This window comes from Streptomyces sp. NPDC042102 (genome assembly GCF_055582305.1).
Genome location: NZ_JBVJDL010000004.1, coordinates 65,784 through 122,730 on the forward strand (window position 1 = coordinate 65,784; position 56,947 = coordinate 122,730).

The 56,947-nt window shown below is 75.2% G+C and carries 46 protein-coding genes and 1 pseudogene (1 of these 47 running past the window's edge); 23 read left to right on the forward strand and 24 right to left on the reverse strand.

Annotated elements, in window-relative coordinates; translation table 11 throughout:
- The first annotated feature begins 304 nt into the window (after positions 1–304).
- The 3 genes from ACZ6KO_RS18555 to ACZ6KO_RS18565 all read left to right on the forward strand — a co-directional run bounded on the left by ACZ6KO_RS18555 (position 305) and on the right by ACZ6KO_RS18565 (position 3,613).
- A complete protein-coding gene (locus ACZ6KO_RS18555) occupies positions 305–700 on the forward strand; it encodes an LppU/SCO3897 family protein (protein WP_469305050.1) in 396 nt (131 codons plus the stop codon).
- Between the two features lie 287 nt (positions 701–987).
- Positions 988–2,415, forward strand: a complete 1,428-nt coding sequence (locus ACZ6KO_RS18560) for a glycoside hydrolase family 16 protein (RefSeq protein WP_469305051.1) — start codon at positions 988–990, stop codon at positions 2,413–2,415.
- Positions 2,416–2,560: 145 nt separating this feature from the next.
- A complete protein-coding gene (locus tag ACZ6KO_RS18565; RefSeq protein ID WP_469305052.1) occupies positions 2,561–3,613 on the forward strand; it encodes a LacI family DNA-binding transcriptional regulator in 1,053 nt (350 codons plus the stop codon).
- Here the strand turns inward: ACZ6KO_RS18565 and ACZ6KO_RS18570 are convergent.
- From ACZ6KO_RS18570 to ACZ6KO_RS18580, 3 genes are all read right to left on the reverse strand, one after another.
- Entirely contained in the window at positions 3,576–4,256 is a 681-nt protein-coding gene (locus ACZ6KO_RS18570) for a hypothetical protein (RefSeq protein WP_469305053.1), read from the reverse strand. The two genes, ACZ6KO_RS18565 and ACZ6KO_RS18570, sit on opposite strands and share 38 nt — an antisense overlap.
- A gap of 83 nt (positions 4,257–4,339) precedes the next feature.
- Positions 4,340–5,608 (reverse strand): FAD binding domain-containing protein, encoded by a 1,269-nt coding sequence (locus tag ACZ6KO_RS18575; protein ID WP_469305054.1) that lies wholly within the window; start codon positions 5,606–5,608, stop codon positions 4,340–4,342.
- Positions 5,609–5,768: 160 nt separating this feature from the next.
- Positions 5,769–6,041 (reverse strand): hypothetical protein, encoded by a 273-nt coding sequence (locus tag ACZ6KO_RS18580; RefSeq protein WP_469305055.1) that lies wholly within the window; start codon positions 6,039–6,041, stop codon positions 5,769–5,771.
- Positions 6,042–6,170: 129 nt separating this feature from the next.
- Between ACZ6KO_RS18580 and ACZ6KO_RS18585 the strand changes: the two genes are divergently transcribed.
- From ACZ6KO_RS18585 to ACZ6KO_RS18625, 9 genes are all read left to right on the forward strand, one after another.
- Complete coding sequence (locus ACZ6KO_RS18585) at positions 6,171–6,860, forward strand: hypothetical protein (protein WP_469305056.1); 690 nt, start codon at positions 6,171–6,173, stop codon at positions 6,858–6,860.
- 72 nt (positions 6,861–6,932) lie between these two features.
- A complete protein-coding gene (locus ACZ6KO_RS18590) occupies positions 6,933–8,141 on the forward strand; it encodes an FUSC family protein (RefSeq protein ID WP_469305057.1) in 1,209 nt (402 codons plus the stop codon).
- A 120-nt stretch (positions 8,142–8,261) separates the two neighbouring features.
- A complete protein-coding gene (locus ACZ6KO_RS18595) occupies positions 8,262–8,489 on the forward strand; it encodes a DUF6296 family protein (protein WP_469305058.1) in 228 nt (75 codons plus the stop codon).
- 76 nt (positions 8,490–8,565) lie between these two features.
- Positions 8,566–9,348: a class I SAM-dependent methyltransferase gene (locus tag ACZ6KO_RS18600; protein ID WP_469305059.1), complete on the forward strand. Its 783-nt coding sequence runs from the start codon at positions 8,566–8,568 to the stop codon at positions 9,346–9,348.
- A gap of 83 nt (positions 9,349–9,431) precedes the next feature.
- Positions 9,432–10,511, forward strand: coding sequence for a poly-gamma-glutamate hydrolase family protein (locus tag ACZ6KO_RS18605; protein WP_469305060.1), 1,080 nt, complete (start codon positions 9,432–9,434; stop codon positions 10,509–10,511).
- 233 nt (positions 10,512–10,744) lie between these two features.
- Positions 10,745–12,907: a serine/threonine-protein kinase gene (locus tag ACZ6KO_RS18610; RefSeq protein ID WP_469305061.1), complete on the forward strand. Its 2,163-nt coding sequence runs from the start codon at positions 10,745–10,747 to the stop codon at positions 12,905–12,907.
- A 91-nt stretch (positions 12,908–12,998) separates the two neighbouring features.
- Positions 12,999–13,256 (forward strand): hypothetical protein, encoded by a 258-nt coding sequence (locus tag ACZ6KO_RS18615; protein WP_469305062.1) that lies wholly within the window; start codon positions 12,999–13,001, stop codon positions 13,254–13,256.
- Positions 13,257–13,320: 64 nt separating this feature from the next.
- Positions 13,321–14,325, forward strand: a complete 1,005-nt coding sequence (locus tag ACZ6KO_RS18620; protein WP_469305063.1) for an RNA ligase family protein — start codon at positions 13,321–13,323, stop codon at positions 14,323–14,325.
- Between the two features lie 147 nt (positions 14,326–14,472).
- Entirely contained in the window at positions 14,473–15,660 is a 1,188-nt protein-coding gene (locus tag ACZ6KO_RS18625; protein WP_469305064.1) for a GDSL-type esterase/lipase family protein, read from the forward strand.
- Positions 15,661–15,801: 141 nt separating this feature from the next.
- Here the strand turns inward: ACZ6KO_RS18625 and ACZ6KO_RS18630 are convergent, their stop codons facing one another.
- Both ACZ6KO_RS18630 and ACZ6KO_RS18635 read right to left on the reverse strand, forming a co-directional pair.
- Positions 15,802–16,332, reverse strand: coding sequence for a hypothetical protein (locus ACZ6KO_RS18630; RefSeq protein WP_469305065.1), 531 nt, complete (start codon positions 16,330–16,332; stop codon positions 15,802–15,804).
- A 239-nt stretch (positions 16,333–16,571) separates the two neighbouring features.
- The gene (locus tag ACZ6KO_RS18635; RefSeq protein WP_469305066.1) at positions 16,572–17,810 is read right to left on the reverse strand and encodes a S8 family peptidase; all 1,239 of its coding nucleotides are present in this window, start codon (positions 17,808–17,810) and stop codon (positions 16,572–16,574) included.
- Between the two features lie 288 nt (positions 17,811–18,098).
- Here ACZ6KO_RS18635 and ACZ6KO_RS18640 point away from each other — a divergent pair, with 288 nt between their 5' ends.
- Complete coding sequence (locus ACZ6KO_RS18640) at positions 18,099–19,373, forward strand: cytochrome P450 (RefSeq protein WP_469305703.1); 1,275 nt, start codon at positions 18,099–18,101, stop codon at positions 19,371–19,373.
- Positions 19,374–19,567: 194 nt separating this feature from the next.
- On the opposite strand, the pseudogene ACZ6KO_RS18645 reads toward ACZ6KO_RS18640, so the two are convergent.
- Positions 19,568–20,425: pseudogene (locus ACZ6KO_RS18645) on the reverse strand (EamA family transporter); the annotation flags it as partial.
- On the opposite strand from ACZ6KO_RS18645, the gene ACZ6KO_RS18650 reads away from it, so the two are divergent.
- Positions 20,331–20,912: a MarR family winged helix-turn-helix transcriptional regulator gene (locus ACZ6KO_RS18650; protein ID WP_469305067.1), complete on the forward strand. Its 582-nt coding sequence runs from the start codon at positions 20,331–20,333 to the stop codon at positions 20,910–20,912. The pseudogene ACZ6KO_RS18645 and the gene ACZ6KO_RS18650 overlap by 95 nt on opposite strands.
- Before the next feature lie 133 nt (positions 20,913–21,045).
- A complete protein-coding gene (locus ACZ6KO_RS18655; RefSeq protein ID WP_469305068.1) occupies positions 21,046–21,666 on the forward strand; it encodes an L-threonylcarbamoyladenylate synthase in 621 nt (206 codons plus the stop codon).
- 15 nt (positions 21,667–21,681) lie between these two features.
- On the opposite strand, the gene ACZ6KO_RS18660 is transcribed toward ACZ6KO_RS18655, so the two are convergent.
- The 3 genes from ACZ6KO_RS18660 to ACZ6KO_RS18670 all read right to left on the reverse strand — a co-directional run bounded on the left by ACZ6KO_RS18660 (position 21,682) and on the right by ACZ6KO_RS18670 (position 24,117).
- A complete protein-coding gene (locus ACZ6KO_RS18660; protein ID WP_469305069.1) occupies positions 21,682–21,855 on the reverse strand; it encodes a hypothetical protein in 174 nt (57 codons plus the stop codon).
- Positions 21,856–22,006: 151 nt separating this feature from the next.
- Positions 22,007–22,348 carry a hypothetical protein gene (locus tag ACZ6KO_RS18665; RefSeq protein ID WP_469305070.1) on the reverse strand — a complete coding sequence of 114 codons (342 nt, stop codon included), beginning with the start codon at positions 22,346–22,348 and terminating at the stop codon, positions 22,007–22,009.
- 209 nt (positions 22,349–22,557) lie between these two features.
- Positions 22,558–24,117, reverse strand: a complete 1,560-nt coding sequence (locus ACZ6KO_RS18670) for an MFS transporter (protein ID WP_469305071.1) — start codon at positions 24,115–24,117, stop codon at positions 22,558–22,560.
- Positions 24,118–24,254: 137 nt separating this feature from the next.
- On the opposite strand from ACZ6KO_RS18670, the gene ACZ6KO_RS18675 reads away from it, so the two are divergent.
- On the forward strand, positions 24,255–24,698 hold the full coding sequence (locus tag ACZ6KO_RS18675) for a MarR family winged helix-turn-helix transcriptional regulator (protein ID WP_401451606.1): 444 nt from the start codon (positions 24,255–24,257) through the stop codon (positions 24,696–24,698).
- 211 nt (positions 24,699–24,909) lie between these two features.
- On the opposite strand, the gene ACZ6KO_RS18680 is transcribed toward ACZ6KO_RS18675, so the two are convergent.
- Complete coding sequence (locus tag ACZ6KO_RS18680) at positions 24,910–25,476, reverse strand: glycoside hydrolase family 25 protein (protein WP_469305072.1); 567 nt, start codon at positions 25,474–25,476, stop codon at positions 24,910–24,912.
- A gap of 199 nt (positions 25,477–25,675) precedes the next feature.
- Between ACZ6KO_RS18680 and ACZ6KO_RS18685 the strand changes: the two genes are divergently transcribed.
- Both ACZ6KO_RS18685 and ACZ6KO_RS18690 read left to right on the forward strand, forming a co-directional pair.
- Entirely contained in the window at positions 25,676–26,413 is a 738-nt protein-coding gene (locus ACZ6KO_RS18685; RefSeq protein ID WP_469305073.1) for a hypothetical protein, read from the forward strand.
- A gap of 153 nt (positions 26,414–26,566) precedes the next feature.
- Positions 26,567–27,685 (forward strand): serine hydrolase domain-containing protein, encoded by a 1,119-nt coding sequence (locus ACZ6KO_RS18690; protein ID WP_469305074.1) that lies wholly within the window; start codon positions 26,567–26,569, stop codon positions 27,683–27,685.
- A gap of 65 nt (positions 27,686–27,750) precedes the next feature.
- Here ACZ6KO_RS18690 and ACZ6KO_RS18695 read toward each other — a convergent pair whose 3' ends face one another.
- Entirely contained in the window at positions 27,751–29,070 is a 1,320-nt protein-coding gene (locus ACZ6KO_RS18695) for a GntR family transcriptional regulator (RefSeq protein WP_469305075.1), read from the reverse strand.
- Between the two features lie 46 nt (positions 29,071–29,116).
- Between ACZ6KO_RS18695 and ACZ6KO_RS18700 the strand changes: the two genes are divergently transcribed.
- Complete coding sequence (locus ACZ6KO_RS18700) at positions 29,117–30,526, forward strand: MFS transporter (RefSeq protein WP_469305076.1); 1,410 nt, start codon at positions 29,117–29,119, stop codon at positions 30,524–30,526.
- Between the two features lie 103 nt (positions 30,527–30,629).
- Complete coding sequence (locus ACZ6KO_RS18705; RefSeq protein WP_469305077.1) at positions 30,630–31,553, forward strand: phenylalanine 4-monooxygenase; 924 nt, start codon at positions 30,630–30,632, stop codon at positions 31,551–31,553.
- A 265-nt stretch (positions 31,554–31,818) separates the two neighbouring features.
- Here ACZ6KO_RS18705 and ligA read toward each other — a convergent pair whose 3' ends face one another.
- The 11 genes from ligA to ACZ6KO_RS18760 form a co-directional block, all read right to left on the reverse strand.
- The gene (ligA, locus tag ACZ6KO_RS18710; protein WP_469305078.1) at positions 31,819–33,930 is read right to left on the reverse strand and encodes an NAD-dependent DNA ligase LigA; all 2,112 of its coding nucleotides are present in this window, start codon (positions 33,928–33,930) and stop codon (positions 31,819–31,821) included.
- Positions 33,931–34,002: 72 nt separating this feature from the next.
- Complete coding sequence (locus tag ACZ6KO_RS18715) at positions 34,003–34,524, reverse strand: GNAT family N-acetyltransferase (RefSeq protein WP_469305079.1); 522 nt, start codon at positions 34,522–34,524, stop codon at positions 34,003–34,005.
- A gap of 14 nt (positions 34,525–34,538) precedes the next feature.
- Positions 34,539–35,057: a mycothiol transferase gene (locus tag ACZ6KO_RS18720; RefSeq protein ID WP_469305080.1), complete on the reverse strand. Its 519-nt coding sequence runs from the start codon at positions 35,055–35,057 to the stop codon at positions 34,539–34,541.
- Between the two features lie 105 nt (positions 35,058–35,162).
- Positions 35,163–36,086: a hypothetical protein gene (locus ACZ6KO_RS18725; RefSeq protein WP_469305081.1), complete on the reverse strand. Its 924-nt coding sequence runs from the start codon at positions 36,084–36,086 to the stop codon at positions 35,163–35,165.
- A 98-nt stretch (positions 36,087–36,184) separates the two neighbouring features.
- Positions 36,185–38,488, reverse strand: a complete 2,304-nt coding sequence (locus ACZ6KO_RS18730; protein WP_469305082.1) for a M20/M25/M40 family metallo-hydrolase — start codon at positions 38,486–38,488, stop codon at positions 36,185–36,187.
- Positions 38,485–40,293, reverse strand: a complete 1,809-nt coding sequence (locus ACZ6KO_RS18735) for a non-ribosomal peptide synthetase (RefSeq protein WP_469305083.1) — start codon at positions 40,291–40,293, stop codon at positions 38,485–38,487. Before ACZ6KO_RS18735 ends, ACZ6KO_RS18730 begins: the two co-directional genes overlap by 4 nt.
- A complete protein-coding gene (locus tag ACZ6KO_RS18740; RefSeq protein WP_469305084.1) occupies positions 40,290–43,637 on the reverse strand; it encodes an amino acid adenylation domain-containing protein in 3,348 nt (1,115 codons plus the stop codon). The genes ACZ6KO_RS18735 and ACZ6KO_RS18740 overlap by 4 nt, the downstream gene beginning before the upstream one ends.
- Complete coding sequence (locus ACZ6KO_RS18745; protein WP_469305085.1) at positions 43,634–44,449, reverse strand: class I SAM-dependent methyltransferase; 816 nt, start codon at positions 44,447–44,449, stop codon at positions 43,634–43,636. Before ACZ6KO_RS18745 ends, ACZ6KO_RS18740 begins: the two co-directional genes overlap by 4 nt.
- 13 nt (positions 44,450–44,462) lie before the next feature.
- Positions 44,463–45,536: an ornithine cyclodeaminase family protein gene (locus tag ACZ6KO_RS18750; protein ID WP_469305086.1), complete on the reverse strand. Its 1,074-nt coding sequence runs from the start codon at positions 45,534–45,536 to the stop codon at positions 44,463–44,465.
- Between the two features lie 152 nt (positions 45,537–45,688).
- Complete coding sequence (locus ACZ6KO_RS18755; RefSeq protein ID WP_469305087.1) at positions 45,689–46,987, reverse strand: MFS transporter; 1,299 nt, start codon at positions 46,985–46,987, stop codon at positions 45,689–45,691.
- Entirely contained in the window at positions 46,984–48,027 is a 1,044-nt protein-coding gene (locus ACZ6KO_RS18760) for a pyridoxal-phosphate dependent enzyme (protein ID WP_469305088.1), read from the reverse strand. Before ACZ6KO_RS18760 ends, ACZ6KO_RS18755 begins: the two co-directional genes overlap by 4 nt.
- Before the next feature lie 459 nt (positions 48,028–48,486).
- Between ACZ6KO_RS18760 and ACZ6KO_RS18765 the strand changes: the two genes are divergently transcribed.
- Positions 48,487–49,683: a sensor histidine kinase gene (locus ACZ6KO_RS18765; RefSeq protein ID WP_469305089.1), complete on the forward strand. Its 1,197-nt coding sequence runs from the start codon at positions 48,487–48,489 to the stop codon at positions 49,681–49,683.
- Between the two features lie 129 nt (positions 49,684–49,812).
- On the opposite strand, the gene ACZ6KO_RS18770 is transcribed toward ACZ6KO_RS18765, so the two are convergent.
- Positions 49,813–54,501 carry a hypothetical protein gene (locus ACZ6KO_RS18770; RefSeq protein ID WP_469305090.1) on the reverse strand — a complete coding sequence of 1,563 codons (4,689 nt, stop codon included), beginning with the start codon at positions 54,499–54,501 and terminating at the stop codon, positions 49,813–49,815.
- 100 nt (positions 54,502–54,601) lie between these two features.
- A complete protein-coding gene (locus ACZ6KO_RS18775) occupies positions 54,602–55,054 on the reverse strand; it encodes a DUF7144 family membrane protein (RefSeq protein ID WP_469305091.1) in 453 nt (150 codons plus the stop codon).
- A gap of 431 nt (positions 55,055–55,485) precedes the next feature.
- Between ACZ6KO_RS18775 and ACZ6KO_RS18780 the strand changes: the two genes are divergently transcribed.
- Together ACZ6KO_RS18780 and ACZ6KO_RS18785 are read left to right on the forward strand one after the other, a co-directional pair.
- Positions 55,486–56,328, forward strand: a complete 843-nt coding sequence (locus ACZ6KO_RS18780; protein ID WP_469305092.1) for a hypothetical protein — start codon at positions 55,486–55,488, stop codon at positions 56,326–56,328.
- Between the two features lie 121 nt (positions 56,329–56,449).
- Positions 56,450–56,947, forward strand: the 5' end (the start) of a protein-coding gene (locus ACZ6KO_RS18785; protein WP_469305093.1) for an alpha/beta hydrolase. The gene runs 1,032 nt beyond the window's last position; the window shows 498 of its 1,530 coding nt (coding positions 1–498); it begins with the start codon at positions 56,450–56,452; its stop codon lies beyond the right edge, outside the window.

The following is a 56,947-nucleotide window of genomic DNA, read 5'->3' on the forward strand; positions in this document are numbered from 1 at the left end:
ACCTGTGCGACAACAACCAAAACCCCCTGCGCTTTAACCCAAAACTGCCCACCTTGTGAGCCCGCCTACCAACACCCCGGTCGGGCGCCGTACGCCGCCCCCGGGGGGGCCCCCCCCGGGGGGGGGCCCCCACTCGTCGTGGCCGGTGAGGGGTGTGCGGGCGGAGCCGGGCCGATCACGGTTGTGCCATGGCCTCATCACAACTCCGCATCTCATCTCCGCAGCCGCCCCACAGTCCGGTTTGCCACTTACGTGCTCTGTAGCGTTCGGGCGTTCGATGACCCTCCCCCGGAAGGACCCCTTGATGTCGACCCCGCCCTCGCCGCAGGACGAGAACGCCACCCCGCAGGCTCCCGTCACGCCCGCCCCCGAGGCCCCGAAGCCCAAGGGCGGCAAGGCGCGGAAGTTCCTCAGCGTCGTCGCGCTCATCGTGGCCGCGGTCGTCGTGAAGCTGGGCGTCTCGTACTTCTTCAACGCCCCGGTGCGCGCCGAGGCCGGCGACTGCGTCAAGGTGACCGGCAGCGACAACAACCCCGAGGTCGAGACCAAGGGCTGTGACGACAAGGACGCCAACTACAAGGTGCTCAAGGTCGTCGAGAACACTTTCGACACCGACGCCTGCACCGTGGGCGAGGCCGCGCTGGCGCAGCAGTGGGAGCAGGAGAAGTTCGTCCTGTGCCTGGAGCCCGTCAAGAAGTAGTACGGCGTGCCGTGCTCACCCCGCCGCCCTCCGCGCGGCATGTGCCCCCCGCGGCGGTCGTCCACCGACGCCGCCGCGGGGGGTTCTCCGTACCCCGGCCCCGGCACCGCCCCGGCCCCGGTTCGCCTTATGAACTCCGGTCGTGCTCAAGCCCGTTGACCGCTCGCACTCTTGACGCCCCCAGGGGCCGGGAGGACAGTGTCAGCGGCGCGTCTTGAGAGCGCTCTCAAGACGTGTCGCCCCCCACTCCCCCCATCGCGCCGTCCGGCGCCTGAGAGAGGGCACCCATGCGTGAGACTTCCGGCAACAGACGACGACCGGCCGCCGTCCGGCGGGCCGCCATCGCCGCGTTCGGCGCCCTGGCCGTGGCCGCGGCGGCCGCCGTGGCCGCCGTCATGCCCGCGAACGCCGCCGCTCCCCCGGTCCCGCCGGGCTGGACGCAGGTGTTCCTGGACGATTTCGACGGACCCGCCGGCTCCGGTGTGAACCCCACGAACTGGCAGTACACCACCGGTACGAGCTATCCCGGCGGCCCCGCCAACTTCGGCACCGGCGAGATCGAGACCATGACCTCCGACCCCGCGAACGTCTCGCTCGACGGCGCCGGGAACCTGCGCATCACGCCCCGCCGCGACGCCGCCGGCAACTGGACCTCCGGCCGCATCGAGACCCGGCGCACCGACTTCCAGCCCCCGGCGGGCGGCACGCTGCGCACCGAGGCCCGCATCCAGATGCCGAACGTCACCGGCCCGGCGGCCAAGGGCTACTGGCCGGCCTTCTGGATGCTGGGCGCCCCCTACCGGGGCAACTGGTGGAACTGGCCCGGCATCGGCGAGATCGACATCATGGAGAACGTCCAGGGCCTCGACAACGTCTGGTCGACCCTGCACTGCGGCACCAGCCCCGGCGGCCCCTGCAACGAGACGTCCGGCATCGGCGGCCAGCGCCCCTGTCCGGGCACCAGCTGCCAGGCCGGCTTCCACACGTACGCGGCGGAGTGGGACCGGTCCACCGCCGTCGAGGAGATACGCTTCTCCGTCGACGGGATCACGTACCACACCGTGCGGGCCAACCAGGTCGACCCGGTCACCTGGGCCAACGCCACGAACCACGGGTACTTCATCATCCTGAACGTCGCCATGGGCGGCGGCTTCCCCGACGCCTTCGGCGGCGGACCCGACGCCGGCACCCAGCCCGGCCACCCGATGACCGTCGACTACGTGTCCGTCCTGCGGACGGCGGGTACCACCACCCCGCCCACCACACCCCCGACGACCCCGCCCACCACGCCGCCCGCCGGCAACCGCGACGCGTACGCCGCCATCCAGGCCGAGTCCTACGACGGCCAGGCGGGGACCGGCCGCGAGACCACCACCGACAGCGGTGGCGGCCAGAACCTCAGCATGCTGGGACACGGCGACTGGGCCCTCTACCGGGGCGTCGACTTCGGGTCCGGCACGGCGCGGCAGTTCTACGGGCGCGTCGCCAGCGGTGCCGCCGGCGGTGTCAGCGGCCTCGTCGAGGTCCGGCTGGACAGCCCCGGCAACCCTCCCGTCGGCAGCTTCTCCGTCGCGAACACCGGCGGCTGGCAGAACTGGCGGACGGTCCCGGCCAACATCACCGGCATCACCGGCAGGCACGACGTGTACCTGACCTTCACCAGCGGCCAGGGCGCCGACTTCGTGAACGTCAACTGGTTCCACTTCGGGCACTGACCGCGCCGGACGCGCCGGCCGCGGCTCGGCCGGATCCATACCCCTGGTGACCGGCCCGCCGGGAAACGGGAGCGCTCCCGGCGGTACGCCGATACCCTGCTGCCCGGCCAGGCAACCCCCGCCGGACACGCATGAGGAGCCTCCCGTGCCCGAACCGCTTCCCGCGCCGCCCCGGCACCGCCGCCCCACCCTCGAAGCGGTGGCCGCGCGCGCCGGGGTGTCCCGGGCCACCGCCTCGCGCGTCGTCAACGGCGGGGCGGGGGTCCGCGCCCACGTCGTGGACAAGGTACGGGAGGCCATCCGGGAGCTCGGCTACGTGCCCAACCAGGCCGCCCGGACCCTGGTGACCCGGCGCAGCGGCGCGGTGGCGGTCATCATCGCCGAGCCGGAGGCCCGGATCTTCTCCGACCCCTTCTTCTCCCGGCAGGTGCGCGGCATCAGCAAGGAGCTGACCGCGCACGACACCCAGCTCGTCCTGCTGCTGGTCGAGGACCGCGGCGACTACGACCGCATCGAGCGCTACCTGGTCGGCGGTCACGTGGACGGCACGCTGGCCTTCTCCCTGCACACCGACGATCCGCTGCCCGCCCTCACCCGCCGCATCGGCATGCCCACGGTCTACGGCGGCCGCCCGGGCTGGACCGCCGGGCCCGGCGCGGAGGGCGGGGTCACCTACGTCGACGCGGACAACCGGGGCGGCGCGCGGGAGGCCGTACGGTACCTGAAGTCCCTGGGCAGGCGGCGCATCGCGCACATCGCCGGCCCGCTGGACCAGACGTCGGCGACCGACCGGCTGGACGGGTACCGGGACGTGCTGCCCGGCGGCGATCCGGCGCTGGTCGCCGAGGGCGACTTCACCGCGGCGGGCGGGGCCCGCGCGATGGCGGAGCTGCTGGAGCGGCAGCCGCGGCCGGACGCGGTGTTCGCCGGGAACGACCTGATGGCGACGGGCGCCCTGCGGGTGCTGCGCGAACGGGGGCTGAGCGTTCCCGGTGACGTGGCGCTGGTCGGTTTCGACGATGCCGAACTGGTGGCGGAATCCGCCGATCCGCCGTTGACGACCGTACGTCAGGACATCGAGGGCATGGGCCGCCTGATGGCGCGCCTGCTGCTGCACACCCTGAACGGGCCCGGTGCGGGCGGCCCGCCCGCACCCGTGATCACCGCCACCACGCTCGTACGCCGGGCCTCGGCCTGAGCCCGCCGGACCGGCGGGCGCGCCGCACGTCGTCGAGGACCCGGGCCAGGACCGAGAGGCCGACCAGGACCAGGGCCCAGGTGGCCTCGGTGCCGGGGTCCTCGGCGAACCGGGCCGGCTGCGGGGCCACGTGCGCCTCGGGGTCGTACACGACGGCGAGCCGCTCGCCCGGGGCACCGACCCGGCTGCCCTGGACGGTCATCGTCGCCGGGCCACCGGGCGGGCAGGCCAGCCGGTAGTCGTGGTACGTGACCGTCCGGTACGAGGTGCTGCCGTCGGCGTCGGTCGTGGCCGTGGTCTCGGTACGGGAGTCGATCTCCTGCACCAGACAGCCGACCCGTACGCCCCGCTCCCGCAAGGTGTACTCCTCCACCGCCTCGTGGACGAGCGAAAGGGACACCAGGGAGAGCCCGGCCGCGAGGAAGGCGAGGAGGGAGTGCCGCCCGCGCAGGCCGAGGACCAGGACGCCGAACGCGCCGACGAAGCCGAGCGTTCCCCACAGGGCACCCCAGCGCACGTTCGCCTGGAGCCACGCGCCCGCCAGGGCGACGCCCGCCGACAGCACGGGGGCGCCTGCCGCCCCGATCACGGCGGCCACCGCCGCGCCACGCCCGTGTCCCGCCCGCTCCCCGTCCGCCCCCATACCTCCAGGGATACCCGGCGGGGCCGGGCCGTAAAGACCGCCCGCGGCCCGCGGCCCACGGAATCGGTGGGGATCAGCGGGGATCAGCGGCGCGGATCCTGCGCGGCGGTGGGCGGGGGCGTGGACGGGGACGCGGGCGTGGACGGGGACATGGCCTGGCCGCCGATGCCGGGGGCGCCGCCGAGCTGGTCCTGCCACCAGGCGTGCGCGTCGCCGGGCCGCATCGTGGACCAGGGCGGGGTCCGTTCCACCTGGGCGCGGCCGAGGCGGCGGGCCAGGGCGACCAGTTCGCGGCCCGCCGCACCCCGGGCCGACCGGTACCCGTGCAGCACCTCGTCCCAGGTGGCGGCGGAGCTCCAGGCCGCCTCGAAGGCGGCGGCGTCCTGCAGGGCCTTGGCCGCGCCGCTGGTGTTGTGGGGGCGTACGACGGTCGCGGCGTCGCCCGCGAGCAGCAGGCGCCCCGCGGTGATGGGGGCGGTCTCCAGGTCGTAGATGGGCTGGACGAAGGTGTCCTCGGGGTCCGTCAGCGCCAGGACGCGGGCCCAGTACGGCGGGAACGCGTGGTCCAGCAACGCGGTGAGGCCGGCGGCGAGTTCGGCGGTCACCCGCCCCGGCGGGAAGCTGGTCGGGTCGTCGAGGCGCAGGCCCGCGGCGCGTGGGGGCACGGCGTACAGGACCCAGTTCACGCGCAGGCCGTCCGGGCCCGGGATGCGGTAGACGACGCAGCTGCCGCCCTCGAAGCAGACGGTGGTGACCGCCTCGGAGGGCCAGTGCTCCTCGCCGACGGCCGCCAGCCGCCCGGCGTCGAAGTTGCCGCGCCAGCAGACGTAACCGGCGTAGTCCGGCAGGGAGTCGGGGCTGACGGCCCGCCGCACGACCGAGCGGTAGCCGTCCGCGCCGACGACCAGGTCGCCCGCCTCGACGCCCCCGTCCGCCAGGTGCACCTCGGCGCGGTCGCCGGCGGCGGCCACGCCGGTGACCGTCACGCCGTGCCGGTAGTCGACCGATGCCGGGGTCGCCTCGCGCATGCCCTGCCACAACAGGCCCCAGTGGTAGGAGTGGAAGGGGAACGGCTGGTCCCAGAAGACCCGCCCGGCCGGGTCGGCCGGGTCCCGCACGACCCAGCGCCGGCGGGCCAGCCGGTGCGCGGCGATCCCCGGGGGCAGCGTGCCGGCGGCCGTGAGTTCGGCGGCCCGGTCGTCGTGGACGCACAGGCCCAGGCCCCGGTCCGCCAGCCGCCCTTCGGAACGCTCCAGCACCGTGACCGCGTCCGCGCCGGCGCGCGCGGCCGCCGAGGCGAACGCGCAGCCCGCGATGGATCCGCCGACCACCGTGACCGTACCGCCGCGCATATCCGCTCCCTGTCCGCCGCAATCCGCGGCTGTCCGCCGCTGTCCACCGTTGTCTGCTGTTGTCGGTCGTCGTCCCGCTCTGTCCGACGCCACTGGCCATGGTCCCGCACACGGCTGCGGTCCCGGCCGCCGAGCGGCGCGAAACGGCCGCCTGGTCGGGCTAATGGCCGAGGCGGGCGCCGATCAGGTACTCCGCCTCCTCGGCCAGCCGGGCGCGCCGCTCGGAGCCCTCGGCGCACTGGAGTTCACCGCGCAGCGCCCGTTCGGTCCGCAGCACCGTCGCCCGGGGAACCGGGACCCGCTGGCCCGGCCGCTCCGTGAACGGCCGCAGCTCCGCCGCCAGGGCCTGCGCGTCGTCCGAGGAACCGCGCCGGAGCGAAAGGAACACCCGGGCCAGCCAGTCGGCCGGGATCTTCACCATGAGATCGGTCATGCAGGGGCAACGAGACTCCGCCCGTGCCGTAACACCGCCCCCGTCCCCGTCAGCCATGTGGCCCATCGCACGGCTCGGTACGATCGGCGCGAGAGATCGCGTCACCGGGTACGAAGGAGCGGACGCACCATGACGATTCACCGGCCGGGACGGCCCGGGGACCTGCCGGCGGCCGAGGTGCTGTGGGCGCGCTGGGCGCTCGTCGCCGTCTGGGAGGCGACCGTCGAGGCGGAGGGCCAGGGGATCCACCGCACCGGGCACTGGATCGACGACGCGGGTCTCCACCTCGACGACTGCGGCTGCACCTGGTGGACCATGTCCGCGATGGGCGAGGGCCGGTACGTGCTCTACGGCGAGGACGAGTCGAGCGACGTCAAGTGGCACGAGCCCGCCATCGACATGCTGGCGCAGGGCCCGGACTGGCTCCCGTACGAGGAGCTGCGCCACCGGCTCGGCGGCGGGGAGCTGGGCTGCGTCTACTGGTACGAGGACGGCGCCTGGGCGCGTGCGCCGTACCCCGAGGACCTCGGCGACGACGGGCTGGACTGCGGCATGAGCCGCTTCGTGAACCGCGCGAAGGTGCTCGCCGTACTGACCAGCACCGACCAGGAACGCGGACCGCTGGCCGCCGACGCGGCGGCGGAGCTCCTGGACGCCGCCGAGGCCGGCCGGCTGGACCCGCGGGTCCTGGAGTCGCTGTTCACGGCCGTCGGTGCCGCGGGCGGGAACGAGCACGCGGACGCGGACCCGGACCTGCCCGCGATGCGCCGGGCGCTGGACCGCGCCGGCCTCACGTCCGGAGCCGCGCACGCCCCGTAGCCGGACGGGCGCTCACGGCACGGCGGCGGGGCGGGAGGTGTTCTTCGGCGTTCCCGGGGAAGGGGGGCGCATATGCCGAACGCCGTGATCCCCGATTCCGTCCGTGATCTCGGGCGCCTGGTGCGTCACCGCCGGGAGCCCCTGGTGGTGCAGGCGGTGCGCTCGACGGCCGCCGCCGTCGTCAGTTACGTCGTCGCGCTGGCGCTCAGCAGCGAGCCGGTCCCCCTGACCGCGCCGCTCACCGCGCTCCTCGTGGTCCAGGTGACCCTCTACACGACGCTGACCACGGGGATCCGGCGGGTGAACTCGGTGGTCGCCGGGGTACTGGTCGCCGTGCTGTTCAGCACGCTGGTCGGGCTGACCTGGTGGAGCCTCGGACTGGTCATCCTCGCCTCGCTGGCGGTCGGGCACCTCGTGCGCGTCGACGAGTTCGTGCCCGAGGTCGCCATCAGTGCCATGCTGGTGCTCGGCGTGTCGCAGGTGGGCGAGACGGCCTGGGACCGGGTCCTGGAGACCCTGATCGGGGCGGCCGTCGGACTGCTGTTCAACCTGCTCCTGGCCCCGCCCGTGTGGACCGAGCCGGCGGGGGCCGCCATCACCGGGCTCGCCGCCCGGATGGGCGAGCTGCTGGGGCACATGCGGGACGGGCTCACCGGCCGCCCGGGCAGCGCCGCGTTCCGGGAGGCCGCCGAGCGGCTCCACGAGGCACGCCGTCTCGACCACGACATCGTGCGCGTGGACGCGGCGCTGCGGCAGGCCGAGGACAGCCTGCGGATGAACCCCCGGGTGAAGGAGAGCCTCGTACAGCGGGTGGTGCTGCGCACCGGTCTGGACACGCTCGAGATCTGCGCGGTGGTGCTCCGGGTGTGCTGCCGCACCCTGACCGACCTGGCGAAGGCGCGCCCCGACGGGGCCCTGTACCCGGAGCACATCGGTGTCGCGCTGCGTGAGCTGTTCGGGTACCTGGCGGCGGCCGTGGCGAGCTTCGCCTCGCTGGTCACCGCGCAGATCAGCGCCAACGCGGAACAGGCCGAGGAGGACCTCGCCCGCGCGCTGACGGCGGCCCGCGGCGCCCGCGACCGCCTGGCGCGGCTGCTGCTGGACGAGGTGGCGGCCGACCCGGCGCAGTGGCAGCTGCACGGGGCGCTGCTCGCCGAGGTGGACCGGGTCCTGGACGAGCTGGGGGTGCGCAAGCGGACCGAACGCCTGGTGGAGGAGCTGGACCGGGCCGGACCCCGGCCCGCCACGGGTCTGGCCCGGCTGTACCGGCGTCATGCCTGACGGACGTCCGGTGCGGGCGCGGCGCGGCGGGCCGGGCGCGGTGGGGGCGGGGGGCGGCGGCCGCGCCCCGCGCGCATGATGGTGGTGGGGGTCGGTGTCGCCGGGCAGAGGAGGGCGTGCATGAGTACCCAGCGGTACGAGCTGGTGTTTTCCGAGGACCCGGAGGCGGGCGAGGACGTCGTGGTGGTGGCGGCCGCCGGTGGGACGGGGCCGGGCGGGCACCCGGTCTACGAGGACGCGTCCGGCATCGTCCGGGCGGAGATCAGCGACCAGGGCGAGGTGCGGATGCTCCCGTCGGGCGGCGGCCAGGCCCCGGCCCGCGTGGTCCGCGTCCGCCCCGTGCCGTAACGGCAAGGGGCGGGACGGCACGGAACGCGACAGCAGGTCCCGGTGGGGTACCGGCCGGACAGGATGGTGGGCAGCTGTGGGCGACGGGTCGGAGCAACGGGACACCGCCTGGTCCGGGCAGGCCGGGGCGCGGGCGTTCGCGGCGGTCGAGGCGGCCACGGACTGGCTGCTCGGCTACCCGTTCGTGTTCGAGGCCCTGTCCCGCCGGATGACCGGCGGCCCGGTGGCGGACGCGGTGCTCGTGGACTACGGCTGCGGGCCGGGGCAGGTGGCCGGCCGGGCGGCCCGCCGGCTCGGCGTACGGGTCCTGGGCGTGGACTCCTCCCCCGAGATGCTGGCGCTGGCCCGGCGCACGGGGACGGCCGTGGCGGAGTACCACCTGGTCGAGCGCGGGCGCGTCGGCTGCCTGCCGGACGGCTGCGCCGACGCCGCGATGTGCAACCACGTCCTCGCCTCCCTGCCCACCGAGGAAGCGGTGCGGGCCGTGTTCACCGAGATCCGCCGGCTGCTGCGCCCCGCGGCGCCGCTCGTGCTGCTGACCACCGATCCCGCCTGCGGCGGCGTGGAGTACGCCTCCTTGCGGGTCGCCGGGGCGCAGGCGCCGTACCGCCCCGGGGAGGAGATGACGGTACGGCTGCGCCGCACCGACGGTTCCTGGCAGGAGGTGCGCAACCACGCCTGGCCCGTCGACGTGCTGCCGGCCCTGCTGGAGCGGGCCGGTTTCCGGGACGTCGTCCTGCACCGCCCGACGGTGACCGAGGCGCTCGACGTCGCCGACGCGGAGCTCGTGCGGAGCCGGCCCTGGACCGCGGAGCGGACGCGCCCGCCGCTGGTGGTCACCTCCGCCCTGGCGGCGTGAACCGGGCGCCGCGCCGGGAACGAGGGTCGGGGCGTTGCTACGCTGCGCCCACCACATTTTCATGATCACGACCAGGGGGGCCTGTGCGACAGCGGAAGAAGCACGAGACGGACCACGGAGCCGGCCACGCGACGGACGGCGCAACGACGCACGGGGCGATGCACGGGGCGGTCCACGGACAGGGCGATGCGGGGGTCCCGGGCGTCCGGACCGGCCGCCGGACCCTGCTGACGGGGCTGGTCGCCGCCGCCGCGGGCGCGCCGCTGCTGTCGGCGTTGTCGGCCGGGACGGCGCGGGCATCGTCCGCGGACGACCTGTACACCTCCAACACCGAGCTCTACCGGCACTTCGCCGCGTCGGCCGACCCCGCCGACGGCGAGGGCAAGGACTTCGCGCGGCGCTTCAAGCGGCACGAGGTGAAGGACTTCGACAAGGCCGGGCAGTCCGCGTACGCGCTGACGACGGTCCTGGCCATCCACGGCGGCGGGATCGAGGTCGGCACGAGCGAACTGTGCCTGGGCATCGCCGGATACGATCCGGAGCCGTACCCCGAGCCGGAGCGGGCCGGATCGGTCTACCCGGGGCTGGCGGGCGGCGAACCGCTCTACGACTTCTGGATGTTCGAGGGGATGCGCAGCGGCACCGCCAAGGACGCGGACGGCAACCTGCTGACCAACAGGCAGTTGCACGTCACCTCGGTCCGCTGCGACGACCACGTGGCCGTGTCGATGGCGGCCGGCAGCCTCAACACCCTGAGCGTGCACGGCCTGCGGTGGGAGCAGGCGCACCCGAAGTACAAGGACCACCCGGAGCGGCTCCCGGACAAGAAGGGCGTGGTCGTGGGCGGGCTCGACGACGTCTTCCGCGCGATCCTGACCAGGCACCTGGAGACCGCCGGATTCCAGATCTTCCCCGGCAGCGGGGCGGTCAACGGGGACGAGGAGCGCAACATCTGCAACCGCACCATGACCGGCAAGGGCGCACAGCTGGAGCTCACGCGTGAACTGCGCGACAGCTTCTTCTCCCTGACCGCCGACTCGCCGGCGGAGCGCGGGAAGTCGTGCAAGTCCAACGCCCAGTACCGGAAGTTCGTGCAGGCGTGCCGTGCGGCCATCGCGGAGCGCGAGGTACCGCAGCGGGCGCAGGCGGGCCTCGGCGGCTGAACGGCCCGGTGGACGGGGCCGATCCGTCGTACGCCACCTGAGGGATCCCGCCCGCCCGCGAACATCTAGCATGGCGCCATGAGCGGCATCGGGGAGTGCTTCCGCCTGCCGGCGGGGCAGCTGGGGACGGCCGGGCGGGACCCGGGGTGGGCAGGGGACTTCGACCGGGTCCGGCGGGTCCGACGGGTCCGGGTCGCGGCCGCGGCACCTGGCCCGGGCCCGGGGAGGCTCACGTGACGCTGGCGGAGAGCGATCCGCGTACGGTCGGCGGCTACCGGCTGGAGGGCAGGCTCGGCGCCGGCGGGATGGGCGTGGTCTACCGCGCCCGGTCGGTGTCCGGACGGCAGGTGGCCATCAAGGTCATCCGGCCCGAGCTGGCGGGGGACGGCGCCTTCCGCGCCCGCTTCCGCCAGGAGGTGACCGCCGCGCGCCTGGTCAGCGGCGCGTTCACCGCGCCCGTGGTGGACGCCGACCCCGACGCCGACGAGCCCTGGCTGGCCACGCTGTTCGTCCCGGGCCCCTCGCTGGCCGACGCCGTCGCGACGTACGGCCCGCTGGACGCGCCGGGGGTGCGGCGGCTGGCGGCGGGGCTGGTGGAGGCGCTGCGCGACATCCACCGGGCGGGGCTGATCCACCGCGATCTGAAGCCCGGCAACGTGCTGCTCGCCGAGGACGGGCCGCGCGTCATCGACTTCGGCATCGCCCGCGTCTCCGACGCCGCGCCGCTGACCAGCACCGGACTGGTCGTGGGCACACCGCCGTTCATGGCCCCCGAGCAGTTCCGCAACGAGCCCCTCACCCCGGCCGCCGACGTCTTCGCGCTGGGGTCGGTCCTGGTGTACGCCGCCACCGGGCACGGGCCGTTCGACGCCGAGAGCACGCACGCCGTGGGATTCCGGGTGGTCTACGAGGAGCCGGACCTGGCCGGGGTCGCGCCGGAGCTGCGGCCGTTGGTCGACTCCTGCCTGGTCAAGGACCCGGCCGGCCGGGCGACGGTGGCGCAGTTGCTGTCCGCGCTCGCCGGACCGGCCGCACCGCCCCCGCCCGCCGCGGCGCCGACGCCTCCTCCGCCGACCGTGGTGGACCCGCCCGCCCCCGGCGTCGCGGACCGCTTCACCCGGACCGGGGCACGACCGGCGGGCGCCCCGGATCCCCGGGTCGCGCGGACGCCCGCCGCGGACGCGCTGCCGACGTCGCCCGTGTCGCCCGCGCCGCCGGAGTCGCCCGCACCGCCGCCCGGTGACCCACAACCGTCGCCGGTCGGCCACCGGGGCCGCCGGCGCGCGCTGTTCGCGGCGGCAGCGGTCGCCCTGGCCGTGGCGGCGACGGCGGTGGCCGTACCGCTGCTGGCCAACGGCGACCGGAAGGCGGGCGACGGCAAGGGCGCGAACGGGGCCGCGAGCCCGGCCGCGGACCTCGCCGCGGCGCCCTGCGGGCCCGCCGGAGCGCTGCGGGGCGCCGGTTCCTCCGTACAGAAGCCCGCCCTGGACCGCTGGGCCGCCGACCACGCGCGGCGGTGCCAGGGCAGCGAGGTGGCCTACCAGCCCATCGGATCGGGCGCGGGCCTGGCGCAGTTCCTGTCGGGGCAGACGGACTTCGCGGTCGTCGACACGCCCCTGACGGCCGCTCACTCCACCGAGTCCGCCGCGCGCTGCGGCGGCAGGCCCGCGCTCCAGCTGCCGCTGGACGCCGTGCCGATCGCCGTGGTGTACCGGCTGGAGGGGGTGGACTCCCTGACGCTGGACGCGCCGACGCTCGCCGGGATCTTCGACCGCAAGATCCTGCGGTGGAACGACTCGGCGATCGCCCGCCTCAACCCGGGCGTGATGCTGCCCGACACGGAGGTGACGACGGTGGTCCCGGCGGCCACGAGCTCGATCACGCTCGGTTTCACGCAGTACCTCGCCGGTGCCGCGCCCGCCGCCTGGCCGCACCAGCCGGCCACGACCATGGTCACGGGGTCGGTGACGGCGGCGAAGGACCAGGTCGCGGAGGTCGCCCAGACCCAGGGGGCGATCTCCTTCACGGCGCTGAGCGGCACGCAGGGCCGCCGTACGGCCGCGCTCGTGACCGCGGCGGGCGCGCCGGTGCCCGTGGGGCCGGACTCCGCCGCGCTGGCGCTGGCGGCGGCCGCGCCGGTGGCGAAGACGGGCCAGGCCCCGCTCAGCCTCGACCCGGCGACGAAGACACCCGGCGCCTACCCCGTGGTGCAGGTGGCGTACGCGGTGGTGTGCGAGGAGGGGAACCGGGCCGAGTCGCTGCCGCGGCTACGGGCCTTCCTGGACGACACGGTGAACGAGGCGGGCCGTAAGGCGGTGGTCGAGACCGGCTACGCCGCCCTCCCGGAACCCCTGGCCCTCCAGGTCCGCCGCGCGGCCCAGGACCTGCGCCCCTAGGGAATGTCGTGTCCGGCCCCCCTGGTCCGCCGGTCGGGCCGTAGGGCGTGGGAAGCGGCGGGCCGCGGGGGCGGGCGCTAGCCTCGGTGCCATGAGCCAGCCCCCTGAGCGCTACACCGTGGTACTGAAGCCCCAGCTCTCGGACGCCGACGGGCACACCGACCACGGGGCCGCGATGCGTTCCGCGTCGGTGGTGGCCACGGGCGCCACCGGCGCGAGCGGCTCCCCCCGCTACGAGGGCGACGGCGTCCAGGTGGACATCGACCCGCTTACCGACACGGTGGAGGCGGCCACCGTCGACGGCCGCGAACTCCCGTACGGCTGGGTGGCGGAAGCCACTCGCCCCTGACCCGGGCCACCCGCCGGGGGAAACGCGGTGCCCGCGGGCGCGGGCCGGCGGTTACGATCGCGCGGTGTCCGCCGAGTCCCGTTCCTGGTCCCCGTATCCGAAGATTCCCGCCGGCCGCCGGCTGGGCGAAGCCGGTGGGCGGGACTGGGTCGCCCAGGAGAAGGTGCACGGCGCCAACTTCGCCGTCGTGTGCGACGCGAGCGGGCCGCGTCCCGCCAAACGGCGTGAACTCCTCGGGGACGGCGGCCTGGACGATTTCTTCGGTGTCGGCCGGATCTGGCCGGCGCTGGCGGTCGCCGCGAACCGCTGCGCCGCGCTGCTGCGGGACCGGTACGGGGCCGCCGCGTCGGCGACCGTGACGCTCTACGGCGAACTGGCGGGCGGCCGTTACCCGCACCCCGACGTTCCGCCGGTCGCGGCCGCCGAACCCGTACAGACCGGTGTCTGGTACGCCCCGGACCTGCTCTGGCTGCCCTTCGACGCGACCGTCGCCGCCGTGGACGGCGGTCCGGTCTGGGTCGCCGACCGGGCGTTGCGCACCGCGGCACAGGCCGCCGGGCTGATGTGCGCGCCGTTGCTGGCGCAGGGCACCCTGGCCCGGGTCGGGCAGCTGCCCGTGGTCTTCCCGACCCGGCTGCCCGCGCTGCTCGGTCTGCCCGCGCTGCCCGGCAACCTCGCCGAGGGCATCGTGGTCAAGCCCGCCGGGGAGTCCTGGACGCAGGCCCCGCCGATGGCCAAGCTCAAGCAGCCGGCCTTCGCCGAGGACGAGCGGTTCGCGGGCGCCCGCCCCTACCGCGTCCCCGCCGAAGGCGCGGCGGGCGTGCCCGGCTGGCTGCTGGCGCACGCCGCCGGACTCCTCACCCCGGCGCGGGCCGCCGCGGCGGTGAGCAAGCTGGGGCCCCGTACCCCGGCGCGCGAGGTGGCCGCCGAGATCGCCCGGGACGCGGCGGACGAGACCGAGGAGGGGCTGGGCGGCCTGGACCGGGCCACCCGCGGCGCCCTGGAGAAGGCCCTGAGCGCCGGCGCCCTGGCCCTGGCCCGGTTCGACGCCGCCGACCGGCGGGGCTGACCGGCGGGCCGACCGACGGGCCTGACCCGCGGGGCCGGCCCACCGGGCCGAACCGCGGGGCCGAGCCGCCCGCGCGACCGCCGTGGAGCCGAAACTCGCTCGCCGAAGCCCCGGCGCGGCCGACATGATGACCGGCATGATCCATTCGTGTACAGGGAGGCAGACGGCGTGACCGACTGGTTCACCACCCCCGTCGGGCCCCACCACCTGCGCGGCGCCCTCGACGTGGAGCGCACCGCGCACGGCGTCCTGCCGCACCGGCTGCCCGCCCGGGCCCGCGAGCAGTTCCCCGACCCCTACCTGGCCCAGGTCGAGGCCCAGCCCTCCGGGGTGCGGCTGGTCTTCCGTACGGCCGCCACGGCGGTCGAGCTGGAGACGCTGGCCACGAAGACCGTCTACCGCGGCGGTCCGGCGCGCCCGGACGGCGTGTACGAGCTGCTGGTCGACGGCCGTCCGACCGCGCGGGCCGGTGTGGCGGGCGGAAACCTCCACACCATCGACATGGCCACCGGCGCCGTGGTCGCCACGCCCGGCGCGCCCGGCACCGTCCGGTTCACGGGGCTGCCCGCCGGGGTGAAGGACGTCGAGATCTGGCTCCCGCACAACGAGATCACGGAGCTGATCGCCCTGCGGACGGACGCGCCGGTCGAGGCCGCGCCGGACCGTGGCCGCAGGGTGTGGCTGCACCACGGCAGTTCGATCAGCCACGGTTCCGACGCGGAGGGACCGGCCTCGACCTGGCCGGCGCTGGCCGCCGCCCGGGGCGGCGTGGAACTGATCAACCTCGGCTTCGGCGGGAACGCCCTGCTCGACCCGTTCACCGCGCGCGCCCTGCGCGACACGCCCGCGGACCTGATCAGCGTCAAGATCGGCATCAACCTGGTCAACACCGACCTGATGCGGCTGCGCGCCTTCGTCCCCGCGGTCCACGGGTTCCTGGACACGATCCGGGAGGGGCACCCGGACACGCCGCTGCTGGTCGTCTCCCCCGTCCTGTGTCCCATCCAGGAGGACACGCCGGGTCCCCTCGCGGCGGAGTTCGACGGGACGGCCCTGCGGTTCCGGGCCCTCGGTGACCCGGCCGAGCGGGCCGCCGGGCGGCTGACGCTGGGCGTCGTCCGCGACGAGCTCGCCCGTATCACCGCGCGGCGGGCCGCGCGGGACCCGCACCTGCACTACCTCGACGGGCGCTCGCTGTACGGCGCGGAGGATTACGCCGAGCTGCCGCTGCCCGACGAGGTCCACCCGGACACCGCCGGCCACCGCCGGATCGGGGAGAACTTCGCCGAGCTCGTCTTCGGCGCGGGCGGCCCCTTCGCCGCCACGCGCGGCTGACCGCTGCCGGCCCCGCCGCGCGCCCGGTGCACCCCGGGACCGGCGGCGTCGGCCGGAACAGCGGCCGGAGGGCCGGTCGCGCGCGGCGACCGGCCCTCCGGTGCGGTGTGTTGCGTACGGTGCGGTGTGCTGCCGCGCGGCTCAGACGGGCGTGCCCGGCACCTGCGTGAAGCCGGACCCGCAGGCCGACGCGATGTTCGCGTGCGAGAAGGGGTAGTTGGTGACGGCGCACTGCGCCTCGTACTGCTTGCCGTTGACGGCCAGCAGGGTGATGTTCAGGTACCCGAAGACCTCGACCACCGTGGCGTTGACGGGGTTGCTGACCTCGTCGACGGCGACGTCGACGACACAGTCCGGCGCTCCCGGCACCAGGCCGAGGTTGACCCAGACGCCCGGGTTGCGGGGGTCACTGAGGAAGGCGTGCCCCTTCCGGTCGTTCGCGACGCGGAACACGCTCCCGGTCAGCGAGCCGAATTCGAAGGCGGTCGAGGCGATGTGCCGCGGCACCAGGCACTTCTTTTCCTTCTTCGGGTCCATCCGGGTCGTGCTCTTGGGGTCGGTGGCCGCATCCGCCGTGCTGTACGCGGCCGCGGACGGGACCATGAGCGCCCCGAGGAGCAGGGCTCCGGACACGGCCGAAACACCCCGCCCGACCCAAGCGAGCTTCCTCATCTGGTTTCCTCTCGGTGAGTGCGAGGCCCACGAAGTCCACCGTCCGGCGGACGCGTCATCGCGTCACCGCGTCCACGGCATCTGAGACGGCCTCATCTTCGGGATCGAACCTCCCACGCCCACCGCGGCCGCATGCGCACCCTCCGGTGGCGTCACTCAGGGAGAGCACCGCCGGGCCCCGAATGGTGGTGCGGGGGCCCGGCGGGCGGTGGCCGGCGAGGCGCCGTGCGGGGCACGGCTCAGAGGCCGCCGGTGTGGAGGAGCCGGTTGGGGGTCTGCGACGGCACTCCGGACAGGACACCGGGTACCGCCTGCTGCGTCAGCCAGGTACGCACCTGCGCGGGCGTCGCCGAGGGGTTCCTCGCCAGGTAGAGGGCGACCACGCCGGTGGCGTGCGGGGTGGCCCACGAGGTGGCGGCGCCCTCGAGCTCCGTGGTGCCGCCGCCCGCCAGCGCGGAGGTGATCTTCTCGCCGGGCGCGTAGAGGTCCACGCACCGGCCGTACCCGGAGCCGAACGTCGCCGAGTCGCTCCAGTGCCGGTCGGCGGTGGTGGCGGCCGCGACCACGATCGCGCCGCGGACGCCGACCGGGGAGTGGCCGCAGGCGTCGTCGCTGAAATTCCCCGCCGCGACGACCGTGGGGATCCCCGCGTCGATCATGCGCTGGACGGCGGCGTCGACGGTGGCGGAGCGGTACGCCAGGTTGAGGGACATGTTCACCACGGCCGGGCGGCGCGCATGGGCGGTCACCCAGTCCGCGGCCTTGACGATGGCGGCCTCGGCGGCGGGGTCGGGTGCCCCGGGGCCCGGGGGGACGTCCTTGGCGCGGGAGCCCGGGAGGACGCCCTTGGCGCCGGGGCCGCGGGCGGGGCCGCGGGCGGGGCCGCTCGCGGGCCCGCTCGCGCCGCCTTCCTCGCACGCGATGGCCTGGACCCGCACGATGGTGGCCTTCGGAGCGACGCCGGTGGTCCGGCCCGCGATGATGCCCGCGACGAACGTGCCGTGGCCCACGCCGAGGCCGTCGGGGCAGTCCCCGGCGTCGGGTGCCCCGATGAAGTCGGCGCCCGGCTTCGCACGGCCGCCGAACTCGGCGTGGCCGAGGTCCACTCCGCTGTCGATCACGTACACGTTGACCCCCGCGCCGTCGGCCCGCGCGGTGAACTTCCCGTCGAGCGGCCGGTTCCGCTGGTCGAGGCGGTCGAGGTGCCACGGCACTCCGGTCCGCACGACGGGCGCCGGCGCTCCGGGCCCCGACGGCAGGGGGCTCTGCGTGGGGAGGGTCGTGGGGGCCGCCGTACCGGACGGCCCGGCGGGTCCGGGGGTCGCCGGGGTTCCGCCCGGCGCGGCGGTCGCGGACGGGGGCGCGGTGCCGGCGCCGCCCGCGGCCGGGTCCTCCACCGGGCCGCAGGCCGAGAGGCCCAGCGCCACCAGCCCCACCGCTACCGCCCACCGCGTTCCGCTGCCGCGTCCGTGTCCCATGTCCGGCTCTCCATCAGTCCGTGCGGTCCCGCTGCCGTGACGTGCACCCGTCGACGGCTCAGACGAGCCCCGGGCGCCGCCGGTTGCGGCGTACGGGCATCGGCGCGGGGCGGAGCGCGAGACGAGGCGGGGTGTCACCGGACACGTCCGCTCCCGTACAGTCCGTGCTGCCGACGCTCCCTCAGCAACCCCGCCCAGCGGTCGAACAGGAGATGCCCCGTGGTGGCAAGGCCAGCCGGCGAAGCCGGTGTCGAACGCCTCTCCCCCGCCCCCGGCACGGGCCGTGCGGTGCCCGAGCTGGATCCGGAGCTCGTGGAGCGGTGGCGCTCCACGGGCGGGGAGCTCATCGATCTGCTGACCCTGGCGCGCGAGCGGCTGGGCCCGGTCGCCGCGGTCCGCCTCGGGCCGCGGCCCACCGTCCTGGTCACCGGACCGCGGGCCGTCCAGCACGTGCTGGCCCTGTGTCCGGACCGGTACGTCAAGCGTTCCCACCGCGCCCGGCTGCTGATCGGTGACGGGGTCCTCGCCGCCACCGGCGAGGCGTGGAAGCGGCAGCGGCGGGTGCTGCAGTCGCAGTTCACCGGCACCGGGATGCGCCGCTACGAGGAGCGCATCGCCGGGGCGGCCGCGACCACCGCCGCGCGCTGGGCGGCGTACGCGCGCACGGGCGAGACCTTCGACGTCGGCGAGGAGATGCGCCGCTTCGCCCTGGACACGATCTGGCGCTCGCTCACCGGGCACCCGCTCGACGGGGACACCGAGCGCGAACTGGCCTCCGTCGCCACCGTGGTGGCCGCCCTGCCGACCCTGCCCGCCGACGCCGCCGACGCGCAGGAGACGGTGGCCGCCGATCTGGCACGGATCGACGCGGTCGCCCGGTACGCCATCGGGGCGGCCCGCGGCGGGGCCGCCGGCCCGCACGGCCCGGGGCTGCTGCACGTCCTGCTCGACGCCGCCACCGACCGGCCCGAGTACACCGACCGGCTGGTCCGCGACGAGCTGGTGACCCTGCTGGTCGCCGGCCACGAGACCACCGCGTCCACGCTGACCTGGCTGTACCTGCTGCTCGACCGGCACCCGGCGGCGCGTGCGCAGACGCTGGCCGCCGGCCCCGCGGGCTCACCGGAGCGCCGGGAGGCCGTGGCGGCGCTCGTCCACGAGACGCTCCGGCTCTACCCGTCCGCCTGGATCCTGCCCCGTCACGCCACCGAGGACGACACGCTGGCCGGGTACGCCGTCGAGGCGGGCACGGATGTCCTGGTCTGCCCTTACCTCACGCACCGCGACCCCGACCTCTGGCCGGAGCCCGAGCGCTTCGACCCGCGGCGGTTCACCACACCGGGCGCCCGGCCCGCCCATCCGGGCGGCTACCTGCCGTTCGGTATCGGCCCCCGGGCGTGCGTGGGGCTGCGGTTCGCGCTGCGCGAGTCGACGGTGCTGCTGGAGCACCTGCTGCCCGCCCACGCGCCGGTGTTCCGCTCGACGCCCACCCGGGCGGCGTACAGCATCACGGTCCGCCCGGCCGGCCCCACCCCGGCGACCCTCGCTTCGACCGCCCTCTGACCGATCCTCACCGGCAGCCTGCCGGGCGTCCCGACGGCGGCTTCCGCGCCCCGGGCCCGGCTGCTGTCCCGGTTCCCCGCTGGCCGTCGGCGGCGGGTCCCGGTGCGGGGGGGCCGGCGGCGCGGCCGGCCGGCGAGGACGCCGAGCAGGACCATCGCCAGGCCGGCGACCTGACGGGAGGTGAGCGTGTCCCCCGCGACCAGGACGCCCAGCAGCACGCCCGTGACGGGATTGAGGAGTCCGACGAGGCCGACCGTCGCGGCGGGCAGGTGGGCGAGACCGGCGAACCAGGCGGTGAAGGCGCCCGCTGTACCGACGACCGTGACGTACGTGAACGCGAGCAGCGCGTCGGCGTCGAGGTGCGGCGGCGCTCCCTCCACCGCGACGGCCAGCGGCAGCAGGAGCAGGCCACCGGCGATGAGCTGCCAGGAGGTCTGCGCCAGGACGTCGACCTCGGCGCTCCACCGCTTGGCCAGGACGTAGCCCACCGACGCCATCAGCAGGGCGGCGGCCGAGGCCAGCACGCCGAGGGGGTCGACGGCCGTGACGCCCGTCAGGAGGAGCAGCGCCACGCCGGCGACGCCGACCACCGCCCCCGCCACCGCGCGTACGCCGGGACGCTCGCCGGCCATCGCCCAGGCGAGCAGCATCAGGGCCAGGGGCGAGGTGGCCATGACCGCCGAGGCGATGCTGGTGGGCAGCAGCTGCGCCGACACGTACACGAGGGCGAAGAAGGCGCCCATGTTGAGGGTGCCGAGCACGAGGGACTTCCACCACCAGGATCCGTGCGGCCGCTTCCGGCTCAGCGCGAGCAGCAGCAGACCGGCGGGAAGGGCGCGGATCGCGGCGCCGTAGAGCGGGGCGTCGGCGGGCAGGTGTGCCTGGGTGACGTAGTAGGTGGTCCCCCAGGCGACCGGCGCGATGGCCGTGACCAGCATCCAGCGTAGAATACCTTCCATGGAAGACAATGTACCTTCCCAGGAAGACAGTGGCGACCCCGGTGCCGCGGGAGACGCCCGCGGCGGCTCCGCGCCCGACCATGTCGCCCGCATCCAGGCCGAATGGGCCCGCGAGCGCCCCGACGTCGACGTCACGCCGCAGGGCGTCTTCGGGCGGCTGCACCGGCTGGCGGCACTGCTCACGGAACAGCTCTGCGTGGTCTACCGGCGCTACGGCCTCTCCGAGGGCGAGTTCGACGTACTGGCCGCACTGCGCCGCGCCGGCGACCCCTTCGAGCGCGCGCCCGGCGAGCTCGCCGCCTTCACGATGGTGACCACCGGGGCCATGACCAAGCGCGTCGACCGCCTCGAGCGCGAGGGCCTGGTCACCCGGCGCCGCGCGGCCGACGACGGCCGCGGCCGGGTCGTCGCCCTCACCCCGGCCGGGCGGGACCTGATCGACCAGGCGTTCACGGAGCACATGCGCAACGAGCGGCGCCTGCTGGACGACCTCGCCCCGCACGAAGCCGCGCAGCTCCAGGCGCTGCTGACCACCTGGCTCGGCCGCGTGGAATCCCCGCACGACGCACCGTCAGCCTGAGCCGCCGGGGCGGCGGGCGCCGCGCTGCGACGACGACGCGTCCGCCCGCGCGGCCGTGCCCGCATGCGCGCTCGGACACCGCCGGCCCCCGTGCGCGGCGAACCGCCGTCCGCCGATCCCGTAGGCTCGGCGGATGGCGAAGTACTTTGACGTGCACCCCGAGAACCCCCAGCCGCGCACCATCAGCGGCATCGCAGACAGCATCCGCTCCGGGGCGCTCGTCGCGTACCCCACGGACTCCTGCTACGCGCTGGGATGCCAGATCGGCAACCGTGACGGCCTCACCCGGATCCGGTCGATCCGGAACCTCGACGACCGCCACCACTTCACCCTGATCTGCCAGAACTTCGCCCAGCTGGGGCAGTTCGTCCACATCGACAACGACGTGTTCCGCGCGGTCAAGGCGGCCACGCCCGGCAGCTACACCTTCATCCTGCCCGCTACGAAGGAGGTGCCGCGCCAGCTGCTGCACCCGAAGAAGAAGACGGTCGGCGTCCGGATCCCCGACCACGGCGTGACGCAGGCCCTGCTCGCCGAGCTCGGCGAGCCGCTGCTCTCCAGCACGCTGCTGCTGCCCGACGAGGCCGAGCCGATGACCCAGGGCTGGGAGATCAAGGAACGGCTCGAACACGTGGTGGACATCGTCGTCGATTCCGGTGACTGCGGGACCGAACCGACCACCGTCATCGACTTCTCCGGCGGCGGCGCCGAGATCGTGCGGCGCGGGGCGGGCGACACCACGCGCTTCGAGTGACGTGACCGCCCGCCGTCAGCCGCTGTCCTCGGCGAGGATCCGGTCGGCGGCGAGGTGCGGGCAGGCGTCGGTGTGCCAGGTGACGGACAGGACCCCCTCCGCGGCGCACAGGGTGCGCACGGCACCGTCCACGGGGCCCGCCTTGCAGTAGGCGCACGGGACGGTCTGCGGGCGGAGTAGATCGAACATGGCCGTGTCCTTCCAGCGGACGAGCAACACCGGCTGTGTCCACATCTATCAAATCCGGGACGATCCGGCTCCGATACCCGCAGGTACGATCCAAGTCCTGACGCATCCACGCAGCGCCCGGTGTCAGTCCAAGGTGGTGCACCCGCGCCGGTCAGCCGCTGAAGCCCCCGCATACGGTGCGCTCGCCGCCCTGCTGCACCGTGTACGGGGCGTACGTCACGTTCATCATCTGGAAGCCGCCGTCAGGACCGATCATGAACGATCCGCCCGGCGCGGTGGGAGAGGACAGGAACGCGAGCCCCGGCTCGAACCCGCTGCCGGAGAGCCGGGCGGTTCCGTCCTCGGACGCGGCGGAGACGGAGCAGGTGGCCGCGGGAGTGGCGGCCGCGGCGCCCGGGGCGAGCGCGACCGGGGCGAACGCGAGCGGGGCGGCGATCAGCGCACCGGCCGCCACCGGCGCCAGTACCAGCAGACGTGCACGCCGGTTCGACATGCTTCCAGGCTACGCGCGGCGGGCCGGGCGTGGCGTGCGGTCGGCGACCGGCCGGGCCTCCCACACGCCCGGCGCGGAAGAGGTCCTTCCCACGGCGCGTGACCTCCGGGGAGGCCCGTCGTTGTACGGGGTGGTCAGCGAAGTGCACACAGAGATCCCGGGACGTGGTGGTCCCGGGATCTCGTGCGTACGGGTGCCGGCGGGCGAGGTCAGCGGCCGGCGGCGGCCGGCTCCGCGCCGGCGTTCGCAGCGGCGGCCTTCTCGGCGGCGGGCGGCTCCGCGCTTGCGACCGGCTCCGCGGGGCCGGTGGCCGTGGCCGGGGCGTGCGCGGCGGGCGGGCCCGTCCGGCCCCGCAGACCGATTCCGCCGATCACCGCGACCAGGGCGAAGGCGATGGCCCCGATCCAGAAGGTGAGGGTGAACCCGGACTCCGCGGGCAGCGCGGGGACGCCCGGCGGCAGGTCCGCGATCGTCATCGACGCGAGGATCGTGGTGACGACGGCACTGCCGATCGCGCTGCCGGTGGAGCGCGAGATGGAGTTGATGCCGTTGGCGATGCCGCTCTGGTGGTGCGGGACGCTGGCCATGATCACGGCCGGCATGGCGGCGTAGCCGAAGCTGACGGCGGCGCCGACGACGAGCCCGGCGCCGATCACCGAGAGCGTGTGGCCGTGGTCGAGGGCCAGCCAGGCGAAGCCCGCGGCGCCGAGGGCGGCGGCCAGGCCCAGCGCGGCGCGCGGGCCGCGCCGGCGGACGAGCCGGCCGCCGACGGGCGAGGCCAGCAGGGAGACGATCGCGCCGGGCAGCAGGAACTGGACGGAGGCGCGCAGGATCGACGCGTCGAAGCCGTAGCCGGTGAGCTTCGGGGGCATCTGGACGAGGTAGGAGACGCCGAGGAAGTTGGCGAACATGCCGAACCCGACCAGGACGCCGGCCAGGTTGGCCATGAGCACGGGGCGGTGGACGAACATCCGCATGTCGACGAGGGGCTCGCGCACCGTGCGCTCGACGCCGACCCAGACGGCGGTCATCACGGCGGCGCCGGCGAAGCTGCCCAGCGTACGGCCGGAGGTCCAGCCCCAGTCGTGGCCCTGCGAGATCGGCAGCAGGAGCAGCAGGAGCGCCAGGCCGAGGGTCAGCGCGCCCAGGAAGTCGGTGCGGCCGCCGGTCTTGTGGCGGGTGGCGGGGACGAGGACGACGACCGCGATCAGGGCCAGGACGGCGAAGCCCGTCGCCATCCAGAAGGCGCTGCGGTAGTCGGTGCCGGATCCGGAGGTGAGCAGGCCGGTGGCGACGAGCGCGAGGCCGCTGCCGAAGGCGAGGGTGCCGCTGACCAGCGCCATGGCGCCCGGCAGCCGCTGCGGGCGGACCTCTTCGCGCAGTACGGACAGGGCCAGCGGGAAGATCGCGGTGGCGGCGCCCTGGAGCACCCGGCCCAGGATGAGCAGCGGCAGCGAGGACGCCACGGCGGCGATGACCGAGCCGGCGACCATGACGCCGAGGACGGCGACCAGGGTCGGCTTCTTGCCGTGCTGGTCGCCGAAGCGGCCCAGGAGCGGGGTGAAGACGGCCGCCGAGAGGAGGGTGGCGGTGGTGACCCAGCTGACGCCGGCGGCGGAGGTGCCGAGGTCGTCGCGGATGAGGCCGAGGATCGGGACGGGCAGCGTCTGCATCATCGACACGACCATGGCCGCGAGGCTCAGGGCGAGGACGATGACCGTCTCGCTCCTGCGTCCGGTCGCCGGGGCGGTGGTGGAGGGGGAGCTCATGGCTGGCAGGACCTTCTTCGTGCTTCAGATCGCAGATGTTTGACGTCATCAAGTAACTCGATGACGGTAGACATCGATAGTTCAGGTGGTCAAGTAAACAATTGATAATGTGAAGCATCTCGAGTACGCTCCAGGGCATGAGCGACACCGCCCGACAGGCCGCCCCCACCAAGCTGGAGCTGCTGGAACTGCTGGCCGCCATCGGCACCGCCCAGTGGCGGGACTTCGCGGCCGCGGCCGCGCACCACGGCCTCACGTCCACCCAGGCCCGGGTGCTCGCCCAGCTCGACGGACCGCTGCCCATGCGCGGCCTCGCCGCGCTGCTGGTGTGTGACGCGTCGAACGTCACGGGCATCGTGGACCGGCTGGAGGCCCGCGAGCTGGTGCGCCGGGAGCCGGACCCCTCCGACCGCCGGGTCAAGAACGTGGTGGCCACGGACGCCGGCCGTGAGGTCATCCGCCGGGTCCGGGAGGAGATGCAGGCGACGCACAGCGCGCTCGACACCCTCGCCCCCGACGAGAGCGCGGCCCTGCACGGCCTGCTGGAACGCCTGCGCCCCACGATGGAGAACACGTCCTGAGCTTGTTCTTCAACCTAGCGCCGCGTCGGACGGTCACGCGGTGGGGCAGATTTCGGTGCCTGTCGGGGGCAGGCCGGTCAGACTCGTCGTGCAAGTCGATCAGGTCGTCGTGAACGCACTCGCCGCCCTTGCGGCGGTGGATGTCACCCCGGACCGGGCGCGGGCCGGGGTCGACGCCCCGACCCGGGCCCGGGGGCGGGCGCCGCGCCGGTCAGCCGGCGAGTTCGGTGGCCCAGGCGCGCAGCGCGGCGCGGCTGGGGAAGGCGGCGACGTTGCGGTCGAGGTCGTCGGCGTGGCTGTACTGGTGGAACGTCCAGGGGTGCCGGATGCGCGGGCGCCCGGCGGTGGTGAGGTCGGCGATCCACAGGCCGTCGGCGCAGCCGGACGTGGTGTCGCGGTGGAACCAGAAGTCCCTGTTGCAGTAGAGCACCACGCGGTGCTCCGGTCGCAGGCGCTTGACCTCCGCGAGGAAGGCGTCCTTCTCGGCGCAGGAGGCGGCGGTGCCCTCGAGGTTGTTCTCCCAGTCGCAGGCGAGGATGTCGCCCGGCCGCAGCGGAGCGTGTTCGACGAAGTAGGCGGCCTGGGCGGCGATGTTGCCCGGCCACAGGAAGTGGTAGAAACCGACCACCGCGCCGGCGTCCCTGGCGGCGGTGGCCTGCTTGTGCCGGACGGAGCTCTTCCAGCTCCGCCCCTCGGTCGCTTTGATGAAGACGAAGTCCCAGCCGCTGGGATCGAACTCGGGCTGGTAGGCCGAGATATCCACACCCTTGACCGTCATGTCGGCGTCTCCCTGCTGTCGGTGACCGGTCCGCCGTGAGCGACGCACGCGTCCGGATCCGGTTGCACACACCATGGATACCCGGGTTCGTGGGGCGCGGTCACCTCGTCCGGTTGGCTCCGGCGTACGCCTGGACGACGGGCGGCCGATCGGCGGATCCCCCGGTGCGCGCCGTCCCCGGCGGCGCCAGGGTGGCGCCATGGACGAGTGGTGGACGCGCAACATCGTCGAGCCGGGGAAACTGCCCCTCCTCATCGCGCTGACCGCCTTCGTGGTGACCTTCGCCGTCACCCGGGTCATCACCCGGATGATCCGGGCCGGGAAGGGGCCGTTCCGCAACGTCACCCCCGGTGGTCTGCACGTCCACCACGCGGTGCCCGGGGTGGTACTGATGACCGTCGGCGGCTTCACGGCGATCGGGGGCGGCCGTGCGGGGTGGGGCGCGGGCTTCGCGGCCCTGCTGTTCGGCATGGGGGCGGGGCTGGTCCTGGACGAGTTCGCGCTGATCCTGCACCTGAGTGACGTGTACTGGACCAAGGAGGGCACGGTCAGCGTGGAGGTCGTGATCATGACGTCCGCCCTCGCCGCCCTGCTGCTGTGCGGTTTCCTGCCCTTCGGGGTCGACGGCCTGACGGATGACGAGCAGCAGAGCCGGCTGACCGCGGTGGGCACGGTCGTCCTCAATCTGCTGCTGGCCGTCGTCGCGCTCTTCAAGGGCAAGCCGCGGCTGGCGGTGCTCGGTGTGATCGTGCCGCTGATCGCGCTGGTGGGCGCGGTGCGGCTGGCGCGGCCCACGTCACCGTGGGGCCGGCGCTTCTACCGCTCCCGGCCCCGGGCGCGGGCCCGCGCGACCAAGCGCGCCTTCCACCACGACCGCCGCTGGAGCGGGCTGCGACGCCGAGTGGACTACTTCATCGGCGGCGCGCCGAACCACTGAACCCGCCCACCGGTCCTCGCCCCGTGCGGCATCCGTGCGACATCCGTGCGGCCTCTAGGGGGAGTTCCCCGGGGGCGGACCGGGGACATCCCGGGGGCGGACCGGGGACATCCCCGATGGGCCGCCGAGCGGGCGGCCGCCACAGTGGTACTCATGACGAAGTCACCCTTCCCCCGTCCCTCCTGGATCGTCCTGGCCGCAGCGGGCGCCGCTCTGGTCACGGTCACCGCCGCCCTTCCCGCCGGCGCCGCCCAGGTGCCGGGCGGCGGTTCCCCCACCACCGCGGCGGCCGCCGTCCGTGACCGGCAGACGGACCCGATCGACCCGGCGGCGCTCCAGGCGTCCCTCGGCACCCCTGCCGACGGGCTGTTCTCCGGCGCGATGGCCCGGGTGGGCGGGCGCGAGGGGCGGTGGACCGGCACCATGGGCGCGGTCTCCGCCGATCCCGACGCGTCCTTCCGGGTGGGCAGCATCAGCAAGTTGTTCACGTCCACGGTGGTGCTCCAGCTCGTCGCCGAGGGCCGGCTCTCCCTCGGCACGCCCATCCAGCGCCTGCTGCCCGGCACCTTGCCCGCCCATTGGGAGCCCATCACCGTCGAGCAGCTCCTCAGCCACACCAGCGGTCTCCCCCGGGCCGCGTGCTGGGACGCGAACGCCGTCTACACCCCGGCGGACTTGGTCAGGACGGTCACCGAGTGTCCGCAGGCCGGCGAGCCCGCCACCGGAGCGGACATACCGCAGGTCTACAACGGGGTGAACTACTTCCTGCTCGGCATGGCGATCGAGAAGGTCACCCGGCACTCCTTCGCCGACGAGGTCACCCGCCGCATCACCCGCCCGCTCGGCCTGCACCACACCTATGTCCCCGCGTGGGGCGAGACCGGGCTGCGCGCCCCCGCGCTCGCCCCGCACCTCCCGGCGGCCGACCCGTGGCCGTGGGCGGAGGGCGGCATGGTCTCCGACGCGCCCGATCTGGAACGGTTCCTGACGCAGCTGCTGCGCGGCCGACTGCTGCCGCCCGCGCAGCAGAAGCTGCTCTTCGAGCTGCCGCGGCACGCCGAGCGCGGGTTCACGCGGGGTGGCGTGCAGTACGCCAAGCTCCCGGACGGTACCGAGGTCTACGGCAAGTCCGGTTCGTACGGCGGCTACACCAACGGTGTCTTCGCCACCCGCGATCTGCGCCGCTCCGTGGTGTACTCGCTGGTCCCGCTCACCACGGAGCAGCGGCGGATCGAGGAGCGGTACCTGGGCATAGCGGCCGCCGCGTTCTGACCGGGTGGGCGCCCGCCGGGCCCCGGGCCGCCTTCCGGACCCCGGGCCGCCGCGGCGCGGGCACCTCAGCCGCCGTACGTCGCCTCGGATTCGCCCAGCACCGCCGCGAAGTCCGCGGCGAGCCCGGGTGCGTCCGCCTCGTCCAGGGTGGCGGTCGAGATGCGTACCGCCGCGGGGCTCTCGATCCGGAAGCGGGTCCCGGCCGCCACCCACCAGCCGTGCGTGCGCAGTCCGTTGACCACGGCCGACTCGTCGCGCGTCGGCACCCATACGTTCAGCCCGCTCGCGCCGTACGCGGCGATCCCGTTCGCGCCCAGGGCGTCGATGAGGGCCGTGCGGCGCCGGGCGTAGACCTCGCTGCCCCGCGCCACCAGCGCGTGCGTCGCGGGGTCGGCCAGCGACCGGGCCGCCGTCTCCTGGAGGACGTGGCTGACCCAGCCCGACGTCAGCAGCATCCGCCCGTCGTGGCGTGCCAGCGTGGTGGCGTCGCAGGCCAGGGCCGCCCAGCGCAGGTCGATGCCCAGGTGCTTGGAGGCCGTGCGGACCTGGGCCCAGCGCGGCAGGCCGCCGGTGGTCAGCGAGTGCAGCGGTACGCCGGCGATGTCCGCGTTGTGGTCGTCCTCCACCACCAGTACGTCAGGGAACGCCTCCAGTACCGCCAGGAGCTCCGCACGGCGCGCGGCGGTGAAGCGGGCGCCCCGCGGGCTCTGCCCGCGCGGGCTGCACAGCACCGCCCGCGCCCCGGCGCGCAGCGCCCGTCCGAGCGCGTCGGCGCGCATCCCGTCGTCGTCCACGGCGACCGGCAGCATCCGCAGGCCGAGCGCCGGCACCAGGTCGAGGAGGTGGTGGAAGCCCGGATCCTCGACGGCGACGGCGTCGCCGGGGCGCAGTTCCACCGACAGCAGCCGCGCGATGCAGTCCAGCGCCCCGTGGGCGAAGGTCACGTGCGCGTCGGGCACCCCGTCGCGGGCGAACCAGGCACGGGCGAGCTCCTCCAGGGCGGGCAGCCGCGGATTGCCGCGGCGCGATCCGTACACCGGGACGATCCGTCCGGGCGGCGTCAGGACGGGCAGGAAGGCCGGATCGGGATGGCCGCCCGCGAGGTCGCGTATCCCCTCGGGCACCCGCGGCGGCCGCCGCGATCCCACGGCGGGCGTGGGCGCCACGACCGTCCCGCCCCGGCCCCGGGTGACGACGATGCCGCGCCCGCGCAGCTCCTTGTAGGCCGTGGCGACGGTGCCGGGGCTGACGCCCAATTCGTCGGCGAGGCGGCGTACCGGCGGCAGCGCGGCACCGGGGCCCAGGCCCCCCTCGGCGACGGCTCGCTCGACGGACGCGGCGATTTCCCTGGCGTTCGCACCACTGAGCGCATATTGTATTGCCACGTTACGAAGTATGTATCAATACAAAAGCTCGCGTCAAGGGGGATCCGTGACAGCACGGGGAATGACGGCCGCACTCGACTCCCGGCTACCCGGCGGCCCCGACGGCCGCCGCATGCTGTGGATCGCGCTCGTCGACAAGACCGGCACCGGTCTGTGGGCGGGCACGGCCGCCCTGTACTTCACGACCGTCGCCGGACTCGGTATCGCCGAGGTCGGCCTGCTGATCTCCCTGTCCGGCGCCGTCGGCATCGCCGGCTCGCCGATCGCCGGGCGCGTCGCCGACCGGATGCCGCTCACCCGGCTGCTCATCGCGCTCCAACTGCTGCGAGCCCTGGCCGCCTTCGCCCTGCTGACCACCGACGCCTACGGGCTGCTGCTGCTCTACGCCGCGGTCGGCAGCCTCGGCGACCGGGCCGCCGGAGTCGTCACCAAGCTGTACGCCACCCGGGTCAGCGGCCCCGACCGCGTCCGCTACCAGGCCGTCAACCGGACCGTCTCCAACGTCGGGTTCGCCCTCGGCGGCCTCGCCGCGGCGGCCGCCCTCGGCATCGGCACCAGCGCCGCCTACCGCTCCCTGCTCATCGGCGACGCCGTGTCCTACCTCGTCGTCGCCCTGCTCACCCTGCGCTGCGGCAATCCCTCGGCGCCGTCCCGCATCGCCGCCGCGTCCGGTGAGCCACGGCCGGCCGAGCCGACGAGTCCCTGGCGGGACCGTACGTACCTCCTCTACACCGCCACCGACGCCGTCCTGTCCCTGCACGACTCGGTGTTCCGCGTCGGCATCCCCCTGTGGATCGTCCACGCCACCGCGGCACCCGAAGGGCTCGCGCCCGCGCTGATGGTCCTCAACAGCGCCCTCGTCGTCCTCTTCCAGGTGCCGCTCGCCCGGTTCGGTGCCACCACGGCGGCCGCGCGCGGCCTGCTGCGCCCGCTCGCCGCCACGTTCGTCCTCGGCGCGCTGGCCCTCGCGGCCTCCACGGCGGGCGGGCCCTGGGCGGCGTCCGTGGCCCTGACCGTCACCGCGGTCACCCTCACCCTCGCCGAGATGCTGCACGCCCTGGTGTCCTGGGAGCTGTCCGTCGCGCTCGCGCCCGCCGGTGCCCAGGGCGCGTACCTGGGTGTCCACGGACTGGCGCAGTCGGCGCAGCGCAGCGGCGGTCCGCTCGCCGCGACCGCGGCCGTCGCCGCCGGGCCCGCGGCCTGGGTGGCCATGGGCGCGGCGCTGGCGGCGACCTGCTGGGCGCAGCACCGGCTGGTCCGCGACCGCCTCGCCGGGCAGCCGACGCCCCCCGAGGCGGAGGCACCGCGGAACCCGGATCCGCAGGGCCCGGATGCGAAGGGCCCGGATGCGAAGGGCCCGGATGCGAAGGGCCCGGATGCGCAGCGCCCGGATCCGCAGGGTCCCGGGACGCTGGACGCCGGGACGGGGAGTCCCGCCGCCGACTCCAGGGCGTGAATCCCCGCACCGCCGGGGTCACTCACTCGTCCGGCTGGGACCCGGTGCGATGTACCCGGTGGCCGGGGCGGGCCGGTCCAGCATGGACTTCATGATCGATCCGATGCCCCAGACCCCTCTGACGCCGGACGGCCGGCTCGGTCCCGCCACCGGCCATCCCGGCTTCAGCGACCCGGCCTACCTGCGGCGGCGGGAAGCCGTCGCCGCGCTCGCGCGCGGTCTCGCCGTGGGCGCGCCGTCGCCGCACGTGACGTACACCGACGAGGAACACGCCACCTGGCGCACCGCCCACGCGGCCCTCGCCGCGGCGCGGCGCGACCGGGTGTGCCGACGGGTGACCGAGGCGCTGGGGCGGGCCCCGATCCCGGCCGACCGGGTACCCCAGCACGCCGAGGTCGGCGACCGGCTGCACGAGTCGACCGGGTTCCGGTTCACCCCGACGGGCGGGTTCGTGCCGAACCGGCGGTTCCTGGGCGCGATGGCCGACGGGTTCTTCCACGCGGTGCAGTACGTCCGCCATCCGCGGATGCCGCTGTACACGCCCGAACCGGACGTCCTGCACGACGTGTTCGGGCACGGGGCCCACCTCACAGACCCGTGGTTCGCCGACCTGTACCGGACGGTGGGCCGGGCGGCGGCGCGGGTGACGTCCGACGACGCCCTGGACCTGATCAACCGGGTGTACTGGCACAGCCTCGAGTACGGCGTCGTACGGGAGGCGGGGGAGGTCAAGGCGTACGGGGCGGCCCTGCTGTCCTCCTCCGGCGAGCTCCTGCGCTTCCGGCGGGCGGACATCCGGCCGTGGGACATCGCCGACATGGTCGCGCTCCCGTACCAGGTGGCCGGGTACCAGCCGACCCTGTACGCCGTCGAGAGCATGACCCATCTCGCCGACGCGCTGCACGACTTCCTGGACACCTTCGACGAGAACGCGCGCGAGCGCCACCGGCTGCCGCCGCTGGCCGACCGTGGCGTCACGGCCCGCCCCATCGCCCGCGAGACACGTCCCGGCGGCGTCCGCGCCTGATCTAGTGCCGTGACCGGAAAGGTTCACCGTGTCACGGCCCCCGGCACGGCACCTCGCCGCGTTGTCGGACCGCGCAAGTACGTCCAGTACGAGCCGCGGCCCTCCGCCTTGCGATGCACCGCACCGGAAACCGCGACCCGGCAAACCTTTCCGGCCACGGCACTAGCGGCCCGCGGGAGGTGCGGGATGCGGGTGGCGTGCCGGCCGGGCCCCGGAGACGGCCCGGCGAGCCGGACCGGCGAACCGGAACCGGCCCGGAGCCCCGTCAGGCCAGGTGCTCGCCGAGGAGATCGGCGAACTCCTGCTCGGTGAGGATCCGCGTGCCCAGCTGCTGGGCCTTGGCCAGCTTGGATCCGGCGTTCTCCCCCGCCACCAGGATCGTGGTCTTCTTCGACACGCTGCCGGAGGAGGTCCCGCCCGCCGCCTCGATCAGCTCGTTCATCCCGGTGCGGTTGCGGCCGGCCAGCGGGCCCGTCATCCCGCCCGTGACCACCACGGCCTCGCCGGCCAGCGGCCCCCCGCCCGCCGAACCGGCGCCCCCGGCCCCGTCGGCGTCCGCCGTCCCGTCCGCCGCGGTGCGCTCCGCGACGCCCGGTTCGGTCAGGTTCACCCCGGCGGCGGCCAGCTTGTCGATGACCGGTCCCATCGCCGCGATGTGCGCGGCGATCTTCGGTGCGTTGGCGCCGGGCAGCTTCGGGACCTCGGCCAGTGCCTCGGCGTCCGCCGCGCGGATCGCGTCCATCGTGCCGAAGTGACGGGCGATCTGCCGGGACAGGGTACGGCCCGTACGGACGATCCCCAGCGCGCAGAAGACCCGGTTCAGAGGCTTGTCCTTGGCGGTGGCGATCTTCTCCAGCAGGGTGTCGGCGCGCCGCTCGCTCCGGGTCGCCGTCACCAGCTGCTCCCGGGTGAGGGTGAACAGGTCGGCGACGTCCGCCACCGCGCCGGCGTCGACCAGGGCCTCGATGAAGGTGACGCCCAGGCCGTCGATGTCGAGCTGGTCGCGGCCCACCGCGTACCGCAGGGAGGCCAGCAGACCGCAGCCGCCGCCCGCTCCGTCGGCGCACTCCCAGCGCTCGCCGGAGGTGTCGATGGCTCCGGCGCACTTCGGGCACGCCTCGGGGAACACGATCGGGGTCTCGGAGCCCGTCCGCAGGTCGACCACGGGGGCCTCGATGCGCGGGATGATGTCGCCCGCCTTCCAGACGGTGACGGTGTCGCCGATCATCATGCCGCTGTCGCGTATGAACGCCGGGTTGTGGAGGGTGGCGTACTGGACGATGCTGCCGTCGACCTCGACCGGTTCGAGGACGGCGCGGGGGGCGATGATGCCGGTGCGCCCGACGTTCCACTCGACGCCGATGAGCCGGGTGTGCCGTTCGACGGCGGGCAGCTTGTAGGCGATCGCCCAGTGCGGATGGCGGGTGGCGAAGCCGGCCCTGGTCTGCTCGGCGGTGTCGTCGGCCTTGACGACCACCCCGTCGATCCCGAACGGCAGGCCTGCGCGCAGGGCGGCGATCTCCTCGACGCGGCACTGCACCTCCTCCAGCGTCGCGCGCACCACCAGGCCGGCCGCGCCGGCGGCGGTGGCCGTGGTCTGCACACCGGCCTCGGCGACCTTGGCCATGAGGGCCGCGTGGGAGGTCTGGGCGCCGAAGGTCTCGTCGTCCTCGGCCGCCACGACTCCGTACGCGAAGAAGGTCGTCTCGATCACGTACGGCCGGTCCTTGGCCCGCAGGGTGCCGGCCGTGCCGTTGCGCGGGTTGGAGAACGGCTTGGCCCCGTGGGCCAGGCGTATCTCGTTGGCGCGGGTGAACTGCCGGTGCGTCATGAGGACCTCACCGCGCACCTCGACCGTGGCGGGCACGGTCAGCCGCTCCGGCAGGCCGACGACGGTCCCGACCGCGTGGGTGATGTCCTCGCCGTGCGTGCCGTCGCCGCGCGTGATCAGCTGGACCAGCCGGCCCTCCCGGTAGCGGGCGGCGATGGCCGCGCCGTCGAGCTTCGGCTCGACCGCGTAGCCTCCGGCGACCGGGTCGCCGCCCAGCCGACGGACCAGCGAGGCCTCCCACTTGACCAGCCCCGTGGCGTCGAAGACGTTGTCCAGGGAGAGCATCGGGGTGCTGTGCGCGACGTCGCCGACCGGGGCGGCGCCGCCGCCGACCTTGCCCGTCGGCGAGTCGGGGCGGGTGTGCTCGGGGTGCGCCTCCTCGTACGCGGCGATGCCGCGCGCCAGCAGGTCGTACGCGGCGTCGTCGAGGGCCGAGTCACCGGCACCGTAGTAGGCGGCGGCCGCGGCGAGGGCGGTGTCCACCGCCGCGTCGTACTCGTCACGGGTGGTGGCCACGGGCGCGGGAATCGCGGTCGTCGTCGTCATGTCAGTGATCCTCCCGCACACCACTGACATAGCCTCTGACCTGCACTTTTACGGCGCTCCGGCCGCCCCGGATCAGCCGGCGGCCGCGGCCAGGGGACGGCGCATGCACTGGCGCGGCCACCGGTCGAGGCCGTGGTGCGCCTCGCGGGCGCGGATCTCGCTCAGGCCCGGGGGCAGGGTGTCCTCGTCGAGTGGTTCGAAGCCGCAGCGCGCGTAGTACGGGGCGTTCCACGGGACGTCCGTGAACGTGGTGAGCGTCAGGGCCGGGACCCCCTCGGCCGCCGCGCGGTGCGCCAGGTGGTCCAGCAGCCGGCGGCCGATGCCGCGGCGCGCGCTGTCCGGGTGCACCGAGACCTGCTCGACGTGCAGATTGCCGTCGACGCGGTCGGCGATCAGGTAGGCCACCGGGGCGTCGCCGTCGTCGGCCGCCACCCAGGCGAGCCCGGCCCGCACGTAGCGGGCGAGCTCGTCGAGCGGCAGCGGTTCGTCGTCGGCGATCTCCGCCATGCCGATGTCGCGGAAGCACCGGCCGGCGGCCCTCTCGATGTCCTGGAGCAGGGGCAGTTCGGCGGTGTGCACGGCTCGGATCCTCATGGCCCCAGTGTCGCTCATGCCCCGCGGCGGCGGTGCAGGGCGCCGCGGACGTAGGCCGCCTGGCCGGCGTGCTGGAGGTCGTCGCTCAGTACGCTGACCAGCCGGACGCCCAGGGTGACCGGCGGGTCCCAGGCCTCGTCCACCACGCGCTCCAGGTCGGCGGCGGCCAGGCCGCGCACGAAGGCGAGGGTCTGGTCGTGGACCGCGTCCAGGTAGCCCAGCAGCAGTTCGCCCGACGCGACGCGGACCTGGCCGACCTGCCGGGCGGTGTGGCCGTACCCGGTCGCCGCCGCGGGGAAGGGCAGGGCGAACCGCTCCGCCCAGCCCTGCGCGTGCCAGACCTGCTCGCGCCGCGCGGCGTCGGCCACGTGGTCGTCCTGGACCCGGGTCAGGTGCCACACCAGCCAGGCGATGGAGTTGGCCCCCGGGTCGGGGCGGGCGGCCAGTTCGTCCGCCGAGAGCCCTTCCACCACCTCGTGCACCACCTCCCGGATCCGTCCGAATCCGTCGGCCAGTACCTCCGTAGCCTTCATGCGGGGTCCCCTGCTCGGTAAGTTACGAGGTCAGGGCACCACCATGCGGGACCGGGGGCGCGGCGGCGGGCAGGCGCCACCGCCGCGGCGCCATCGGCCGGCCGGCTACGGCTTGAGGTTGACGTACACGTTCGCGCTGCCGAACTGGTAGGTGCCGGTGTCCGGGTCCTTGCCCTGCACGCCGGCGTACACGGTCGTCCGGCCCTTGACCAGCGGGTGGCCCACTTCGGGCGTGTGCACCGTGACCGGCGCCTTCCACGGGATCCGCTTGCCGGGGACGCAGTCCACCTCGACGCCGTAGTTGCCGATGACGTACGTCGGCTGCTCCTGGCGGGCCGAGCCGCCCACGTGCAGCCGGGCCGGCTTGGTGCAGGTGACCGTACCGCTGAGGGTGGTCGTGCCCTTGGTCAGCTTGGCGCCGGTGTTGACGGTGACGGCGAGCTGCATCGGCTTGGGCGGCGCCACCGAGGTCACGTGCAGGGAGCCCCGCAGCTCCGAGCGGTCGTCGCAGTCCTGGCGGTAGTCCAGGACGAGCTTCCTGACCGTCCTGCCCTCGCCGAACTCCAGCTCCTTGACCGTGAAGGAGCCCTCCAGGGTCTTGCAGCCGCCGTAGTACCCGTTGACGAACATGCCCGGTGCGTCGACGGTGGCGCCCGGCAGCTCGGGGGCCCTGACCGCGTTCACGTACGAGCCCACCGCCAGCTGCTGTCCGGCGGGCGCGGCGAACTCGGCGGTCCAGACGTCGCCGGGGCGGTTGACGACCACGCGCACGGAGTTGTGGTCCGCCGAGGCCGTGGCGTCGAAGGTGTCGTTGTACTCGGCGCCGTACCAGCGGGCCTGGTCGTCGAAGCCGTCGCCCTGGTCGCCCATCCAGTTGAAGTCGCCGTCGGCGACGGGGGCGGCGTGCGCGGTGCCGGCCCCGGCGAGCGTGGCCGTCAGCGGCAGGACGGCGGCGATCGCCAGGGCGGCGGCGGTCCGGCCGGAGCCGGAACGGTGGCTGCGGCCGCGCGCGGGCATGCGGAATGACATGGTGTGTTCCCCCCGTGGTGACGATGTGATCATCCGGTGATCGCGAGTGTGCCACAAGGGAGATGCGGAGCAGAGGACTTACCGCGCGCGGCCGGCCGTCAGACGCGCAGTTGCGCCAGCAGGCGGTAGAGCGTCTCGGTGCCCTGGCGCAGGGCACCGACACCGATGTGCTCGTCGGTGCCGTGCATGCGCCGGAGCATGTCGCGGGTCACCGTGAACGGGTAGATGCCGTAGACCGGAACGCCCCGTTCCCGGAACGGCGGTGCGCTGGTGGCCGCCTCGAACTGGCAGGCCGTGGCGCGGACGCCCGGGTGGGTGGACCGGACGGCCTCCTGCCAGGCGCGGAAGACGTCGGTGTCGGTGGTGGAGTCGGGTACGGACAGGTAGCCGCGGACCCGGTCGATCGCCTGCTGCTCGCTCTCGCCCGGGTTGCCGACGACGGTCAGCGTGGCCCGGTCCCCCACCAGCAGCTTCAGTTCGGCGACGATCCGGCCGGGGTCGTCGCCGCCGGGCAGGAAACCGACCCGGAACTCGGCCGCCGCCGTGCCCGGGACGATGCTCGGGTAGTAGCCGGCGCTGGTCGCGGTGTACGACACCGTGGTGCGCAGCATGGCGTTGTGGAGTTCGGGGGTGGCGCTGAGGCGGACGACCTCGTCGGCCGCCCGGTCCCGGACGTCGTCCGTACGGGCGTCGAGCATGTCCCGTACGGCCTTGGCGAAGGCCGGGTCCTTGGTGGCGCGGGCGAGTTCGGTGAAGTACTGCCGGGACAGGGCGTTGGGGCGGGCGGGGGCGCGCCAGCCGGCGAGCCGGTCGAGTACCTGGCCGAGCCGGGTCACGGCCTGCCCGGTGAACGGCTTGGAGGTGTGCGTGGCGTACGAGGCGGTCTCCAGGCGCAGCAGCAGCGACCGCTTGTCGTTGCAGGTGAGCGTGGCGATCATCGGGGTCCGGCCATCGCGCTGGTCGAGGACCCAGCCGCCCTCGGTGAGGACGACGCCGGGGTCGACCTTGCCGGGGTGCTCGGTCAGCAGCCAGCGCACCCCGTGCGGCCCCTGTTCCTCGTCGCAGTCGGACCAGAAGACGATGTCCCGGTCGAAGCGGGCGCCCTCCTTGACGTGGCGCAGCAGCGCGGCGATGAAGGCGGCGTTGACGCCCTTCATGTCGAGGGCGCCGCGCCCGTAGAGCCGGTCGCCCTCGATGTGCCCGGCGAAGGGCTCCACGGTCCAGGCGTCCCCGGTGGCGGGGACGACGTCGCTGTGGCCGAGGAACAGCAGGGGCTTCTTGCCGGACGGGGCCGCGGCCGGGATCCGGGCGAAGAAGTGGACGTTGTCCGCCTTGGGGGTCGGCACGATCTCGGTGGCCACGCCGGAGGCCTCGAAGAGGCCCTGGAGCAGGCGGGCATGGGGCAGGGTGACCGCGCCGTCCCCGGGGTTGGTGGTGTTCTGGCGGATCAGCGCGACGGCGAGGGCGACGGGGTCGGTCGGGTCGCCGTCGTACGCGGCCGGGCCGGCGGCCGCCGCCGGCTGTGTACGGGGCGCGGCGGCCGCCTCGGCCGCCGCCGGGGGCAGGACCGCGCCGGCGACGGCGGTGACCCCGGCGCCGAGCAGGGTACGCCGGGAGGGGCCGCCGCCCTCCGGGCCGGGCTCGTCGAAGCAGGCGGCGATGACGGCCGCCGGGGACTCCTGGTGGACGTAGTGCCCGCCGGTGACGGCGGTCAGGGTGAAGGCACCGGTGGACCACTGCGACCACCGTGCGACGGCCTCGCGCGGGACGTGCTCGTCGTCGGTGGCCCATACGGCGCGCAGTTCGACGGGGAGGGCGGGGGTGCCGCGGCCGTCGTAGCCGCCGGCCAGGGCGAGGTCGGCGCGGAACGGGGGCAGCAGGACGTCCTCGAAGTCGGGGTCGGCCAGCAGTTCCGGGTCGGTCAGGCCGGTCGCGACGACGAAGGCGCGGGCGTCCTCGGTGGTCACGGCGCCGCCGTCGCCGCGGAAGTCGCCGGGGGTCTGGCCGGCGACCGCGCACAGCCGGGCGACGGGGGTGCCGGTGTCGGCCAGGCGGCGGGCGCACTCGTACGCGAGGAGCGCGCCGAGGCTGACGCCGACGAACACCAGCCGGCGGCCGGCCGCGGCGCCGCGCACGGCGTCGGCGAGGGCGTCGGCGTAGGCGGCCATGGCGGTGACGGGCTCCTCGGCCATGCGGGTGCCCCGGCCCGGCGGGGCGACCAGGGCGAGCGCGGTGCCCTCGGGGAGGGCGCCGCGCCAGCCCGCGAAGGTGGAGCCGTGGGCTCCGGTGGGCGGGAAGCAGACGGCGAGGGTGTCCGTGCCGTCCTCGTCGAGGACGCGCAGCCAGGGGGACGCGGGCGGGTGCGCGGGCTGTCCCTGGGCGTCGTGGTCCGGCGTGCTCATGCCTGTCCCTCCTGCCGCATCCGGCGGCACAGTGCGGCGATGCCCCGGACGGTCGGGGCGGCGAGGATCCCGCGCAGCGGGACGCGGCGGCCCGCGACCGGCTCCAGGCGGCCGGCGAGGCGTACGGCGAGCAGCGAGTGACCGCCGGCGTCGAAGAGGTTCTCGTCCGCCGTGGCGGGCGGGGCGCCGAGGAGTTCGGCCCACAGCGCGGCGACGGCGGCCTCGGTGTCGTCGGCGGGGGCGAAGGAGCCCGCGGCGCGGGAGGCGGAGGTCCGGGCCAGGGCGCGCAGGGCCCGGCGGTCGAGCTTGCCGTTGGTGCCCAGCGGCAGCAGCGGCACCTGGTGGATGCGGGCGGGCAGCATGTAGTCGGGCAGCCGGTCGCGCAGGTAGGCGCGCAGGGCGGCGGTGTCGAGCTCCTCGGCCGCCGTGACGCAGGCCGTGATCCGGATCTCGGCCCCGCTCCCGTCCCCGGTCGCGTCCTCGTCCTGCGGGCCGCCCTCGGCGAAGGTGCCGGCGTCGGTGACGTCCGGGGCCTTGCGCAGGGTGGACTCGATCTCCTCCAGTTCCACCCGGTAGCCGCGGATCTTGATCTGGTTGTCGGTGCGGCCGGTCACCTCCAGGCCGCCGTCGGGGTGCAGGCGGCCCCGGTCCCCGGTGCGGTAGTGACGGACGCCGTCGGCGTCGGTGGTGAACCGCTCGCCCGGGTCGCCGCCGAGGTAACCCAGGGCGAGCGGCGGGCCGCTGACCCACACCTCGCCGAGGACGCCCTCGGGCAGCCGGCGGCCGTGGCGGTCGCGTACGGAGAAGGCGGCGCCGGCCACCGGGTGGCCGACGGGGACGCGGTCGGCGTCGTCGGGCAGGGCGGCCGTGTCGTAGGCGCCGATGTTCGAGGCGGTCTCCGTGGTGCCGTACAGGTTGAGCAGGGTGGTGGTGGGCCACACCTCGCGGAACCGGCGGACCAGGGCCACCGGCAGGGCGTCCGCGCCGCTGGTGACGAGCACGGGCCGGTGGTCGCCGGACAGGGCGGCGCTCTCCTCCAGCAGGCCGGTCAGCAGCTGGGGCGTCAGGAACAGGTGGGTGATCCGTTCGCGGGCGACGGCGGCGGCGAACAGCGCCGGGTCGAGGACCTCGTCGCCGGAGAGGACCACGGAGGGGATGCCGGCCAGGAGGCCGCCGAGGAGTTCCCAGGGCGAGGCGACCAGGGCCACGGACTTCTGGACGGCGAGGACGGCGTCGGGGCCGAAGGGGTGGTCGCGCCACATCCACTCCAGCCGGCCGCGGACCGAACGGCGGCTGATGCGTACGCCCTTGGGGTTTCCGGTGGTTCCGGAGGTGTAGACGATGTGGAAGAGGTCGTCCTCGTCCGGCTCCGTCTCCGGTGCCTGGTGCAGCGGCCCGTCGGCCAGCGGGGCCAGGGCGACGCGGGGGGCGTCGAGGGTGGGGAACTGGTCCAGGCCCGGTTCGGCCAGGACGATGCCCGGCCCGGCCTCCTCGACCATGCGTCGCTGGCGGCGTACGGGTATCGCCGGGTCCAGCCCGAGGTAGGCGGCCCCGGTCTTCATGACGGCCAGGACGCCCGCGACGGCGGCGGGTCCCCGGTCGGCGGCCAGCGCGACCAGCGTGCCGGGGCGGGCGCCTCGGGCGGCCAGGCGCGCGGCCAGCCGGCCGCTCCACGCGTCGAGTTCGGCGTACGTGAGGGTGGTGCCGGCGTGGCGGAGGGCGACGGCGTCGGGGCGGTCGGCCACCTGCCCGGCGAAGCGGTGCAGCAGGGTGGCGGGGGCGGTGGGCGTCGGGGAGGTGTTCATCGGTGTCCGGCTCCAGGCAGCAGGTCGAGGGAACGGAGGGTGGTGGCCGCGGCGCGCCCCGGGTCGGTCAGGGCGCGCAGGGCCGCGAGGGTGGAGTCCAGTACGTTGCGTCCGGTGCCGGCGTCCAGCAGTTCCCGCTGGTAGGCGTACTGCAGCAGCAGCTCGTCGGGGCCGTGCGGCTGGACGTAGAGGGCGCAGTCGTACTTGGTGTAGCCGGTGTCGAGTTCGACGAAGCGGAAGGTGACGCCCTCGGCGGTGCTCTCGCGGGCCGGGTACGGCAGCATGTTGAGCATCGTCTGGAACACCGGGGTCGCCGAGGTGCTCCGGGAGGTGAGGTCCAGCCGGCGCAGGGTCCAGCCGAAGGGGTGGTCGGCGGCGGTGTAGGCGTCGTAGACGGTGTCGCGGACGTGGGCGGTGAAGTCGGCCAGGGTGGCCCCGGGGTCCAGGCGCAGCCGCAGCGGCAGCATGGCCAGCATGAACGTGGGCACCTGGGCGGCGGCCGGGCGTTCGCGGCCGGCCATCGGGGCGCCGACGACGAGTTCGTCGGCGTCGCCGTAGTAGCCGAGGGCCAGCGCGTAGGCGGCCAGCAGCGGGACGAAGGCGGTGGTGGACGCGGTGAGCGCGGCCGCCCGCAGGCGGGTGGTGAGTTCGGCGTCGATGACCGCCTCGACGATCTCGCCGCGGTAGGTGGGGGCGGCCGGGCGTTGCTTCTGGGCGATCTCCAGGACGGGCAGGCGCCCGGCGAGCTGCCGGCTCCAGTACCGTCCGGCGGCGGCGACCTCCTCGGTGGCGAGCAGGCTCTGCTGGTCGTCGAGGTAGCGGTCGTAGCGGGTGGCGTGCTCGGGGTCGGGGACCTCCGCCCGGCCGGCGTACAGCTCGGTGAGGCGCTGGAAGAGGACGGTGGCGCCCCAGCCGTCCAGGAGCAGCTCGTGGAGGGTGAGCAGCAGCCGGTGGGAGCCGCCGGGCAGCCGGAACAGCTCGGCCCGCAGGGCGGGTTGGGCCGTCAGGTCGAAGGGGCGGGCGGCCTCGGCGGCGGCGTGGCGGCGGTACTCCTCGGTGGTGGTGTCGCGGGCGGCGGCCAGTTCCGGGACCGGCCAGTGCGGGTAGTGGTGGACCACTTCCCCGGCCTCCCCCGACTCCTCGTAGCGGGCCAGCAGGTGCGGGTTCTCGGCGAGCAGGGTCTGCCAGGCGCGCGCCAGGCGCGCCGGGTCGAGGGGGCCCTGGAGTTCCAGGGAGCCCTGGTAGCTGTAGTAGGGGCTGTCCGGGTCGAGCCGCCAGTGGAAGTAGACGCCGGCCTGCTGCGGGGTGAGCGGGCGGGTACGGGGCGCCCCGGGCCGTGGTGCGGCGGGTGCCGCCACGCCGGTCACCGGGGTGGTCTCCGCGGCCTGCCAGCCCAGGGCCGCCAGCGCGGCCGGGCTGCCGTCGGCCAGGACGTCGCGCAGCGTGGCCCGCGAGCCCGCCGGGCGCAGCCGCGCCAGCAGCCGCATCGCCTGGAGCGAGTCCCCGCCCAGGGCGAGGAAGGAGTCCTCGCGGCCGGCCCGGCCGGTGCCCAGGATCTCCGCGATCCACTCGGCGATCCGTGTCTCGGCGGCGCCGCGCGGTGCGGTGTAGGGGCGGTCGTCGGGGCGGCCGCGGCGCGGCGGTTCCGGCAGCGCCCGGTAGTCGGTCTTGCCGTTGCCGGTGAGCGGCAGCGCGGACAGCGTCACGAAGGTGCGCGGGACCATGGGGGCCGGCAGCCGCTCGGCCAGGTGGGCCGCGAGCGCCTGCGGTGCGGGGTCGGTGCCGTCGGCCGGGGCGACGTACGCCACCAGCCGGGGCGGGCCGGCGGCGGCCGGGGTGTGGGCGCTCTCGCGGGCGACCAGGGCGCCGTCGGCGGCGGGGGTGCGGACGGTGACCGCGCAGGCGGCGACCTGCGGGTGCGCGCCCAGGACCGCCTCGATCTCGGCGAGTTCCATGCGGACGCCACCGATCTTGACCTGGCGGTCGACGCGGCCGAGGTACTCCAGCTGCCCGTCGGGCAGCACCCGGGCGGCGTCGCCGGTGCGGTACAGCCGGCCGCTGCCGCCGCTCCCGCCCGCGCCGGCGGTGAAGGGGTCGGCGAAGAAGGCGGCCGCGGTACGGTCCGGGTCGCCGAGGTAGCCACGGCCCACGACGACGCCGCCGACGAAGAGTTCGCCGGGCTCGCCGTGCGCGCAGGCCTGCCAGCGGCCGTCCGCCTCCTCCCGCAGGACGTACAGGTCGGCGTTGCCGACCGGGGAGCCGATCGGCAGGTGGCGGACGTCCGGGCCGGGGACGGTGAGCACCGCGTGGGTCACGTCGTCCGAGCACTCGGTGGGGCCGTACGCGTTGAGCAGCCGGACCGCCGGGAAGGCGTCGATCCAGCGGCGGGCCAGGGCGGGCGGCAGCTCCTCGCCGGTGGCGATCATCCAGCGCAGGGCGGGCGGCCGGGCGCCGGTGGCGTCATGGGCGTCGAGGAGGAAGCGGATCAGGGTGGGAACCGTCTCCAGGACGGTGGTGCCGGACCGGCCGGCCGCTTCCAGCAGGGCCGCGCCCTCCTGGGCCCGGGTGTCGTCGTAGATCTGGACCCGGCCGCCGGTCAGCAGGGGCGCGAGCATCTGCCAGACGGAGATGTCGAAGCTCAGGGGGGCGGTCTGGGCGAGCCGGTCGTCGGCGGTCAGTGCGAGGTCGTCGACCTTGGCCCACAGGTGGTTGAGCATGCCCCGGTGCTCGACGGCCGCGCCCTTGGGGCGGCCGGTGGATCCGGAGGTGTACAGGACGTAGCGCACCTCGTCGGGGGCCGGCGGGGCGGGGCGGCGGTACGGCTCGGCGTCCGTCGGCAGGGGCATGGCCGGGGTGCCGGCGGCGGCCGCGCCCTTGACGAGGGCCTCCCGGTCGGCGGGGCCGCCGGTGGTGACGAGGAGGACCGCGCCGCTGTCGGTGAGGAGGGACTCGACCCGGGCGGCGGGCCAGCCGGCGTCGACGGGCAGGTAGACGGCGCCGAGCAGTTCCAGCGCGAGGAAGGCGGTGATGACGTCGGCGCCGCGGCGGCCGCCGACGGCGACGATCCGGCCCGGTCCGGCGCCGGCCGCCGCGAGGCCTGCGGCAGCGCGGTGCATGCGGTCGGCCAGGGCGGCGTAGCCGATGCTGTCGGCGCCGTCCTCGACGGCGATCCGGTCGGGGTGGGCGGCCGCGTGCTCCTCGACGTACGCGTACACGCCGCGGTCCAGGGCGTAGGGCTCGCTGCGGGTCAGGGCCGCGGCGAGGGCCTGCTCGCGGGCGCCTTCGGCCAGTGGCAGCGGGCGGTAGTGACCGGGCAGGCCGGGCGGGTCGGACGGGCTGATCACTGCTGTCCCTTCTTCTCGGCGACCACGAGCAGGTACTCGACGGGTACGCCGGTGCCGCGCGCGTCGGTGGTGTGGAAGGTCTCGGTCATCTCCACCATCTCCGCGCGCAGTTCCTTCCAGCGGGAGGCCGGGGAGATGGTGTTCTTCGCGGCGATGCAGGGGCCGAAGCAGTTCTCGAAGAAGGCGACGAGGTCCTCGGCGGTGGCGAACGGGTAGAACAGCTCGCGCCGTTCGGCGGTGACGGCGAACTCCGGGCCGAACAGCTCGCCGAGGTAGTCCGCGTCGCCCCACAGCATGGGCTGGCCCTGGTGGCCGGTGGGCGAGGCGAAGTAGGAGGACAGGATCGCCTGGAAGTGGGCGGTCCAGCTGCGGGCCGTCCAGTTGCACATGCCGACGCGGCCGCCGGGGCGCAGCACCCGGGCCATCTCACCGGCGGCGGCCGCGTGGTCGGGGGCGAACTGCACGCCGTAGGTGGAGGTCACCAGGTCGAACGAGGCGTCGGGGAAGGGGAGTTCCTGGGCGTCGCCCTGGTGGAGGGCAACGGTGACCCCGGCCTCGGCGAAGCGGGCGCGGGCGTCGGGGAAGAACTCGTCGGTCAGGTCGAGTCCGTCGACGACGGCCCCGCGCCACGCGGACAGCAGGGCGACGTTGCCGTTGCCGGTGGCCACGTCGAGGTGGCGGGTCCCGGGCGCCGGGGCGAGCCGGTCGACGAGGAGTTCGGCGCCGGGCCGCAGCAGGTCGGCGACGTGCCGGTACTCGCCGTAGGACCACATGGTGCGGTTGATTTCCTGGATGTTCCGGTCGATCGTCATCGCGGGGCGCCTCTCAGAGCGGGAGCAGGGAGCCGAGGCCGGTGGCCTCGGCGTGGGCGTGGACACGGTCGGCGACGGCGACGTCGAGGACCGACATGCCGAAGGGGTTGCTGACGATGACCTCGTCCGGGTCGCGGCGGCCGGGGTGCCGGCCGGCGATCACGTCGCCGAGGGTGGCGTCGACGGCCCGGGCGTCCGGCCGGGCGGTGACGCCCTCGCGCGGGGTGCCGTCGGGGCCCAGCAGGGTCCCGGCGCGGTGCATCCGGCCGAGCAGGCGCCGGGGGTCGTCGCGCACCAGGCTCCAGTCGTCGACGACGAGGGTGTCGGCGGCCAGTACGGCGGCCTCGGTCAGGTCGTCGAGGGAGACGTGGCAGACCAGGGCGCCGGGCCGCAGCCAGTCCGGCTCGATGTACCCCTGCGTCACCGTGGTGACCGGGATGACGAGGTCGGCGTCGTGGACCGCCTCGCGGGGGCCGGGGGCGAGCCGGGTCTCGACGTCCGCGGCCCCGGGGAGGGTCGCGAGGTGGGCGGCGAGGTCCTTGGCCCGGTCGGGCGCGAGGTCGTACAGGGTGATCCGGCGCAGGGTGGGCACGGTGCGCAGGAGCAGCTGGGCGTGGGCGCGGGCGAGCGGGCCGCAGCCGATCAGGGCCAGGCTGCTCGGGGCGTCGGCGGCCAGGTGGCGGACGGCGAGGGCGCTGACGGCGGCGGTGCGCATGGCGCTGATGTAGGCGGCTTCCATCAGGGCGCGGGGCCGGGCGGTCTCCGGGTCCAGCAGCAGGGTGAAGCCCTGCGATCGGGGTATGCCGCGGTCCGGGTTGCCCAGCGAGGCGTTGATCGTCTTCATGCCGATGACCGGCCGCTCGCCGGTGGGCGTCAGGGCTCCGGGCATGGCGAGCAGGCGGGCGGAGTCGCCCTCCGGGGTGGTCCAGCCCAGGTAGGCCTCCTCGGGCAGGACGGACTGGCCGGAGGCGTGCAGGAGGAGGGCGTCGGCCACGGCCTGGACGATGTCCACGCCGTGGGCGGCCGCGACGACGTCCGCGCGGGTGAGGTAGCGGAACGGGGTGTCGGGATAACGCTCGAAGTCCATGGGGAGACGGCCTCCTTGAGGGCGTGTGAGGGTTCCGGGGCGCTCCGGGGCGCCGTGCGGCGTACGGATGCCGGGCCGGGATCACGCGGGATCCTGGCCGTCGGGGTGCTGTGGGGTCTGCGTGGGTGTGCGTTCGGTACGGGGACGGGGTCTCAGTCGTGCGTACGGGCGCCCGTGGCGGGCTCGGCCGCTGCGTCCGTGGGCGCGGCGGGCGCGACGGGCGCGGCGCCCGTACGCCGCAGGACCACGAGCGGCACCAGGGCGCCCAGCAGCAGCACGCCCGCCAGCACCACCCAGCCGGCGGTGCCCAGGGCGAGGACCACGCCGGTCATGAGCACCGGGCCGGCGACCCGGTTGGCGACGGTACGGCTGGTGTTGAACAGCACGAGGTACGCGCTGCGGGCGTGCGGCGGGGCCAGGTCGAAGGAGAGCGTCCAGGAGGCGCCCACCTGGAGGAGCTCGGCGAAGGTCAGCAGGACGACGGCGCCACCGAGCACCAGCAGCGCGCCGCGCTGCCCGAACTGCGGGGCCGCCGCGAAGGCCAGGGCTCCGCAGCCGAGGACGGCGGCGGCGACGGCGTAGGACAGCCAGGCCCGGCGGGCCGTGCTGTAGCAGCGGTTGAGCGGGTACTGCAGGGCGATGCAGAGCACCGTGTTGACGGCGTAGAGGATGCCGACGTAGCGCTCGGGCACGTCGGTGGCGGTCACGAGCCAGAGCGGGAAGGCCACGTTGAGCACCGGCATCCACAGCGAGACCAGGGCGTTGTAGGCGGTGAAGCCCAGCAGCACCCGGTCCTTCAGCAGCTCGCCCACCCCGGTGGTCTCGGGCGCGGGGGCGCCCTCTTGGCCCCGGGAGAAGGCGAAGACGGCGGCCACGACCACGTACGCGACGGCGCCGCCGATGAGCAGCGGACGGAAGGCGTCCGCGTCGCCGGTGCCCAGGGCGACGCCGGCGATCAGTCCGCCCAGACTGATGCCGAGGTTGACGACGGTCCGCTGGACGGCCATCACCTTGGCCCGCAGGTCCTGGGGGGCGCGGGCCCCGACGTAGGCCTGCACCAGCGGAGGCGAGGACTGCTCGGTGATCGCGATGACGGTGACGACGGCGAGGAAGCTCCACCATCCGTCCACCCACAGGTAGCCGACCGTGGCCAGCGCGCGCAGCAGCATGATCGCGGTCAGCGTGGTGCGCGGTCCCCAGTGCCCGGCGAGCCGGGCGATGGGGACCGAGGCCGCGACGGCCAGGGCGCCGCCGATGGTCAGGCCGGTGCCGACGGAGGCAGTGCTGAGGTGGACCACCTTGACGAAGTAGATGGTCGAGACGGCCAGGAAGAGGCCGGTCCCGGTCCACTCGATCAGGGTGGCGGTCTGGACGAGCGGCAGGAACCGCGCGTACCTCCCGCCCCGCTCCCGCTGCTCGGGCGTCGTGGGCTCGGTCGTGCTCTCGGTCATGGGGTGTGGTGCTCCTGGTACTGCCGGATCGAGAAGCGCAGGCCGTCGCGGCGCAGCCGGTCCGTGGCGCGGGTCAGGTCGGTGAGGATGCCGTGCCGGCTCGCCCAGGTGTCCGAGAAGACGGTGTCGCGGTACTTGCGTCCGCCGTCGGCGGCCAGGCAGACCGGCAGTCCCGGATCGAGGCGGCCCTGGGCCATGTCGGCCAGGAGGGCGGCCAGTACGCAGCCGCTGGACCCGCCGAGTTCGTGGCCGAGGTCCTCGGCGAGGATCCGGCACACGGCCATGGCTTCCACGTCGTCGACGTGCACGCTGCGGTGGGTGTGCGGCGCGGGCAGGAAGGCGGAGGGGCGGCTGGCCCCTATCCCGGGTATCAGGCGGCGGCCCGCGCTGCCGCCGAGGGCCAGGGAGCCGCGCAGGTCCACGGCCACGGGGGTGACGTCGGGGCGGTGGGTGCGCAGGTGGGCCGCGACGCCGGCGAAGGTGCCGCCGGTCGAGACGGGCACGTAGACGGCCGACAGGTCCGGGCCGGCCTGCTCGGTGAGTTCGGGTCCGGTGGTGGCACGGTGCACGGCCGGCGAGGCGGGGTTGGCGTACTGGTCGGGCCAGCGGTATTCCGGATGGCGCTCGCACAGCCGCTGGACGGTGCGCAGCCGGCTGAGGAGGTAACCGCCCTGGCCGTCGGGCTCGTCCACGACGACCACGCGGGCGCCGCTGTCCTCGAGGGTGCGGCGGGTGGTCAGGGGGGTCTTGAGGTCGACGACGGCGATGAAGGAGCAGTCCATGGCGGCCAGCAGGTTCGCCATGGCCAGGCCCAGGTTGCCGGAAGTCGACTCCACGACCACGGTGCCGGGTGTGAGGGGTCGTTCCTCGTGCAGGGCGCGCAGCAGCCCGACGGCGGTGCGGTCCTTGATGGACCCGGTGGCGCCGTGCTCCTCGAGTTTGAGCCCGACGCGCTGGACACGTCCCTGGTAGGCGAGTTGGAGGTGGCGGAGAGGTGTGGTGCGTAAGGCCTTGGTCAAGACGGCGTCGACGAGTGACATGTGCTTCCCCCGTTCGCCGGCGATGGGCCGCCGGTTGGTGCACGAGCCCATCCCCGGCTCAGAGCTTCGTCCGGTTCATTCCCGCCTGCGCACCATAAGCATGGGCCGATCCGGGCTGCATCCGCCTTAATGTCCCGTAAGCGGGCGCGTTGGCCGGTTCGGACCGCTCTGGGAACGGCGCGCGACGCCGGACGACCCCGTCCAATCCGTGGACAGAGGGCGTTTCGGGGGTGGGCGGAGAAAGTCACGCCGGAAAAAAGAAATGACCAATTCCCACCACATGGTTACGTTCGCCCGCAGGCGGGGTGTAAGGGGGTGCATGTCCGGTCACCGGCCCGGGGTGCGGGGGCGGGTGCGGGCGCAGGATCAACCGATGAGTTGACGACGCCGGGGCGCCCGGGGACTACCCTCCTGCGGGTGCGGGCGATGGGGAGGTTACGGCGGCCGGGACCGGTCGCCATGCGGCGCGCGGTCGACGGCGGGATCGTCCTCGTCGTCGGGGCGAGCGGCTGTGTGGCCGGGCACCAGTACCACCCGGCCGGGTGGGTGCCCTTCGACGCCTGGGCCTACCTGCTCACGTGCCTGACGGCGCTGCCCCTGGCGTTCCGCCGCAGCGCGCCCGCGACCGTGCTGCTCGCCTCCGGGACGGCGTACACGACGTATCTCGCGGTCGGCTACCAGCCGTCGGTGAACTGGTGGGGTCCCGCGCTCGCACTGGTCGGCGTGGTCGCGCTGCGCCCGCCCCGGGTGTCCGCGGGCGCGGTCGCGCTGACCATGGCGATGGTCGTGCACAGCGGCATCGCCGGGCGGCTGCCCGCGGCCCTGGTGGCGGCACAGGCCGCCCTGGTGCCGGGCCTCGCCGTCGTGGTCGGCTACACCCAGCGCAGGCTCGCCCAGCAGAACGCCGAACTGCGCCGGCTGAGCGCGCAGCTGGCGCACGAACAGGCGGAACGGGCCCGGCGCGCGGTGGTCGACGAGCGGGTGCGGATAGCGCGCGAACTGCACGACGTGGTCGCGCACCACATGTCGGTCGTCTCCGTACAGGCGGGCCTCGCCTCGTACGTGTTCGTCTCCGACGCCGCCACCGCCCGCTCGGCCCTCGGCGCGGCGACCGCCGCCAGCCGGGAGGCCCTGGAGGAGATGCGCCGGATGCTGGGCGTGCTGCGCGTGGACGGGCCCGGGGAGCACGGGGAGGGCGACGGGGACCGCGACCCGCCGCCGACCGCCCCGTTGCCGGGTCTGGGCAGCCTCGGCCGGCTGATCGAGCGGATGCCCGCGGCCGACGTCACGGTGGAGTTCAGGACGTCCGGCCGGCAGCGCCGGCTCGCGCCGGGGCTGGATCTGTGCGCCTACCGGGTCATCCAGGAGGCGCTCACGAACGTGGTCAGACACGCGGCCCCCACCCGGGCCGAGGTCGAACTGACCTACCTGCCGGACGCCTTGCACGTGACGGTGCGGGACGCGGGGCGGGCGGCCGGCAGCCCTCCCGGTCCGGCCGTGCCCGTGCCGGGGTCGGGGTACGGGCTGATCGGTATGCGGGAGCGGGCCACGCTCTGCGGGGGTTCCCTGACCGCCGGGGCACGGCGCGAGGGGGGATTCGAGGTCCGGCTGACGTTACCGACGCGCACCGTGGGGCCGCCGGACCCGCGAGGGTGAGCGCGTCCGGTGGCCACCGGGACCGTCCGGGAAGGGACCCCGGCGCCGGCCCGCCCCCGGTGCGGGGCGGCGGGCGGGACGGCCTCCGGGGCCGGAGCGGGCGGGGCGGGCGGTGCGGGCGGGGCGGCCTCACTTCCCCCGGGAGGTCCGCCAGGCCTGACCGAAGAGTTCGTGCAGCGGCAGCGTCGGGAGCAGACGCAGGTACGGGGCGTCGGGCTCTTTGCCGTAGGACGCCACCGCCAGCAACGGCTCCAGCTTGTCCGTCTCCAGGGGCAGGTGGGGGGCCTTGAACTCGGTCCACGGGCCGGGCACGAAGGCCGTACGGCCGGCCCGCGGGCGTCGGTCCGCCACCACCGCGCCCGAGGCGACCAGTTCGGCCTGGACCGCCTTGTGCCGGGCGGCCGTCCAGCCGTTCCACTCCCGCACGTGCCGGTCGGTGGGGCGCGGCAGGGCGAGCAGCTGCAGGTACAGCGCCGCCGCGTCCGCACCGACGGACAGGGCGGCGGCCACCTCGGCGACCAGGTCCGGGGCGCTCAGCCGCGGGTCGGCCTCGTACCGGCCCGCCGGGACGGGTGAGTGGGCGGCCCGGTGCACCATGCGCGCCACCCCGCCGTCGTACAGGGCCTTCAGACGGTTCAGCGTCCGTGCCAGGCCGGGCAGGCCGTGGTCGGCCGCGAGCCGTTCAGCCCGTGCGAGGCGCTCGGGGTCGCCCAGGGCCGCGGGCCGCAGGAAGATCTCGCCGTCCGGGACGGACAGGAGCAGCAGCCCGTCGTCGTGGACGACGGCCTCGGGGGCGTCCGCGTCGGCCGGCCGCCCGGGATGGTCCGCCACCGGGTACCGGCGCGGGCCGACGTACGCGTCGACGGCCCGCGGGTCGGCGCGGCGCCACCACGTTCCGGCCGGCACGATCAGCGCGGGGTCGCGCAGCCGCTCCCGCAGCCGCTCGTACAGGGCGGTGGCGCCCGCGACGGCGGGGTCGCCCACCGGCCGCTCGGTCAGGGCCCACACCACGGCGCTCGCGGCCGCGAGGTGCGGGCCGCGGTAGGAGCTTTCCCGCTCGCCGAGCGTGCCGTCCGCGGCCACGCGGTGCACGTCGACACCGGACCGCCCGCCACGGACCAGGGTCCAGCCGTGCCCGGCGGCGCCCTCGCCGGCGGGCTCGCCGGCGGGCCCGGACGCCAGCCGCCCGGCCCAGTCCCGGCCCAGGCCCAGCCCGGTTTCCAGGGCGTCCGCGAGTGCGTCGTCGACGTGATCGCGGGCACCGAGCCGCCGGACCCAGACCTCGGCCATCCGCTCGGCCGCCGCGACCATGGCCCCCGGCTCCTCCCACAGGCCGGCCGGATCCTCGGGGAGCCCGGCCGCGAGCACCTCGCGGCGGCCTTCCGCGCCCAGGGCGCGGAAGGCGGCCTCGTACTCGGCGGCGGCGTCCCCGGTGGCCTTGAAAGGCGCCGACGCGAGCTTCTTCGTGTGCGCGTCCAGCTCGGCGGCCCGGGGCAGGCCGCCCAGGGCGAGCGCGGCGACCGCGCGGCGCGCGCCGGTGCGCCGCGAGAACGCGGTGACGGCTTCGGCGGGCGCGGCGAGGGGTCCCCTGGCCGCCAGCAGGTCCAGCAGACGCGCCAGCCGCCCGGCGTCGTCCCGTGCGACCGTCACCGTCCGGCAGTCCTCGGCGCCCTCGGGCACGGGCTCCGCGGCCCGCTGCACGAAGCGGCGTACGGGCGCGCGGTGACGCCCGGGGGCCACCACGGCACCGCCCGCCGGGGTGGCCACCGGGCTGTCGGGGCCCACGCGGCCGGTGCGCCAGGTACCGCCGGCCTCGGCGAACGGCTGCCCGCTCCACACGGCCAGCAGGGCCTCCAGCGCCGCCCGGTCCGCCGCGTCCGTGGGGGCGGTGACGGCGCGCCAGGCGGCCGCGTCGATCGATCCGGTCAGCACCGTCCAGTCGGCCGGCGGCGCGGGCGGGGCGAGCCGGCGCCGCTCGTCGTCGAGGGCGCCGCGCAGGTGCAGGCCGTCGGCCGCGATCGCGGTGAGCGTCGCGGGATGCGGCAGCGACGGGGCCGCGGTGAAGCAGTCGGGGTCGTGGAGCAGCCCGTGCAGGGCGGCCGTCAGCGCGGTGTCGGAGGCCTCGCGGGGCAGGGTGACGGCGGGATCCTCGCGCAGCAGAGCCACCTTCCGGGACAGCTCCTCGCGCCGGCGCAGGACGGCGGCGGCCCGCCGGGCGGCACGCAGCACCGCCGCGGCCACGACGGGCTCGCGCACCCCGGGCAGCACCTGCCCGCGCACGGCGGCCGGTTCGGGCCCCTCCCGCCCGGCCTCGCGCACGGCGGCGGCGAGCAGGTGCGCGGCCGCCCCGTCCCCGGCGGCGCGCAGCGCGGCGGAGGTGGCCGCGTCGCGCGGGGCGAGCAGGTGCCAGAAGGCCGGCGGCGGGAAGAGCAGCGGGTTCGCCGCGGCGGGGGTGTGCCCGCGGCGGTCGTGCTTGACGTCGGGGAAGCCGCGCACCTCCCACAGCAGGGATCCGTCGGTGGCGGAGTGGCAGCGGATGCTCTGCACGCAGCCCTCCAGGACGCCCCGCTCGGCCCCTTCGGCGACCTCGGCGATGCCCCAGGGCCGCAGTCCGGGCCGGGCGCCCCGGAAGGTGGCCTTCCGGCCGTCGATGCCTTCCAGGAGGAACTCCCGCGGTGACGGGCCGCGCTGCCCCGTCCGGTTCAGCACCCGGCAGCCCACCAGCGCGTCGCGCTGTCCGAGCGGCGACCAGGTCCGGCCGGCGGGCAGGGGTGCCAGGGTCAGCCACTCCGTGAACAGCTCCATGCCCCGCTCGTCTCCGTCGCCGTCGGGGCCGTCGGCGGCGGCCGGGCGGCCGGGGAAGTCCGGCAGCGGCGCGGCGGCCAGCCGCTCGCCGGTGCGCGGGTCGACCGGCCGCCACCCGTCGCGGCGGAAGACCCCGGCGCTCCAGATGCGGGCGCCGTCGCCGAGCTGGAGTTCGGCGTCGGCGATCCCGTGGCGGTCGCCGGGCCGCAGCACCCGCTCGCCGTCGTGCCGGCCGCCGCCGTCCGCGCTCTCGAACTGGAAGCCGAGCGCGCCGTCGATGATCCCGCCGTACGGCACCAGCCCGGAGGTGTCCTGCGGGGTGAAGACCTCGTGCGGGGCGTGCGCCCAGAACGCGCTGTCGCAGGAGTGCGGGTCGGCGGCGCGCGTGAAGCCGACGAGGAAGGCGCCGCCGGCGTAGTGCACGGTGTGCATCGTCGTATCGTCCGGCACCGTGAAGGAACACTCCGCGCGCCGTCCCGAGGGCCCGACGGCCACGGCGCGGTCGGTGCCGAAGACCGTCAGCACCGGCCAGGTGCAGGTCACTCCGCTGACTCCGGCCGGGCCGAACCCGGCGACCGCCTCGTCCAGCGCGGGCCAGCCCAGCTCCTCCGGGAGTCCGCCGCGCAGGGCGCGCGCCAGCGGCCCGACGAGGTCGAGGCCGGCGAGCGCCTCCTCGATCCCGTCCAGGGCCCGGGCGGTCGGCCGGTCCAGCAGCGTGAACAGCTCCTCCGTGGCCTCCTCGGCGGCCCGCAGGCCGCCGCCGGCGAGGGTGTCGAGCAGAGCGCCGATCCGGGTGTGCACCCCGGCCTCGATGCCGGTGTTGCCCGGCAGCAGGCTGATGGCCGAGCCGGGCCGCCGGACCCGGCTGAGATGGTCGCGCAGGCCCGCGTGCACGGTGCCTTCGAGGCGGGGGCCGAACACCGGGTCCTGCGCGAGCGCGGCCAGGTCGCGCCGCGACCGCTCGCCCCAGAACACCAGGTCGACCTGGTCCCCGGGGTCGGCCACCGGCACCCCGTGCGCGAGGCACGCGTCCAGCAGGTCGGCGTCGAGACCGGTGCGCCGGTGGTGCCGCTCGTGGATCCGCGCGGCGACGCCCGCGGCCGCCAGCGCGGGGGCGAGCTCGGCCACGACCTCGAACAGGTGCGGCGCCATCGGCCGGACCGAGACCCCGCCGCCCGCGTGGTGCTGGTACGAGTACAGGAAGGCGAACCGGCCGAGCCAGGCCGCGAGTCCGCCGTCGGGGACGATCCGGCCCGCAGCCGCGGCCGTGACCGCCCCGGAGGCCCGCAGCAGCCTCAGCCAGGCGTCCGCGTCGCCGTACGTGGCGGGGAACATCTCCAGCAGGCCGGTGCGGACCGCGTCGGTGGGCGGGTGTGCCTCGAACAGCGGGGTGGCCGCGTCCAGGACCCGGTCCGGTACGGCCTTGCCGCGGGCCCCGGCCAGGACCTCGCCGAGCACCCGTGCCTCGTCGGCGCCGCCGAGTCCCGCGCCGCGGGCGGAGGAGCGGATCCGGCGGACCAGATCGGCCGGCAGGTCGGCGGGCGAGGCCGCCCAGGCCGTCAGGAAGGTCATGAACTCCCGGTGCGCGGCCGCCGGTTCCAAGGTAGCCGACAACCACGCCTGGTGGTCGCCCAGTTCCTTGGCGGGCAGCGCGCCCCGGGCGGCGAACAGCAGGGCGTTGGCCCGCCGGTAGCCGGCGTCGACCGGCAGGCGGTGCTCCTGCTCGGCCTGCCGGGCCAGTGCGTACGCCCGGCCCGCGTACCGGGCGGAGAGGCCGGTCAGCCGGTGTCCCACCGTGTCCCAGAACCACGGCAGGTGGTGGTGCGGCAGCCGCCGGGCCCGGCGGCGGAGCGCGTCGACGCATCGGCCGGGCTTCTGCCACGCGCCGTGCACCTCGTCGCGCACCGCGTCGAGTTCCGCCACGGCGACGGCCTCGGCGCCGGGGTCGTGGGCCCGCGCCCAGGCGACGTAGGTGGTCGAGGAATGCGGGTCGGCGGGCAGCAGACTGATCATGCGGACGATCCTCGCACCCGCCGCCGACAGGCGTCGGTGGCGGGTGCGGGTGCGGGGGAGGTACGACGGTGCCGTCGCCAGGGGCCACGGCGCGCCGGGCTCAGAGCATCTGGTCGCTCTTGTCGTTGCACAGCGCCCAGATGATGAACACGCCGATCGCGATGGCGACGATCGACCACAGCGGCGCCCAGGGCAGCCACATGAAGTGCAGGATCATCGACAGGGCGGTCAGGCCGATGCCCACCACCCGGCCCCATTCCTTGCCGGTGAGGATGGCGATACCGGTGACGAGGACGAGGATGCCCAGGATCAGGTGGATCCAGCCCCAGGTGGTGAGGTCGAACTTGAACACGTAGGAGCCCAGACGCTGGTACACCTCGTCGGAGGCGATGCCGCTGATCCCCTCGAAGATGCCGAACAGGCCGACGACGATCATGAGGACACCGGCGAACGTCGTGCCGCCGGCGGCCCATGCGTTGTGCGAGGAACTGGCGCCCTGACCGGACCGGTGGCCCGATCCGGGTGTGGATGCGTTTCCCGGTGCGGTCGTCATGACAAACCTCCGTCTCGGGTACGGACTGGTCCTCCGTCCGTACGGACTGAGCGTCCGCCCGGCGGCCCGGATCAGCGACCCACAGAGGGCCGAACGGGTGAATTCTCCTCAGGAGCCGCAGGTCAGCGGCGCGGCCCGGACTCCGGCCCGGCCACCGGACGCCCCCTCGGACCCGGCGGGGCGGACCGGGGCGCGGGACCGTCCGGCAGCCGGCTCGGCCATCCGTGGACCCGTTCCCCCTCCGTTCACCCGTACGACGAGCCGACCGGCGCAACGTGCTCACCTGGCTGGCGCACGTCACGGCCCTGTCGGCCCGCGCGGCGGCGCGGGCGGCTGTGGGATCTGCTCCGTGCGGATCCCCGCACCCCACGCTGTCCCCTCTGTCCGCCCCCGCGCGGCGTCCGCCGCCGGTGGGGCAGGAAGGCACGAACGTGAGCCATCAGGTCCCTCGCACACCACGGTCCCGGGGTCGCTCCCGGGTCCTCCTCGTCTGTCTGGCGGCCGCCACGGCCGTCACCGGCCAGCTGCTGGCCGGTCCGGCCGCCTCCGCGGACGACACCCCCAGGAACCCCCCGCCCCCGAAGAAGGCGGCCAAGCAGTTCCCGCACGGCCTGCGGCAGTTCACCGCGGACGGCACCTTCACCCCGCCCAAGGGCGTCAAGTCCGTGTTCGTCCAGATCTGGGGCGCCGCGGGCGGCGGCGGCGGTGGCGGCGGGGGCGGCAGCGAGCCGAACGGCAGTGACGGCGGCGCGGGCGGTGGCGGCGGCGCCGGCGGCTTCGCCTGGTGCGAGGTCTCGGTCAAGCCGCACAACGAGTACCGGGTGGACATCGGCACCGGCGGCGACAACGGCACCGGCGGACCCGCCGGCTCGGGCGGTGCGCCCGGCACGGCCGGCACCGACGGCCTCGCCGGCGGTACGACGACCCTGACCGCGCCCGACGACGCGCAGCTGGTCTCCGCGAGCGGCGGTGGCGGCGGCGGTGGTGGCGGTGGCGGCGGCGCCACGGCCGGCGCGCCCGGTACGGCCGGCGAGGGCGGCACCGGGTTCTGTGCCAAGCCCGGTGTCCTGCGGACCGGCGCGGACGGCACCACCAGCGCCGACCGCACGGTCGGCGGAGCGGGCGGCGCAGCCGTCGACGGCATCGTCGAGCTGCCGCCGGGCGCCTCGGTCGGCGGCAACGGCGGCGCGGGCGGCGCGGGCGGCGTCGCCGTCGGCGCACCCGGCTCCCCCGGCACGGACGGTGGCAACGGGTACGCCGTCATCTGGTGGTGACGGACTGACCCCGCCCCCGTCCCCGGGCCCCGCTGCGGGCCCGGGGGCGGGGGATACCCCCACCCCGGGCCGACCGGGCCGCCGGATGGGGCCGCGCGCCATGGTCAACAAGGCTTGCCCCATGACGACTTACGCGAACAGCACGAAGAAGACCCTGCTCCTCGCCGCCTCCGTCGCCGCCGTCGCGGCCACCCTCTCCCCCGTCGCCGCCACCGCGGCCGCCGCCCCCACCGTCGCGGCGAGCGCCCAGGTCCCCCCGCTCGTCTGGCACCCCTGCGCCAAGCCCGACGGTCCCGCCGCGCAGGAGTGCGCGGACCTGCCCGTACCGCTCGACTACAGCGACCCCGGCGGCCCGCAGATCAGCATCGCCGTCACCCGGATCCGCAGCGACCGGCCGGAGGCCCGGCGCGGCACGCTGATCGTGCTCCCGGGCGGTCCCGGCGGCTCGGGCGTGCAGCGGCTGGCGCAGAAGGGTACGGCCCTCCAGCGGGAGCTGGCCGGCGCGTACGACCTCGTCGCCTTCGACCCGCGGGGCGTGGGCGGCAGCACGACGGCGAGCTGCCGGCTGGCGCCCGAGGACCGGTACCTGACGAGCCTTCGCTCCTGGCCCGGCCCGGAC

Excerpts from the sequence above, each read along its gene's own strand:
- ACZ6KO_RS18765 (WP_469305089.1), top strand. The coding sequence starts at position 48,487 with ATGCGGCGCGCGGTCGACGGCGGGATCGTCCTCGTCGTCGGGGCGAGC.
- ACZ6KO_RS18735 (WP_469305083.1), bottom strand. The coding sequence starts at position 40,293 with ATGAACACCTCCCCGACGCCCACCGCCCCCGCCACCCTGCTGCACCGC.
- ACZ6KO_RS18755 (WP_469305087.1), bottom strand. The coding sequence starts at position 46,987 with ATGACCGAGAGCACGACCGAGCCCACGACGCCCGAGCAGCGGGAGCGG.
- ACZ6KO_RS18570 (WP_469305053.1), bottom strand. The coding sequence starts at position 4,256 with ATGGGGGCGGACGGGGAGCGGGCGGGACACGGGCGTGGCGCGGCGGTG.
- ACZ6KO_RS18615 (WP_469305062.1), top strand. The coding sequence starts at position 12,999 with ATGAGCCAGCCCCCTGAGCGCTACACCGTGGTACTGAAGCCCCAGCTC.
- ACZ6KO_RS18575 (WP_469305054.1), bottom strand. The coding sequence starts at position 5,608 with ATGCGCGGCGGTACGGTCACGGTGGTCGGCGGATCCATCGCGGGCTGC.
- ACZ6KO_RS18670 (WP_469305071.1), bottom strand. The coding sequence starts at position 24,117 with ATGAGCTCCCCCTCCACCACCGCCCCGGCGACCGGACGCAGGAGCGAG.
- ACZ6KO_RS18775 (WP_469305091.1), bottom strand. The coding sequence starts at position 55,054 with ATGACGACCGCACCGGGAAACGCATCCACACCCGGATCGGGCCACCGG.
- ACZ6KO_RS18770 (WP_469305090.1), bottom strand. The coding sequence starts at position 54,501 with ATGATCAGTCTGCTGCCCGCCGACCCGCATTCCTCGACCACCTACGTC.
- ACZ6KO_RS18720 (WP_469305080.1), bottom strand. The coding sequence starts at position 35,057 with ATGAAGGCTACGGAGGTACTGGCCGACGGATTCGGACGGATCCGGGAG.
- ACZ6KO_RS18650 (WP_469305067.1), top strand. The coding sequence starts at position 20,331 with ATGGAAGACAATGTACCTTCCCAGGAAGACAGTGGCGACCCCGGTGCC.
- ligA (WP_469305078.1), bottom strand. The coding sequence starts at position 33,930 with ATGACGACGACGACCGCGATTCCCGCGCCCGTGGCCACCACCCGTGAC.
- ACZ6KO_RS18715 (WP_469305079.1), bottom strand. The coding sequence starts at position 34,524 with ATGAGGATCCGAGCCGTGCACACCGCCGAACTGCCCCTGCTCCAGGAC.
- ACZ6KO_RS18560 (WP_469305051.1), top strand. The coding sequence starts at position 988 with ATGCGTGAGACTTCCGGCAACAGACGACGACCGGCCGCCGTCCGGCGG.
- ACZ6KO_RS18580 (WP_469305055.1), bottom strand. The coding sequence starts at position 6,041 with ATGACCGATCTCATGGTGAAGATCCCGGCCGACTGGCTGGCCCGGGTG.
- ACZ6KO_RS18745 (WP_469305085.1), bottom strand. The coding sequence starts at position 44,449 with ATGACGATCGACCGGAACATCCAGGAAATCAACCGCACCATGTGGTCC.
- ACZ6KO_RS18730 (WP_469305082.1), bottom strand. The coding sequence starts at position 38,488 with ATGAGCACGCCGGACCACGACGCCCAGGGACAGCCCGCGCACCCGCCC.
- ACZ6KO_RS18760 (WP_469305088.1), bottom strand. The coding sequence starts at position 48,027 with ATGTCACTCGTCGACGCCGTCTTGACCAAGGCCTTACGCACCACACCT.
- ACZ6KO_RS18555 (WP_469305050.1), top strand. The coding sequence starts at position 305 with ATGTCGACCCCGCCCTCGCCGCAGGACGAGAACGCCACCCCGCAGGCT.
- ACZ6KO_RS18635 (WP_469305066.1), bottom strand. The coding sequence starts at position 17,810 with ATGGGACACGGACGCGGCAGCGGAACGCGGTGGGCGGTAGCGGTGGGG.
- ACZ6KO_RS18665 (WP_469305070.1), bottom strand. The coding sequence starts at position 22,348 with ATGTCGAACCGGCGTGCACGTCTGCTGGTACTGGCGCCGGTGGCGGCC.
- ACZ6KO_RS18725 (WP_469305081.1), bottom strand. The coding sequence starts at position 36,086 with ATGTCATTCCGCATGCCCGCGCGCGGCCGCAGCCACCGTTCCGGCTCC.
- ACZ6KO_RS18685 (WP_469305073.1), top strand. The coding sequence starts at position 25,676 with ATGGACGAGTGGTGGACGCGCAACATCGTCGAGCCGGGGAAACTGCCC.
- ACZ6KO_RS18585 (WP_469305056.1), top strand. The coding sequence starts at position 6,171 with ATGACGATTCACCGGCCGGGACGGCCCGGGGACCTGCCGGCGGCCGAG.
- ACZ6KO_RS18705 (WP_469305077.1), top strand. The coding sequence starts at position 30,630 with ATGCCCCAGACCCCTCTGACGCCGGACGGCCGGCTCGGTCCCGCCACC.
- ACZ6KO_RS18630 (WP_469305065.1), bottom strand. The coding sequence starts at position 16,332 with ATGAGGAAGCTCGCTTGGGTCGGGCGGGGTGTTTCGGCCGTGTCCGGA.
- ACZ6KO_RS18750 (WP_469305086.1), bottom strand. The coding sequence starts at position 45,536 with ATGGACTTCGAGCGTTATCCCGACACCCCGTTCCGCTACCTCACCCGC.
- ACZ6KO_RS18675 (WP_401451606.1), top strand. The coding sequence starts at position 24,255 with ATGAGCGACACCGCCCGACAGGCCGCCCCCACCAAGCTGGAGCTGCTG.
- ACZ6KO_RS18590 (WP_469305057.1), top strand. The coding sequence starts at position 6,933 with ATGCCGAACGCCGTGATCCCCGATTCCGTCCGTGATCTCGGGCGCCTG.
- ACZ6KO_RS18660 (WP_469305069.1), bottom strand. The coding sequence starts at position 21,855 with ATGTTCGATCTACTCCGCCCGCAGACCGTCCCGTGCGCCTACTGCAAG.
- ACZ6KO_RS18680 (WP_469305072.1), bottom strand. The coding sequence starts at position 25,476 with ATGACGGTCAAGGGTGTGGATATCTCGGCCTACCAGCCCGAGTTCGAT.
- ACZ6KO_RS18595 (WP_469305058.1), top strand. The coding sequence starts at position 8,262 with ATGAGTACCCAGCGGTACGAGCTGGTGTTTTCCGAGGACCCGGAGGCG.
- ACZ6KO_RS18690 (WP_469305074.1), top strand. The coding sequence starts at position 26,567 with ATGACGAAGTCACCCTTCCCCCGTCCCTCCTGGATCGTCCTGGCCGCA.
- ACZ6KO_RS18655 (WP_469305068.1), top strand. The coding sequence starts at position 21,046 with ATGGCGAAGTACTTTGACGTGCACCCCGAGAACCCCCAGCCGCGCACC.